The sequence below is a fragment of the Diplocloster hominis genome, assembly GCF_032380655.1.
In the GTDB taxonomy this organism is placed as follows: Bacteria; Bacillota; Clostridia; order Lachnospirales; family Lachnospiraceae; genus Diplocloster; species Diplocloster hominis.
The window spans coordinates 403,700-453,078 of sequence record NZ_JAWDIY010000001.1 but is presented as its reverse complement, the minus strand read 5'-3'; the positions used below and the strand labels follow the sequence as shown (position 1 = coordinate 453,078).

Here is a 49,379-nt window from a genome sequence, read left to right as displayed (position 1 = left end):
CCGGCTTCCTTCAGATTCCATTTCGCAATGGACACCCTTGCCTTCGGCTATATCCTTCCCACTACCGGGCGGATTCCGGACTTGCACCGGTTAGAAACGTGCGCCGCCAGGCGCACCAAAAAAAGTGCCCCGCCACAAGCAGAGCACTTTTTCTTTAAACTTCTTTATTCAGTTCATCTTCCAGCTGCTTAAGAACATCCTCTTCGGTCTTATCTGAGGTTTCCCGTACCTTCGCGATGCTGGCTACGGATACATCTTTTTCCTGGTCGATATTGATCAGTTTTACGCCGGAGGTCACCCTTCCAAGTTTGGAGATTCCCTTGCAGGTCATTCGGATGATCGTTCCCTCAGTGGTGATCAGCATAATTTCGTTATCCTCGTTGACTGCCTTCACACCGACCACATTTCCGGTCTTTTCCATGATCTTATAGCACTTCACGCCTTTACCGCCGCGGTTCTGGCTGTTAAACTCATCCACTCTGGTCAGCTTGCCCATACCGAACTCGGATACGATCAGAAGATATTCTCCCTGAGTATTCAGCTGCATTCCGACCACTTCGTCTCCATCTGAGAGATTCATACCGATCACACCCATAGAAGCACGCCCGGTGGGCCGCACATCCTTCTCATCAAAGCGGATACATTGTCCGTATTTGGTCACCAGAATGATGTCTTTCTCATTGTTGGTGGATTTCACCTCGATCAGTTCATCTTCTTCCCTCAGGTTGATGGCCGCCAGCCCTGTCTTTCTGACATTTTCATAGTCAGTAATCGGTGTTTTCTTAACAATTCCGTTCTTTGTGGCCATGAACAGGTATCTTCCCACCTTGTATTCCCGGATCGGAATAACCGCGGTGATATTTTCCCCGGGCGTCAGCTGAAGGAGATTGATAATAGCGGTACCTCTGGCTGTACGGCTGGCTTCCGGTATTTCATAGGCTTTTAACCGGTATACTTTTCCCTTGTTGGTGAAGAACATAATATAGTGGTGGGTCGTGGTCATTAGCAGATCCTCGATATAGTCCTCATCGATGGTCTGCATTCCGCGGATTCCTTTTCCTCCGCGGTTCTGGCTGCGGAAGTTGTCGATGGTCATCCGTTTGATATATCCCAGTTTGGTCATGGCGATCACAGTATTTTCTACCGGAATCAGGTCTTCCATGGAAATATCAAATTCGTCAAACCCGATGGAAGTTCTTCTTTCATCTCCGTATTTTTCAGAAATGATCATGATTTCTTCTTTAATCACGCCTAACAACTTCTTTTCATCTGCCAGGATAGATTTTAAATAAGCGATCTTCTCCATCAGCTCCCGGTATTCTGCTTCCAGCTTCTCCCGTTCCAAACCGGTCAGCGTACGCAGTCTCATGTCGACGATGGCCTGGGCCTGGGCATCACTTAAGGAGAACCTCTCCATCAAACGTTCTTTTGCAATGGACGTATTCTGGGAAGAACGGATAATCTGGATGACTTCATCGATATTATCCAGCGCAATCAGCAGACCTTCCAAGATATGGGCCCTTTCTTCCGCTTTGTTTAATTCGTATTTGGTTCTTCTGGTGACGACTTCTTCCTGGTGCTTGATATATAACTGCAGGATCTGGGACAGGTTCATAACCTTCGGCTGGTTGTTAACCAGAGCCAGCATGATTACCCCGAAGGTGTCCTGCAGCTGCGTATGCTTGTAGAGCTGATTCAGCATAACATTGGCATTGACATCCTTGCGCAGCTCAATGCAGATGCGCATACCTTCCCGGTCGGATTCATCCCGCAGATCAGTGATTCCATCTACCTTTTTCTCTTTTACCAGCTCGGCGATCTTTTCGATCAGACGTGCCTTATTTACCATAAACGGAAGCTCCGTTACTATAATCCGGCTCTTGCCGTTGGCCATGGCCTCGATGTCCGTGACCGCGCGGACCCGGATCTTCCCGCGGCCGGTGCGGTATGCCTCTTCGATTCCTCTGGTACCCAGGATCATAGCCCCCGTAGGGAAATCAGGCCCTTTGATAATCTGCAGTAATTCTTCGATCTGGGTGTCCCGGTCCTCCAGAATCCGGTTGTCAATTATTTTTACAACTGCTTTAATGACCTCCCGCAGGTTATGGGGAGGAATATTGGTCGCCATACCTACGGCAATACCGGAGGTTCCGTTGACCAGAAGGTTCGGATAACGGGACGGCAGGACGGCAGGCTCTTTTTCTGTTTCGTCAAAGTTGGGTACAAAATCAACCGTGTCTTTGTTGATGTCGGCCAGCATCTCCATGGAGATCTTACTCAGTCTGGCCTCCGTGTACCGCATGGCTGCCGCTCCGTCTCCGTCGACGGAACCAAAGTTTCCGTGTCCATCCACCAGCGGATATCTAGTCGACCACTCCTGGGCCATATTGACCAATGCTCCATAGATAGAACTGTCTCCGTGGGGATGATATTTACCCATTGTATCACCGACGATACGCGCACATTTACGGTGCGGTTTGTCGGGACCGTTATTCAGTTCGATCATGGAGTACAGAACTCTTCTCTGAACTGGTTTTAATCCGTCTCTTACATCCGGCAATGCCCTGGCAGCGATTACGCTCATGGCATAGTCTATGTAGGAGGTTTCCATGGTCTTCTTTAGGTCGACTTCATGCACTTTATCAAAAATATTGTCTTCCATCTGTCATTTCCTCCTACACATCCAGATTTTTCACGTATTTTGCGTTTGTTTCGATAAATTCTCTTCTGGGCTCAACCTTATCCCCCATCAGAGTCGTAAATGTCAGGTCAATTTCCGAGGATTCCTCCTCATTCATTGTAACTTTTAACAAAATTCTGCGTTCCGGGTCCATGGTGGTCTCCCAGAGCTGCTCGGCATCCATCTCTCCCAGACCTTTATAACGCTGGATCTTGTTATTTCCGTCTCTTCCGACTTCCGTCAGAATATTATTAAGCTCCGGATCACTGTAGGCATACCACACCTTTTTGTTCTTCTCCACTTTGTAAAGAGGCGGCTGTGCCAGGTACACATGGCCTTCCCGGATGAGATCCGGCATAAACCGGTAAAGGAATGTCAGCAGCAGGGTGGAAATATGCGCTCCATCCACGTCGGCATCCGTCATGATGATGATTTTGTGATAGCGGAGCTTGGTAATATCAAAGTCCTCATGGATTCCGGTACCGAAAGCCGTGATCATAGCTTTGATTTCGGCGTTGGCATAGATCCTGTCAAGCCTTGCCTTCTCCACATTCAGGATTTTACCCCGCAGCGGCAGAATCGCCTGGGTATTCCTGGACCGGGCTGTCTTCGCGGAACCGCCGGCACTGTCTCCCTCGACGATATAAATCTCACAGTTTTTCGGGTCTTTATCGGAGCAGTCCGCCAGTTTTCCGGGCAGCGCCATTCCTTCCAGCGCAGTTTTCCGCCTGGTCAGGTCTCTGGCCTTACGGGCGGCGTCCCTGGCTCTCTGGGCTAAAATGGATTTTTCCAGAATCAGTTTGGCCACGGTAGGATTCTGCTCCAGATAGATGGTCAGCTGTTCCGTGACAATATTATCAACAGCGCCTCTGGCCTCGCTGTTACCTAATTTCTGTTTGGTCTGTCCCTCAAACTGGGGATCTCCGATCTTGATACTGATGATCGCCGTCAGACCCTCCCGGATGTCCTCACCGGATAGGTTCTGCTCGCTGTCTTTTAACAATTTATTCTTTCTGGCATAATCATTAAACGTCTTGGTCAACGCATTTTTAAATCCCGCCAGATGTGTTCCACCCTCCGGTGTATTGATGTTGTTAACAAAGCTGTACGTACTCTCCGTATAGCTGTCGTTGTGCTGCATAGCAACTTCCACATAGACATCGTCTTTTGTCCCCTCACAGTAAATGATATCCGGATAAAGTTCCGTCTTGCTGCGGTTTAAGTAGGTCACAAACTCCTTGATTCCACCTTCGTAGTGGAAGGTCTTTTCGATCAGTTCCTCTTCTCTCTCATCCCGAAGAACGATCTTCAGATTTTTGGTCAGGAAAGCCATCTCCCGGAGTCTTGTCTTTAACGTATCGTAGTCAAACTCTGTCTCTTCGAATATCTTCTTATCCGGCAGGAAAGAAACTGTGGTACCGGTTTTCTCCGGCTCGCACTCTCCTACCACCTTCAGCTTATAGATTACTTTTCCCCGCTCATAGCGCTGTTTATAGATTTTCCCTTCACTGTAGATGGAGACCTCCAGCCATTCGGAAAGCGCGTTTACTACCGAGGCGCCTACTCCGTGCAGCCCGCCGGATACCTTGTATCCCCCGCCGCCGAATTTTCCGCCGGCGTGCAGGATGGTAAATACCACCTCAACGGCCGGTATGCCGGCCTTGGTATTGATTCCCACCGGAATTCCGCGCCCATTATCAATTACCGTAATGGAATTATCCGGATTAATCGTTACCACAATTGTATCACAGAATCCGGCTAACGCTTCATCCACCGCATTGTCCACAATTTCATATACCAGATGATGCAGCCCTCTTGCGGATGTACTTCCAATGTACATACCCGGCCTTTTCCGGACCGCTTCCAATCCTTCCAAAATCTGAATTTGATCTGCACCGTATTCAGAACTCATATTACTCCTCCTTAAGTGTATACAACTCCGTCCACCACCTGAAATACCCGGTCGATTTCAAACCGGTGATTTACAAAATCATCCAGCCCCGTACAGGTGATCAGCGTCTGTATTTGGTGAATACTGTTCAATAAATAGTTTTGCCTGTTACTATCTAATTCAGACAATACATCATCTAACAACAAAATTGGTGTATCGTGAATCATCTCTTTTACCAGCTCGATCTCCGCTAACTTCAGTGACAGCGCACAGGTCCGCTGCTGTCCCTGGGACCCGAACTTCCGGATATCGATCCCGCTGATTTGGAACAACAGATCATCCCTGTGTGGCCCGATAGAGGTCAGCTTGAATTTCATATCTTTTTCCAGATTTCTTTTCAACTGTTCTCTAAAAGCATTGACAGAAATATTCGGTTCGTATACCAGTTTGCATTTTTCTTTTTCGCCGGACAGCTGCCCATGGATTCTCTCCACGATGGGGCCCAGATGCTCCAGGAACTCCATCCTGCGGTTTATAATCTTTGACCCGAATTCCACCAGCTTCTCATCCCACAGAAAAAGTGTATCTTTTAAATCCGGCCGGGCCCACAGATCCTTCAGCAGTTTATTTCTCTGATTCAGGGCTCTGTTATAATTCGTCAGATCGAATAAATAAGATTTATCCAGCTGACAGAGCTCAAGATCCATAAACCGCCTGCGTTCGGCCGGTCCGTTTTTGATAATATTCAGATCCTCCGGAGAAAAAAACACATAATTGACGATGCCAAATAGTTCACTGGCTCTTTTGATTGGAATGCCGTTGATGGCGATTCCCTTGGTTTTATTTTTTTTTAAATGCATATCGACCCGGTACGATATGTCATTCTTCCGAATGATCGTACGGATATGGGACTCTTCCTGATGAAAGGCGATTACATCCCGATCCTTGCTTCCTTTGTGGGATTTTGTCGTTCCGCTTAGATAGACAGCTTCCAGTATGTTTGTTTTCCCCTGGGCATTATTTCCGTACAGGATATTGGTCCCCTCATCGAACTCCAGATGGAGGGTCTTGTAATTCCGGAAATTTTCAAGATCCATGGATTGTATAATCATGTTCCACCAGCTACTTTTTTATTTCGATCTGTTCTCCGTCAAAGGAAACGGTGTCACCGTCATAGAGTTTTTTCCCTCTTTGGCGCTCCACCTCACCGTTGACTTTCACTTCTCCGTTTAGAATCACCTCTTTGGCGTCCACGCCGGATTCTACCAGGCCGGCTGCTTTTAATGCCTGCCCTAATTTAATATACTCTTCTCTCAACTTAATTTCCACTGTTTTCCTCCAGGGGCGCGTTTACCGCGCCTTAATTCAGGTATGGGGGAACTGCTTTTTGTTCCACCGTTCCTCCAGGGGCGCATTTACTGCGCCTTAATTCAGGTATGGGGGAACTGCTTTTTGTTCCACCGTTCCTCCAGGGGCGCGTTTACCGCGCCTTTATTCAGGTATGATTATTGTTTATTCAGCGGTTAACCGCGTTAAAATTTACCGGAAGAATCAAATAGATATAAGTTTCATTTTCATCCTTGATGAAACACGGAGCCTTCGGATTCACCAGATATACGCTCACTTCCTCTTCATCTATTACTCTGAGGGCGTCGATTAAGAACTTCGGGTTAAACCCGATCAGTATATCCTTCCCCTCTTTTTCGATATCGATATTTTCATCCATAGAACCTAACTGGGAATTGATGGTCAGTTCCATATTCCCATCCTCGATATGAATGATAATGGGTTTTTTATCCCCTTCTTTGACCAGAAGGGTCGCACGGTCGATACAGTTCAGGAATTCCCTCTTGTTGATTTTGACTTTAGTCTCGTAGTCACTGGAAAGCATCTGTTCGATCCGGAAATATTCTCCCTCAATCAGACGGGAAACCACCAGGGTGGAATCAAATTCGAACACCACATGATTCTCTGTAAAGAACAGACGGATCTCATCTTCCGCTTCGCCGGACAGAATCTTGCTGACCTCCTGAAGGGTCTTTCCGGGAACGACGACTTTTTTATCCTCATATGTATCTTTTAATTCTATACGCCGGATAGAAATACGATGTCCGTCCAGGGATACGACTTTCAGCTGATTCCCTTTGATTTCAAATAATTCACCTGTCATCAGTTTATTATTTTCATTGTCGGCAATGGAGAAGATCGTCTGGCGGATCATCTCTTTGAGTGTGAATTGGGAAATGGTGACAAAGTCCGTTCTCTCTATATAAGGCAGATAAGTAAAGTCCTCACCGGATTTACCGGAAATGTTGAATTTGGCTTTCTCACAGGTAATCGTAGTCTTAAGGCTGCTGTCGGTTTCGATTACCACATCATTATCCGGAAGTTTGCGGACGATCTCAGAGAAGATCTTCGCATCCAGGGCAATGATACCCTTTTCCAGAATCTCGCCCTCGATCCGGGTCTCGATTCCCAGTTCCATATCGTTGGCGGTCAGTTTAATTTCATTTGCAGAAGCGTCAATCAGAATACATTCCAGAATCGCCATCGTGGTTTTAGATGGAACTGCTTTGGAAACGATATTAACGCCGTGAAGTAAGTTGGCCTTCGAACAGATAAATTTCATAGTGTGAATAACTCCTTTCAGGATTGCCATAGATATATTTATAAAACAAGTTCGTAGTCTTAATCTTAGGGGGTGTTCGTAAGTGGATAACCCTTCAAAAGCCTGATAAAACCTTAATCTTAAGATTTTAAAACTCTGTGAATACCCCAAAGATACCTTCAGGATAAATGTTAAGTTATACACAGACGATTTTCCGAACGGATTTTTATCAACCACAGCCCACAGGATATCAACAATTTATGTGGATAGTTTTCAACAGAAGGGGGATAACCTTCGGATTTTGTCTGGACAGTGTGTTTAAGCCGGATTAATCTTTTTTTTCAGTATGTCAATGGTACTGCGCAGGGTATCATTTTTCTTGATTTCATCCGCGATCTTGTCCGCTCCGTGAATGACGGTGGAGTGGTCCCGCTTGCCCAGAATCGTGCCGATCGCTTTTAAAGCGGTGCCGGTCATATCCCGGCACAGATACATGACGATCTGACGGGGCACCACGATTTCACTGTTTCGTTTGCTTCCTTTTATATCGGCGGAACTGATATGGAAATGCTCCGCGACTACATCGATAATCAGCTCCGGTGTAATCTCCTTTTTGGCATCAGGGGAAATGATATCCTTTAAGGCTTCCTCTGCAAATTCTATGGTGATTTCTTTTTTCTCCAGCTTCGCCAGGGCGTTCAGGCGGTTCAGCGCGCCTTCCAGCTCACGGATATTGGACTTGATATTGGTGGCAATATATTTGATAATTTCGTCGTCGATGTTATAACCGTCCATCTCTTCTTTTTTCCGGAGTATGGCCATTCTGGTCTCATAATCCGGGGAGGAGATATCGGCAATCAAACCCCATTCGAATCTGGAACGGAGTCTGGCTTCCAGTGTTTCCATATCTTTCGGCGGTTTATCACTGGATATGATGATCTGTTTTTTCAGGCCATGCAGGTGGTTAAAGGTGTGGAAAAATTCTTCCTGGGTACTTTCTTTCCCTATAATAAACTGCACGTCATCGATCAGCAGTACGTCAATATTCCGGTATTTTTCACGGAACTTGGTCATAGCTGTATTGTTACCGTTTCGAATGGCCTCGATCAGTTCATTGGTAAAGTACTCACTGGTGACGTAAAGTACCTTCTTATTCTGATCCTTGTCCAAAATGAAGTGAGCGATGGAATGCATAAGATGCGTTTTCCCCAGTCCAACGCCTCCATATAAAAAGAGAGGATTATACATCTCTCCCGGTGATTCCGCCACAGCTAAAGAAGCGGCATGTGCAAAGTTGTTGTTACCGCCGACGACGAAGGTATCGAAGGTATACTTTGGATTTAAGTTAGCCCTTTCGATGGTCTCGTTCATCTGAGGTTTGCTTTGGCTGGAAGATTTTTCGATTTCCCGGACATCTCTTGGGGTAATAAATTTGATATTATATTCTGTTCCGGTTATTTCTGCTATGGTCACTCTAAGCGGCAGCATATATTTATTTTGAATGATGGTGAGGGCCTGTTCCTGATTGACCAACAAGGTTATCTCATCATCTTCCACCCGGTATACTTTCAAAGGAAGGAGCCATGTCCGAAAGGAAACATCCATAATATCGTATTCCACACGGACAGTTTCCAAAATCTCACTCCATTTTGCTAAAATTGTGTCCATATTCAATCTCCCAATTCTTTCAACCTTTTTCATACAAGCAAAAATATCTGAATCCTGCGAATTGTAAAATCTCTCAAATATATATTAAACTAAAATATTTGATTTAGCAATGTGAAATTTGAAATGAATCAGCTGCAAAATTTTGGTTACTATTTTTGGTTATATGGGAGGGGCCTGTCCCCGGATGCCGGCCTGAAAGAGGAAAAAAGAGCCCTTTCCCCGGAAGAGAGACTGTTAGAAATAATAAGTAAATTTTGTTAATTCTCTGTGGATAAGTTGGAATAAGTAATGAAATCATAAAATTTGTCCATCACAGGTTAACCTATAATCCTTAAGTTAAAATGCTTTATGTGAATAATCAAAAAACATTATGCACATTCAAAATGCCCTGAAATTATAAGGGGTTTGTCCGAATACGAAAAGCTTTTTCACAAATTATCAGAAAATTATCCACAAGTTATCCACAAAATGTTGATAACTTTATGTAAATCTGGACAAGATGATTTTTGCGTGTGAAGAATATAGCGAAAAAATCCAGGATTTACTTGACTTTACGCGGCTATATGAATATAATTGAAATGATGTTTTCTCGACCCAAGGAAAAATTTGTGCCATAATATAATATATATTTGGTGTAGGTAAGGAGGTGCCGCGATCATGAAAATGACATTTCAGCCGAAAAAGAGATCCAGAGCGAAAGTGCATGGATTCAGACAGAGAATGAGTACAGCTGGTGGAAGAAAGGTTCTTCAAGCCAGAAGAGCAAAAGGAAGAAAAAAATTGTCAGCTTAGGCCGCAGCTAATGTGGCCTTTTCTTCTATATAGAACATCTTTTTATCCAACAGGAAATGGGAAAAGAATCCTTTTTCCTGCGGGATGTTACATATAGAAAAGGAAAAGGGCCAGACAGGGGTTTGCTGAAATAATCGGAAAATCAGGTTAATCAGACATATGAAATTTTCGGATTCGCTGAAAAAAAGCAGAGATTTTCAAACGGTGTACAAAAAAGGAAGATCCTACGCCAATAAGTGTTTGGTCTTGTATGCGTTGCCAAACCATTCAGAATTAAACAGAATTGGAATTTCAGTAAGCAAAAAAGTCGGAAACAGTGTTGTAAGGCATAGGATCACAAGAGTCATAAGAGAGTGCTACCGGCTGCATGAGGACTCTTTTCAAAATGGATGGGATCTCGTGGTGATCGCCAGGGTTGCCGCGAAAGAGAAAAGTTATCAGGAGTTAGAACAGGCGTTGCTGCATTTGGGCAGGCTCCACGGGTTGGTTACCGTGGATGAGGAAAAAGGAGAGCGATGAAATGAAGAAGGTATTGATTCATTTGATCAGGGGTTATAAGAAATATATTTCTCCTTATTTAAGAGGATCGATTCAGTGCATTTATATTCCGACCTGCTCGGAGTATGGGATCGAAGCAATTACAAAGTATGGGGCACTGAAGGGCGGATACCTTACTATTCGAAGAATTCTGCGGTGTAATCCATTTGCGAAAGGTGGATATGACCCTGTTCCATAACACGAGGAGGTTATTCTTTTGCCAGGAATATTATTAACACAAAGCAATACATTTATCATCGGACCGATCGCCAAAGTGCTCGGCTGGATTTTGGACAAGATTTATATTTTTCTGGATACGGTATTTCATGTACAGAATATCAGCGTTTGTATCATAATCTTTACCTTTGTTATTTACATGTGTATGCTTCCGCTGACGATCAAACAGCAGAAGTTTTCCAAGCTTTCCGCGAAAATGAATCCCGAACTGATGGCGATTCAGAAGAAATATAAGAATAAAAAAGATCAGAATTCCATGATGGCTATGAATGAAGAGACAAAGGCGCTGTATGCGAAGTACGGGGTATCCCCGACAGGCGGCTGCCTGCAGCTGGTCATTCAGATGCCGATCCTGTTTGCGCTGTACCGGGTTATCATGAATGTGCCCGCTTATGTGGCCAGTGTAAAAGATATGTTTATGGGATTAGTGGACCATATATATTCGATTCCCAATTATCAGGATCTGGTTACCGAGCTGGCGAAAAACGCTAAGGTGATGACGACGAACTTCGATACGGCCGAAGCGGCGAAGAATACCATCGTCGATGTGCTGTATAAGCTGCAGTCGGCGGATTGGAGCACACTGTCCGCAAAGATCACGGATTTTGCCGGCGGGGCCCAGTCAGGCCTGGAGCAGTTGGTATCCAGTACATCCCAGCAGCTGACCCATATCAATAATTTCTTTGGTATTAATATTGCTGACGCGCCGTGGACGATTATTAAGACAGAGATAGCTACAGGGATTGGGATCGGAATTGTAATCGCTATCGCGATACCGGTGTTATCTGCTCTGACTCAGATGCTGAGTATCAAGTTAATGCCTCAGCCGGCTGCTACAGGCGATAACAATACTATGAACAGCACCATGAAGTCCATGAACCTGATGATGCCGATTATGTCAGCGGTATTTTGTTTTACATTCCCCATTGGTCTTGGTATATACTGGGTAGCCAGTGCGGTGGCCAGAGCCATGCAGCAGTTTGCGATCAATAAATATATGGATCGCGTGGATATCGAACAGCTTATCGCAAAGAATGCGGAGAAAGCTGCCAAGAAGAGAGAGAAAAAAGGTCTGCCTCCGCAGAAGGTAAACACAGTGGCCAGACAGAGCCTGAGAAATATCGAGGATACTTCGGTTAAGAAGAAGGCGATGAGTTCGGAAGAGCGGGAAGCTGCCATTCAAAAGTCTACGGATTACTATAAGAATAATGAGGCGAAACCGGGAAGTATCGCTTCTAAGGCCAGGATGGTACAGCAATTCAATGAGAAAAATAAAAAGAAATAGGGGGTTTTCTTATGGATTATATGGAAGTCAGTGCGAAAACGGTAGAAGATGCAATCTTAGAAGCTGCGATTAAGCTGGAGACTACCAGAGACAAACTGGAATATGAAGTATTGGAAAAAGGATCCACGGGTTTTTTGGGATTTAACAGTAAACCGGCTGTCATTAAAGTCCGTAAGATCGTAACATTGGAGGATCGGGCGGCTGATTTCTTAAAGGGTATGTTCGATGCCATGAATATGATGGTGGAAACGAAGATTGTCTATGATGAGGCTGATAAAAATATGGATATTGAACTGATCGGAAAGGATATGGGGATTCTGATCGGTAAGAGAGGACAAACCCTGGATTCCATTCAATATCTGGTAAGCCTGGTGGTGAATAAAGGAACGGAAGATTATATCCGGGTGAAAGTGGATACGGAGGATTACCGCAGACGCAGAAAAGAAACTCTGGAGAATCTGGCCAAGAATATCGCGTTTAAAGTGAAGAGGACGAAAAAACCCGTATCTTTGGAACCGATGAATCCTTATGAGAGAAGAATTATTCATTCAGCTCTCCAGAATGATAAATATGTGACGACCCACAGTGAAGGGGAGGAACCTTTCCGCCGGGTAGTCGTAACATTAAAGAGATAAGATCCTACAAAAGAGGATACAGGAACGGCGGCCTTCAGGATAGGGAGGGCCGCTTGTTGTGTCTATATGCGAATCTATATATTTGAAGCGGAATTTAGGTGATAAGAATGAATACACAGGAAACCATAGCGGCAATAGCAACTGGGGGGGCCAACTCCGGGATCGGCATTATCCGGATCAGCGGAGGAGATGCGGTCAAGGTCGCGGACCGAATCTATCGTTCACCGAAGAAGAAATGTCTGAAAGAGGCAGAGTCCCATACGGTACACTATGGGTTTATTGTTGAGGAAGATGAGATATTGGATGAAGTCCTGGCCATTGTCATGAAGGGTCCTTCTACTTATACCGGTGAGGATACGGTGGAGATCGACTGTCATGGCGGGATGCTGGTAATGGAAAGGATTCTTAAAGCGGTAATCAGGAATGGGGCCAGGCTGGCACAGCCGGGAGAATTTTCTAAGAGGGCGTTTTTAAATGGAAAGATGGATCTGTCCAAGGCGGAGGCAGTTATGGACCTGATCCAGGCGAAGAATGAGTATGCCCTGAAAAGTTCGGTAAGTCAGCTGCGCGGGGTCCTATATGATAAAATAACAGGCGTGCGCCAGGAGATTTTGCATGAAATCGCGTTCATAGAGGCAGCTTTGGATGATCCTGAACATATGAGTCTGGAAAATTATCCGGAAGAACTGGATGAAAAGGTACAGAAGCTGGAAGGTGAGCTGGTACGGTTAATGGATTCCTTTCAGAACGGCAGGATGATCCGTGAAGGAATCAAGACGGTAATCGTGGGTAAGCCAAATGCCGGTAAATCATCCCTTCTGAATCTGCTGTTGGGCGAGGAGAGAGCCATTGTCACAGATGTGGCGGGGACTACCAGGGATATTCTGGAGGAAAATATGAATCTCTCGGGCATCAGCCTGAATATCGTGGATACGGCGGGTATCCGTTCTACGGATGACCAGGTTGAAAAAATAGGGGTAAGCAAAGCCAGATCTTATGCCATGGATGCGGATCTGATTATCTATGTGGTGGATTCCTCCACCCCGCTGGATGAGAGCGATGAGGAAATCATTGAACTCATACGGGATCGTAAGGCATTGGTTTTATTGAACAAGACGGATTTGGATGCGGTTACTACGGAGGAAGAACTCGGGAAAAGAGTCAGCCATAAGATCATTCCGATCTCGGCAAAAGAGCGGACCGGAATGGATAATCTGGAAACAGCCTTGAAGGATATGTTTTTTCACGGAGAAATATCATTTAATGATCAAGTATATATTACAAATGTAAGACATCAGCGTGCCATTGAGGAAGCGTTAGACAGCCTGAAGCTTGTGGAACAAAGTGTCCGGGATGGGATGCCGGAGGACTTTTATTCCATTGACCTGATGAATGCCTGTGAGGCATTGGGAGCCATTACCGGAGATACGGTGGGAGAGGATCTGGTCAATGAGATTTTCAGTAAGTTCTGTATGGGTAAATAGAAGGTGGAGAATATGCCAGTAGTGGAAGAATATTGTGATATCGTAGTGGTAGGAGCGGGACATGCCGGATGTGAAGCGGCTTTGGCGGCTGCCAGGCTTGGATTGGAAACCATGATGTTTACCGTCAGTGTGGACAGTATTGCGCTGATGCCCTGTAATCCGAATATAGGAGGCAGCTCCAAAGGGCATTTGGTGCGGGAGATAGATGCCCTGGGCGGAGAGATGGGAAAGAATATAGATAAAACGTTTATCCAGTCTAAGATGCTGAATGTATCGAAGGGACCGGCGGTACATTCCCTGAGAGCGCAGGCGGATAAAGCGGAGTACAGCCGGAGTATGAGAAAAGTGCTGGAAAATACAGACCATCTGCAGATCAAGCAGATGGAGGTGGTGGAGCTGTTGGCGGAGAATGGTGCGATCACCGGGGTAAAGACTTATTCCGGGGCTGTTTATCATGCAAAAGCTGTAATTTTATGTACCGGAACTTACTTAAAGGCCAGGTGCATCTATGGAGAAATCAGCAGTTATACCGGGCCTAACGGTCTGCAGGCCGCTAATTATCTTACGGATTCGCTGAAAAAGCTGGGGGTTAAGATGTATCGCTTTAAAACAGGTACCCCCGCCAGAATTGATAAAAGATCCATTGACTTCGGGAAAATGGAAGAACAGTTTGGTGATCCGCAAGTGGTTCCATTTTCTTTTACGACGGACCCGGAGGATGTACAGATCGATCAGGTTTCCTGCTGGCTGACTTATACGAATGAAGACACGCATGAAATTATCCGGCAGAATCTGGACCGCTCGCCTCTGTATTCCGGTATGATCGAGGGAACCGGGCCCAGATATTGTCCTTCCATAGAAGATAAGGTAGTTAAATTTTCGGATAAGAACCGGCATCAGGTTTTTATTGAACCGGAGGGAATACACACCAATGAAATGTATGTGGGAGGCATGTCAAGTTCGTTGCCTGAGGATGTACAGCAGAAAATGTACCGGACGGTACCCGGACTGGAGCATGTAAACATCGTGAGAAACGCATATGCCATCGAATACGACTGTATCGATGCAAGACAGTTAGATCCCACATTGGAGTTTAAAAATATAAAGGGATTATTCAGCGGAGGGCAGTTTAACGGAAGTTCCGGATATGAGGAGGCAGCGGCACAGGGTCTGATCGCGGGAATCAACGCGGCTTTAAAAATTTTGGGAAAAGATATGGTGATATTAGACCGGTCGGAGGCATATATAGGAGTGCTGATCGACGATCTGGTGACGAAAGAGAACAGAGAGCCTTACCGTATGATGACATCCCGGGCGGAATACCGGCTTCTGCTTAGACAGGATAATGCGGACCTGCGGCTTACACAAAAAGGATATGAGATCGGATTAATTCCGCGAGAGCGCTATGAGAATTTGTTAGAAAAGGAACGCAGGATTGAGGAAGAAGTGTGCCGGGTAGAACAGGTCCATATAGGGGGCACAAAACAGGTACAAGATCTGCTGCTGAATTTGGAAAGTACACCGTTGAAGTCGGGTACTACGCTGGCGGAATTGATCCGGCGCCCGGAATTGGGATATCAGGTATTAGGGCCAATCGATCCGGAGAGGCCTGATCTGCCAAAAGACGTACAGGTACAGGTCGAGATCAACTTAAAATATGAGGGATATATCCGGCGGCAGTTAAAACAGGTCGAACAGTTTAAAAAGCTGGAGAAGAAGAAGCTGCCTCCGGACCTTGATTATGATCAGATATCTTCGCTGAGAATAGAAGCGAAGCAGAAGTTAAAGGAATACCGGCCGGTCTCTATTGGGCAGGCATCCAGAATTGCTGGAGTGTCTCCGGCAGATATTTCTGTTTTATTAGTACATCTGGAACAGTACAGGAGAAATCAGGAGCAGTCCAGGTGATAGCGGAATCGTGTATGTATTATAGGAACAGTATAGGGCAAACGGGCGCAGAGCGGGAGATGAGTATGGAAGACAGAGAGATAGAACTTCTCTATGACAGTACAATATTTGAAAAAGATCTGGAAGGCTGTGGCATTCAGTTAACCAGAAAACAGGTCCGCCAGTTTCAGGATTATTATGATCTGTTGGTCGAGACGAATAAGGTAATGAATCTTACAGGAATTACGGAGTATCATGAAGTGATGAAGAAACACTTTGTGGACAGTGTATTACTGAACCGAGTGGTTGACATAAAAAATATTCACAGGGTAATAGATGTAGGGACGGGAGCAGGTTTTCCCGGTATTCCATTAAAAATCGTTTATCCACATTTAAAGGTGGTATTATTGGATTCTTTGAACAAAAGAATTGGTTTTCTGGGGCAGGTTGTGGATAAGCTTGAGTTAAGGGATGTGAATTTGGTACATGGGAGAGCGGAAGATTATGCCAGGGATGTGAAATATCGTCAGCAGTTTGATCTCTGTGTATCCAGGGCCGTGGCAAATCTGGCATTGCTGTCTGAGTATTGCATTCCTTATGTGAGAAAGAGCGGTTGTTTCGTGGCTTACAAATCCGGGGATATCAAAGAAGAGGTGACAGCAGCCAAGAAGGCGGTTGGAATTTTAGGAGGGAAAATAGAACAGGAAGAGATGTTCCAGCTTCCTGATACCGATATATCACGTTCATTTGTGGTGATAAGAAAAATAAAAGATACGCCCAAAGGTTATCCCCGAAAGGCCGGAATTCCTAAGAAAGATCCGATTATATAAAGAGGCGAATCTTAATTATGAAAAAAGTGCCTGTTCCTCGGAAGTTGACTTTAGATAAGTCGACGTCCGGGGAACAGGTACTTTTCATTCTGGTTTACTTCTATTCTTATAATTCACTGATAGGAGCCAGTCTCTCCCAAGTTTTAAGGCATCCGTGATAATATAAATCAAGCTTATGTTATAAAATGCATATTAATCCAAAAATATTTTTATTTGATTATAAAGGGCAACAGGATTCTCCAGTTGAGGTAAGTGCCGGGTATTTCTGATTTGTGTTGTTTCTATGGCAGGATTGTAGTACGTGTATTCTTTCAGTATTTGATCAATGTCTGTTTCTTCTTCTCCCCCAACCAGGTAAATGCTGTTATCTAATTCTTTTAACGCATGAAGAATATTTATATTCGTGTATTTTCCCTCCATGCTGGCAAATAAATGTCTGGAAGTGGATTTGCCGAGATGACATGCTTCATGATAGGCAAATATATCCTTTTCATTTATGGAAGAGATATTGTAGTAATATTTGTTACGGAAAGATTCTCCGATTTTATCTTTTGAATGAAGCATATTGTAAGTAAACATACCCAGAATCGGCAGCTCTAAATAAAATTTCCAGGCCTTAGATTTTTTGGTTGGAATCTGATTTAATGCTTGAAGGCTGTCCGGATTTATAATGATGATTTTTTGTATGAGCTCAGGATCATTATGGCAGGCCATGATGATAAAAGAACCTGATGCACCTGTAGCTATGATATCTGTCTTTCGGCAGATAATATTCTTTATAAAATCAGAGACCATCTGTACGTACAGATAATTGGTATATGTTAAATTTGGTTTATCTGATCTTCCGCAGCCGAGCAGGTCTAAGGCATATACAGTATAGTCTTTTGACAATAACTGTATCATATGTTTCCATTCGTATGCCGATGAGGTGGCGTTCAGGTCGTGAATTAGCAACAATGGTTTTCCGGAACCTTGTTTTGTATAATAGATTTTTCCAAAGCGCCAGTCATAATAATAACCTCTTGTTTTACCTAATATATTATCAGATATAGAAAGAGCATTTATTAGTTTATTTATACAGAACAGTGCTCCGGTAGCAGCAACCGTCGTGAGGGCTATTGTTTTAATTTGTTTGTTCATCACTCAGCCTCCTTTATCTGTTTCTATCTCTGTATATTATAATCTAAATGAAGCTTACTTACAAATATATTTTCAAAAATTAAGATAGTTTTTAGAAAATTTGGAAATAAGCTTTCTTTAAATTTGGTATTGGTATATGATATAGAAAAGATTGTTTGAAGTTAGTAAAGAGTTATATGTATGATTATATATATTTAGATTTGGATTACTTCTATGCAATTGAAACTATGCACAAGAAGCTATAAAAGCTTTAAAAAGTCTGATATATAATAGTTGTGCTCGAAAAACTCGTTGACTATTTTTCGTGCTTCGTGAGTAAGCAATCAAAGTACGGGTATTCAGGTACGGGTGCTAAGTGTTCATGGCTGTAAAAAAGGTTATCTTATACATTATGTCTTAAAAGATAAGGAATATGCAAATGGTGAATGAATATTTCGATCGAACTTATGATGAGTGTAAAACGGAATATGATAGACAATTGGAAATGTTAAATCAGTATCGGCGCCAATTAGAAGATATTCATAAAATGATGGAGTTTGAAAAAGTTCAGGAAGATAATGATGATAGAATATTTTCTCCCTATGAAGAGGATTGTTTTAATCAGGAAAATTATAAAAAACTGACAGAAGAAGAGTCAGAAGTATTAAACAAGATAAAAGAATTAGAAATCGAAGTTTTAAATTGGAAAAGTAAATTGGAATCTTTGCGGGAAGTACAACAACAATGGAATGAGGAGACAAATGATTTAAAAGTAAAAAATAAAATTGATATAATTAGTAAACTAGAGTATTGTTTGAAATTAATTGACTTAGATCCTGTTAGATGTAAATTGGAGTTAAAAAGTTTGTTAAAATTACTAAAAGATTTGGAATAATAATGTTTCACGTGAAACATTCTACAAAATTAAAATTGGAAATGTTTCACGTGAAACATTTTATAGCCTAAGTGAAAAAAACATGATATAATGTCGACAGACATTATATCCGCGCCGGAGCGCTTTCCTTAGCGCGGAGTGTGCATCCGCCCGGAGGGGTTATGATTGCATGCAATCATAACTTAATGTCGACAGATATTATATCTGCGCCGGAGCGCTTTCCTTAGGGCGGAGTGTGCATCCCCCCGGAGGGGTTATGATTGCATGCAATCATACATAATGTCGGCAGTGATTCTGATTTACAGACAAAGGAGGATTATTATGGGTAGGGCAATTGCAATCGCTAACCAAAAAGGTGGAGTTGGAAAGACCACCACAGCTATTAATCTTTCTGCTTGTCTGGCGGAAATGGGCAAAAAAATTTTGACCATAGATATCGACCCCCAAGGTAATACTACAAGTGGCTTAGGCCTTGATAAAACCAATATTGAGAACACAATATATGATTTGTTTTTAGGAGAAGCTGAAATAGAGGATTGTATTAAAAAAGAGGTATTGGAAAATCTATCTCTTCTACCGTCAGACATTGATTTGGCAGCAGCGGAAATCGAATTAATCGGTGTTCAAAACAAAGAATTCATTATCAAAGAATCAATCGAAAAAATAAGGGACGAATATGATTACATAATTATTGACTGCCCTCCTTCACTCAACATGCTGACCATCAATGCAATGACTACAGCAGATACGGTGTTAGTTCCGATTCAGTGTGAATACTATGCACTGGAGGGATTAACCCAGCTGATCCACACGATTAATCTTGTAAAAGAAAGATTAAATCCCGAGTTAGAGATGGAAGGGGTAGTGTTCACTATGTACGACGCCAGAACGAATCTGTCTTTGCAGGTAGTGGAAAACGTAAAAAGTAATTTACATCAGACAATTTATAAAACTATAATACCCAGAAACATAAGACTGGCAGAGGCACCAAGCCATGGATTACCGATAAATTTATACGACAGTAAGTCGGCTGGTGCAGAAAGTTATCGTTTTTTAGCAGAAGAAGTGATACATAGGGGAGAGGAAGAATGGCAGTAAAAAGAGGCGCATTGGGAAAAGGTCTGGATAGTTTAATTCCGGAAACAATTATCAAAACAGATGCAAAACAAAAAGGAAATGGTGATGGCGCGGTTCGTGTTAAGATAAATAAAGTAGAGCCAAACCGCAGTCAGCCGAGAAAAAACTTCGACGAGGATGCTTTACTGGAATTGTCGGAATCTATAAAACAGTTTGGTGTATTACAACCTCTGTTAGTACAGGAAAAGCCGGATTATTATGAAATAATTGCGGGTGAAAGAAGATGGCGGGCAGCAAAAATCGCGGGATTAAAAGAAGTGCCAGTTATAATCTGTAAATATAATGATAAAGAAGTAGTAGAAATATCCTTAATCGAAAATATTCAGCGGGAGAACCTGAATCCAATCGAAGAAGCGATGGCGTTTAAGCGTCTGCTGGAAGAATTCCATCTAAAACAGGACGAGGTAGCAGAACGTGTCTCCAAGAGCAGAACAGCCGTCACGAATTCTATGCGTTTACTGAAATTAGATGAGAGAGTTCAGCAGATGATCATAGAAGAAAAGATTACCACTGGTCACGCCAGGACTCTACTCGCATTTGAAGATCCGGAACAGCAATTGGCAGTGGCAAACGAAGTATTTGATAAAAAACTAAGTGTGCGGGAAACAGAGAAACTGGTCAAACAATATCAGAATCAAAAACAGAAGATCGCAGCTGAGCCGCTGAGGGATGAAGTGATCTATAAGAATATAGAAGAAAAAATGAAATCAATCATAGGTACAAAGGTATCCATCAACCGCAAGGATAATAACAAGGGAAGGATAGAGATTGAATATTATTCCAGCGAAGAACTGGAACGAATTATGGAATTGTTTGAATCTATTCAATAGACTAAAGGAGGAACATAATGGACATACTTGAAATGTACGGAATAGATCCGTTTTATTTAGCTGCAGGCATAGCAGCGTTTTTATTGGTACTTATAATCGTGCTATTTGTTATGCTAATCAAAACAAATAAAAAGTTAAAAAAACTGAGGATAAATTACGAGGCATTTATGCAGGGAGAAAATGGGAAATCCCTGGAGAACCATTTTCTGAAACGCTTTGGTGAAATCGATGAATTAAAAGCAGCCGATCTGAAGCACGAAGAAGAAATCCATAAAATTGTGGAAAATATGAAATTAACCTATCAAAAATTAGGAGTTGTAAAATATAATGCGTTCAGCGAAATGGGTGGAAAGCTCAGTTTTGCCATAGCGATGTTGAACCAAAAAAATGATGGATTCATATTAAACGCAATGCACAGCAGTGACGGCTGTTATACTTACGCGAAAGAAATCGTGAACGGGGAATCCTTCATTGTATTGGGAGAAGAGGAAAAGCAGGCGTTGGATATGGCATTGCAGGCTGATTTCATGAAAAAATAAATTATGTTAACTTATATTCAGAATCGTCTGTTGCCACATATTCTGTGAAAAATATTTTAAAACCCCGTTCAAAGCCTGTGCAAAAGCTGGCCAAAGACAACAAAAGCTGTCAAGCTTCAGCGAATCAGATAAAGATTAATCAGGAAGAGGATGATAAACATCCGGGCACCTGGACCCGGGGCGGACTCAAGATCGAAATATTTCAAAACGCCCCGGGTCAAACAAAAAAAGAGGAAAATAAACAGATTAGATTTTACTTGTAAAATAAAAGATCCTATTATATAATGAATGAAATAAAGAATAAGCAAATCTATATTTGGCGGATGTTCTTTCGACTATTGATGATAGGAGAGAGAATTTTTTTAACGAAATATTTTTAAGCAGCCCCTATAATAATAGAAATTAAGAAAGCATGATGCGGGAGGTAGCATATGCATCAATATTTAAGGGCAATCGGATTCAGTGATGTTACAAAGCAGGATATGGAAACCCTGGTGAAAGATACATGGGACCATTTTGAATATCATGAGATAGTAAATGAAGGCGAAAGTATGAATTTCGCTGAAGTTTCAAAACCGTTTGCGGAACAGATGGGAATCGCCATCAGAGGCGAGTACACAAGTGAAGATGAGTTTGAATGGGAGTATTATTATCCTTATTTTAAAGGAGAGGGTATCACATCCACAGAAGAGGTGACGGTGGAGCGTCATGCTGACGGGGATGCCTATTCCGGAGTATGTGATGATGTGAAGATCGGCGTCACCCTGATTTTTTATCTGCAGAATATTGCAGAGTATTTGAATCATCTGGGAGATCACAGCCTGAGCAGTAATTACACAGTCACCCTGTCGGGCCTTTCCAACAGTGGAAAAATATTACTTCCGATAAGCAAGAATGAGTCCCAGATCAAAAATGACCGGGAGGCCAGTATTAACAGGAACAAACTGATCGCGGCGGCCAGAAATGGGGATGAGGACGCCATCGAGAGCCTCACATTGGAGGACATGGATATGTATTCCATGATATCCAGAAGAATTATGTATGAAGATGTCCTCTCTATCGTGGATACTTACTTTATGCCGTATGGCGTGGAATGCGATCAGTATTCCATCATGGGGGAAATTCTGAATTATCAGCTGGTAGAGAACTCCATTACAAAAGAGGAGATCTATATTCTGACATTGGATTGCAATGAACTGACGTTCGATATATGTATCAATAAGGATGATCTGGTAGGCGAGCCGGAGAGAGGACGCAGGTTCCGCGGAACGATCTGGCTTCAGGGCAGTATTAATTATGAAGAGTAGATCTTATAGATTGACAGATTGTTTGATATAGCTGCTATATCAAGAAGCGGAAGCATATTTGTAGTTCCCTGTTTTTTAGGAATTTTTAGGAATTGAGTAAAGATGGAGTAAAAATAGTAAAAATAAAAATCGAAGGTTGACTAAATCAGAAATTAACAGTAAAATATAAGTTGCCGGTAATTATCGGCACTTAGTTGTTTCCGTAGCTCAGCTGGATAGAGCGACCGCCTCCTAAGCGGTAGGTCGGGTGTTCGAATCACCTCGGGAACGCCAGAATGTAATGCCGAAAACCTTAATTTATCGAGGTTTTCGGCTTTTTTTACCACGGCGTTTTGGGATTATATTGTATCAGGAAAAGAGAGATAGATATCCTTGGTTTCTCCTTCCTGAATACAATGGTTTTCCCCAGTTTCCCATACCGAATCGTTAAGTAGTATTTTAAATAAGAATGGATCACTCAGAGGGCGTTCCGAAACATATTGCCAAAGGTCACAGCTGAGATTATCACATGGCTGTCCCCATTCCCAATTAAGCGGGGCGGCATTCCCGCGGATTGTCAAACGGTTGCCCCATCCGGTATCATAATGAATTCGGATTATCGTTTGGCGGTATACAGGCGGGATATAGTTTTCGGCATATTCCCTGCTTAATAGCATAGCGCCGTAGGCTGGAACCGATACGCTAACCATAGGAGTTTGACCGGAAGTGTGAATTTCTGCCCTGTTATTAGAATTCAGCAGATCGACCAGATAGCTGCCGGGAAAAAATACCATGGAATTACTATGTAGTAATATGTGTCGTTCTTGCCTAACGGGAGAATTATTAAATATGCAAAGGACTGCCTCAGCCTTTTGGGCTAACTCCCGGCTAAAAGCATATACACGGTCATCAGAACTAAAATATTGTTCTATTTGCTGTCCGTTGGAAAACAGATCAGTATACAGGCTTCGTATATGATTTAAATGCTGCAGATAAAGGAAGGTTGTAGTTTCTGTCGAAAATCCGGTCATACATTCCCGATTTACCATATTCAGGTTTTCCTCTGAATATCTATAATCTCCTGCCATATTCTGTTCCGTACCATAATAAATTACCGGGATCCCGCGTGCAGCATAAAGAAAAGTCAGAGCCAGCCGTAATTTTGCGAAGCTGTCACCGGCATTGGCCAGAAAACGGGCCCGGTCGTGGTTGTCCAAAAAGGTAAATAAACGATTTGGAACGGAATATTTGTAATCCTGTGAAAATATCCAGTGAATACCTTCCCAGGAATTATCCTGGCAAAAAACTATATTCATTTGAAAATAGAGGGGATAATCCAGCATTCCCCATAAGGTTTTTGCCAAAGCGGCATTTTCATCTACAGATCCGGTTAAAGCTTCCCCAAAGGCGGGTTTACATGTATAATTTTGGAATTCCTCCAGGTATTTGGGGGGGATTTCCAAAACAGCATCGATTCTGGAACCTGCGAAACCATAACTAAACCATCCATCCTGTGTGTCGGGATTCCAATAAGCTTCTTTTAAAGCCCGGAAGCATTCAGGATTTTCCTGGGCAAGATCGTCCAATCCACCGAGACTAAAGTTCTGCATTTCTTGTGAATTCGAAAAATCCACAATGACAGGAGAGTTATGATACCAGTCCGGATTATCAAAGGGGGGAGCCGGATGATATTCGGGAGGGTCATAAGTCAGCGACGGATACTGTAAATAATCGGCCGTATGATTTAACTGTACATCCAGGATCACTTTTATATGAAGCTGTGCAGATGCGCGAATTAAGGCGGCAAGGTCAAAAGCTGTCCCAAAATGTGGGTTTACCTGATAGAAGTCCCGTGTGTAATAGCCGTGGTAACCGGCTTCATCTCCGGAACGGCTGAATAATTCATTATCCTGCGGCGCGGATATCCATATAGCAGTAAAACCCAGTTTTTTAATATAAGGAAGTTTTTGTATGATTCCCTTCCAGTCTCCTCCCTGATAAAAAGAGAGATTACCCGGACGATACTCCTGACCTAAGATTCCATTATTTTTCGGATTACCGTCATAGAAACGGTCTGTGACGATCATATATATTCTATCACTTTCATCAATGGAAAAAGCTGCATATCCCATTTTACTGTTTGTCTCCATATTATAACTCCTCTTATCCCTTAACTGCGCCTGCGGAAATGCCGTTAACTATATGTTTTTGCATGATTAAAAAGAAAATAATAATTGGTGTGGTCGAAACCACAAAACCTGCCATAATCAAATGCCATTGCTGATTATATTGGCCATAAAAATACATCTGACTCAATGGGATGGTAATCGGCTTTCCGAGAATTAAATAGGGCAATAGATAATCATTCCATGTCCAGAGAGCATTTAATATGGAGATCGTGGCAAGGATCGGTTTGATTAAGGGGATTACGATAATACCGTAAAGCTTAATCATTCCGCAGCCGTCTATTTTTGCCGCTTCTTCGAGTTCGATCGGTAAAGCCTTAACAAAACCTTGAATAAGAAAAATGGGGATGGAACATTGCAATCCGCAATAAATAAAAATCAATCCATAAATATGCCCCACAAGATTCAACGATTTTGCTGTTGTCAGCAAAGTAATCATAATAGTGTGAAAGGGTACGAACATAGAAGAGAGAAACAGTAAAGTCAAAAACTTTGACCATCTTGAGTTCCAGCGGGCAAGCGCGTATCCCGCAAGACTGCTTACCAGAAGATTCAGCAAGATACTGCCTCCGGTAACGAGACAGGAGTTAAAAAATACATGTATGAAATCAGCGGTCTCTATAACAACCTTATAATTTTCTAAGCGGAAAGCTGTGGGAAAAGAGAGGGCGGAGGAAAGTATTTCTCCCTTTGTTTTGAAAGAATTAAGAACAGCTATGAAAACCGGAAGAAAATAAATCAGCGCAGCGAATGAAGTAATAAGAGTAATTCCTATATTTTTTGGTAATTTATTCTTCATTATGATTGGCTGCCTCCTTTCCGGTTTTGAAACAAATATAGAATGGCGGTAATAATAGAAATAATCAGGAACAAAATGACAGATTGAGCGGCCGCATATCCCGTGCGGTTTGAACGGAAGCCGGTATTGTAGATTTGCAGGGCGATGGTGGTCGTAGCGCCTGCGGGGCCTCCTGAAGTCATGGCCAGTGGAATATCAAAGGTCTTAAAGCCGGCGGTGATCAATAAAATATTGTTAATGATAATGGTAGGTATTAAAAGCGGGAGTTTGATCTTGCGGATAATCTGCATTTTGGAGGCGCCGTCAATCTCTGCCGCTTCGATCAGCTCGGGAGAGATATTCTGCAGGGAAGCGATATAAATCAGCATATAGTAACCGGCACATTGCCATGTGGCGGTTATCCCCATAGAAATAAGAGCCATTTGTTCATTGCCCAGCCAGCTGATCTGCCACATTTCCGGTATGGAAAAGACTGAGACGAAAGAACGGTATACACTTCCGTATATAAATACCCAAATAAAACCAACGATAATAAGACTCATCAGGTTCGGAAGGAAAAAAACTGCCCGGAAAATCTTTTTAAACGCACATTTGCCGTCCAGGAGTAAAGCAAAGAAAAGCGCGCAGACATTGGCAAAGACAGAGACGAAAGCAGTATACTTAACCGTAACCCATAGGGAATTCAGGAACCCCTTGTTGGATAAGGCTTCCCAATAGTTTTCCAAGCCGATAAAATTTATGTTTGGGTTGAAGCCGTATGCGTCTGTTAAGGAGATCCAAAGGCTTCTGAAAAAAGGATATAGAAAAAAAAGGAAGAAGAAAAATAATGCCGGTAATATAAATAAAAAGTATAGAATGCTATTTTTCTGTTTTGAAAATCTCATGATCTCCTCCATGATTTCAGGGAGGGGACAGGCCCCTTTCTCCACATAGTCGCCGGAATATTGGGCTTTACAACCGTAAGGTGCCAGTCCCCTCTCTTGTCTTTACTGTGCGGCTTTAACGGCGGTGTCCCAGGCGGTATCCAATTTTGCCAGTATGTTCTCTAAACTGTCGTGTCCCAAGATGTATTCTGATAAGGAAGATTCATATTCGGTCTGAAAAGCAGTAGGCCATCCCCGGTCCGCCTGTGTACAGATCATGCCGGAGTCGATATAAGCGTTTACATCGGTGGCTAACGGATCAAAATCAACAGACACATTTTTTATGGCTGAGAACAACATAGAGGAACTGCACCATAAGGCGGCTGTATCCTGCCTGGTCAGATATTCTAAAAACAGCTTGCACTCATCGGGATGTTTCGTATTGGAGGAGATGGATAACCCAAAATCAGGAAATTGAAAAAGCTTTGTATCCTTAGGATTTTCTGAAACAGGCATGGCCATCATCCCCAGATTGAGGTCCGGGTTAATACTTTTGATTGGCTCAAGTGCCCAAAGTCCCTGCACCATCATAGCAGCTTCGCCCTGGGCGATCATATTGCAGGCGCCGTTATAATCTGTGTCAAAGGCAGTTTTTGTGTTGCCGTGTTCATAGACTTTTTTAAGGATATCAAAGGTGGTTTTCCATTCCGGTGTATCAGCAAAGGTAGTCTGGCCGCTTGTTTTCAGTTCGTTCCAATTATCTTGTTTGGCGTAGATTGCCGGTGATACAACCACAAGAGTGATAGGTTTGATGGTCCAGGAATCCTTGAAACCAAGAGCAAAGGGCGTTATTTTATTTTTTTCCAATACCTCAATCACATGATCCAGTTCGGATAAGGTCGTGGGCGGGGTCAGATCTAGCTGCTTAAAAATATCTTTGTTGTAAAAAATCCCTTCACAGCTGCCATCTATGGGCAAAGCCCAGACATGTCCGTCACTATCCGTAAAAGACGAATCGTTCAGGACCTCTTCATTAATATTATTCAGAAATGATTCTCCGGCAAGGTCCATGATATATCCGCCGCTGGCGATATCCATGGTATCAAGAGCTCCCTGAAAAATATCTGGTGTCTCATCCGTTGCAACCCGTGCCCTTAGTATAGACGCCGGGTCATTTGTTACGATTTCCTGTTCCACCGTCACATAAGGATATTCCTCTTGAAAAGCGTCGATGATTTGAGCAAAGGTTTCCTGCGCCTCCTGTTTCTGATGGAACAGATGGATCGTTACAGGTTCCCTGGAATCCTGATCTGTGGAACCTTCTGTTTTCTCAGATGCTTCTTTTGCCGCAGGTACTGGAGACGAAGTGGCTTCCTCCTTTGTTTTTGATTGTGAGGCATCCTCTGTACCTTTGGCGTTTCCACAGCCTGTCAGGCACCCCATAACCAATATGATTGATAAAAAAGCAGCAAATTTCTTTTTCATTTTCCTACCTCCTTTGTCTAAGATGCCTTAATTATAAGAGTCTGAAATACAGGATACAATAAAATTATTTAGCTTCCCTATGAAAATATTTAGCTTTGTTGAGCAAAATGCCCAAAAGACAGCAGCGTTTTGTTATAATACAATTAGAAAAACAATTAGAAAATCAATGGTTCCAAGGCGGGAAGGAATCGATCCTATGACCTTAAAAAGAATTCAATTTAAGAAAATAAGGTATAAAATGCTCTTTGCTGTTCTGATACTTATGATTCTGTCTCTGAGTTTTGTTGCTGTGATCGCCCAGTATCAGGCGCGGAAGAAAATAAGAGAACAATCCTTGCGGACGACGGTCAGCCTGATGCAGGTGGGGGTTGAAAACATGGAAGCCTCTTATGAGCAGTTAAGCAATCTGTTTTTATCGATTTATCTGAACGAAAATTTTCAATATTTTCTGCAGCAGCGGTCGGATGCTTCCTTTGCAGGCAGCAAAAGTTATTTTGACGTATTGAAAAGCGTGTTTTTATCCTGTATCAGCAGCCGTTCCGATGTATACAGTATTATCTATGTGGATAAAAAAGGATACTTAACCTATACAACCAGAGACGAGGCGGGGCATTATCAATCTTATGAGGATGCGGCTCTTCCGAACGAATACATGGAATTGATTAATAATAGAAGTAATTGGGAGCAAAATCAGATTCTCATTCCGACACATAAACATATGCCGCTGCGTAATAATGCGCATCCATCCGAGGTATACGCCATTGCGAAAAATATTATCAATACCCAGTATCATTTTGAAGAGGAAGGAACCATGTTTATTACCGTGGATCTGTCAAGAATGGAGCATTTAGCGGAAATGATGAAACCGGACCCGTCCGCCAGAACCGTGATTTGTGATTCGGAGAATTGTGTGATCTATGATACAGCTCAGCAACTAACGGGGCTGTCGCTCCCTGCCGACCTGAGGCCGCCGGCAGGTACAGAAAATACCGCTTGGGAATTGGATTGGAAAGAAGAGCGTTATGTGGGACTTTTTGAAAAAGCGGAGAAAATGGATTGCTCTATTATCATGCTTATTCCGGAATCTGTGTATGCGGCGGATGCGCTTTCAGTTTCATCCGGTATTATGCTGGCGGCAGTGATTATTATTTTGGTGGCTGCGTTGATTACCGTCTATGTTTCAGGGACGATCAGCAAACCGATAGAACAGTTAGCGACAGTTATGAAAATATCTGGTATAAAAAACTTAAATAACCGGGTAGCGGTAAGCGGGCAGGATGAAACGGCACAAATCGGACAGACTTTTAATTCTTTAATGGATAACTTAAAGGATTCCATAGAAAATGAATATTTGATGGCAATTAAGCAGCGGGACACGATTATTAAAGCACTGCAGGAGCAGATCAATCCTCATTTTCTTTATAATGTCCTGCAGTCGATCAGCAGTATGGCAGCCTTGCATGGTGTCTCGGATGTGGTAACTATGTCAAATGCCTTGGGAAATATCCTGCGGTACAATATCCGGGGTTCTGATTTTCGCGCTACTTTAAGAGAAGAAACTGCTCATGTGGAAAATTATCTGGCCATACAAAAAATCCGTTTTGGGAATAGGCTTGATTATCAAATCTTTATTCCGGAATATCTGATGAATGAACAGATACCGAGGGTGACACTTCAGCCTATGGTAGAAAATGCGATCGTTCATGGTTTTGCGGACAAAACGGAAACAGGACATATTTTTGTTACTGCCTGTATACGGGAAGGATGTCTGATCATTGAAGTCATGGATGACGGTAACGGAATCGAAAAAGAAAGCCTGAAGATACTTCAGGATGAATTGTCCGTGCCGGATATTACGATGATAACGCCGGCGGATCATATTGGATTGTCCAACTTAAATGCGAGGCTTAAACTACTATTTAAAAAATCCAGACTGGAGATAGACAGTGATGTCCATGAAGGTACCGTGATAAGAGTGATCGTTTTAATGGAGGAATAGGTATGTATCAGATATTGGTGGTAGAGGATGAGGAGATTATTCGCCAAAGTATCGTGGAAGAGATACATAGGCTGCCGTTTGGACTTATACTTGCCGGAGAAGCCGGAAACGGAAAAGAGGCCATTCCTGTATTAGAAAACAGACCGGTAGATATTGTGATAACAGATATGCGTATGCCGGTGTGTGACGGCAGGGAATTATTAAAAATGATAGAGGAGAAAGGATATGAATGTGAGATTATCGTATTAAGTGAGTATACGAATTTTGAATATATGCATCAGGCCATTCATGCTCATGTGGCGGATTACCTGTTAAAGCCAATTGATCCTTCCAAACTGGAAGATATTTTAAGAAAGACATGCCGGCGTGTGGAAGAAAAAAGGCGTTTGGAGTTAAATATAAAAGATCCAATCGACAGAATTTTTGTAGGGGCAATCAAGAAAACACCTTCCAGTCAGATGAGAGAACTTTTTTCCATATACAATCGTTTGTTCCCCCAATACGGGTTATGGGTTTCGATGATCTGCCTCGGGAAAAATAAGGGAGAGATTTATGATGGCGGGATACAGAAAAATTTGAATGATATGTGTTTCCAGGCTCCTTTTAAAGCGAGAATCCGTCCATATAATGAAAGCAGGGGGATGTTTGGCTTATTGGTCTTAGTTCCATTGCCGGTAAAAGCGGGAGTTACCCACATTTATCATGAATGGTTAAACGAGTACTTTAGAAATTTAAAAAAAGAATACGGGGAACAGGTAAGAATTGGTACTACACATTTCATATCAGAGATCGGGATGTTTGCCCAAGCATTACATCATGCGGAGCGGTCTGCAAAATATCTGGTGCATGGAAGAGGAGAGGTTGTCTGGTTTGAAAATATTGAAAGAATAGCCCAGTCTGAAATAAACCTGTCGGCATGTAAAAAAGGTTTGCTGGATATGATCGTATCAAAAAAGGATTTAAGAGACCAGATTCTTTCCGCTTTTTGCCGGCCGGTTAGAGAGATGGATTATATATATATTCCTGACCTGCAAAATGCGATTCGGGATTTTACTTTTTATCTGGAACGCTGCTGTCAGGACAACGGAATCATCATGAATGTGAGTGAAGCGCTGGAAGGGGATTGTAATGAGTGTATTCATAATCTGGAATGGTATCGGGAAATAGAGCTCTTTTTAAACCGCCTGTTGGATTCTGCATGGAATATTGTAAATTCAAAGAGAAGTCTTACGACAAAAGAGATCATTGAGGAAATTATTTCGATGGTAAATGAAAAGTATATGGAAGAATTGAGCCTTATGAAATTTTCGCAAACATATTTTATTAACTATATCTATTTGAGCAGGCAATTTAAGGCTGCCACGGGATACACATTTACCGAGTTTTTGCAGAAAACCCGGATGGAAAAGGCCAGAGAATTAATAGAGCAGTATCATTTTGATGAAAAAGAGGCCGCATCCATGGTGGGCTATCAGAATGTCTATTATTTCAGCACGGCATATCATAAATATTTTAAGGGGGATACGCAGATTGGATAACATAGAATGGTGGAAGGACGCGGTTATATATCAGATTTACCCCAGAAGTTTTCAAGACAGCAATGGAGACGGCATTGGTGATCTGCAGGGGATTCTTCGGCGGTTAGACTATATTCAGACATTGGGAGCGGATGTGATCTGGCTGTGCCCGATCTACGATTCCCCAAACGCAGATAATGGTTATGATATCAGGGACTATTACTCGATTCATGCAGATTACGGGACAATGGAGGATTTTGACCGTCTGTTGGAGGAGATTCATCTGCGGGGCATGAGATTAATCATGGATCTTGTGGTGAATCACACGTCGGATGAACATAAATGGTTTCAGGAAAGCAGAAAAGGAAAAGACAGCCCATATCGGGATTATTATATTTGGAGGGAAGGAAAGGACGGCCATGAGCCCAATAACTGGAGCTCCTGGTTTGGGGGGTCCGCCTGGGAAAAGGATTCTGTTACCGGAATGTATTATCTGCATATCTTTCACAAAAAGCAGCCGGACTTAAACTGGGATCATCCTTCTGTTCGGGCAGAAATTTATAAAATGATGGAGTGGTGGTTAAAAAAAGGTGTGGATGGCTTTCGGATGGACGTGATCAATTTGATTTCCAAACCGGATCAAATGCCGGATGGGATAAATGGGGATTTGTCACCGTTTTGCATAAACGGGCCTAACGTACATCAATATCTGAATGAGATGAACCGCCAGGTGACAGCTCATTTTGACATTATGACCGTAGGCGAATGTCCGGGGCTTACGGTAGAAACCGCAAAAAAGTATGCAGGTTTTGATCGTAAGGAGCTGAATTTGGTTTTTCAGTTTGAACATACCAGCCTGACAGATGGAATGTATGGGAAATGGACAAATCAAGCTCCCTATTTGCCTGACTTAAAGGCGGTATTTCAAAAATGGCAGACACAAATGAGAGATGAGGCATGGAACTGCCTCTTCTGGGGAAATCATGATCAGCCCAGGGCAGTTTCAAAATTCGGGTGCGATCTCCCGGAATACCGGGATCTCTCTGCTAAAATGTTGTGCATATGTTTATATTTTATGCAGGGAACCCCTTTCATTTACCAGGGGGAAGAGCTTGGAATGACCAATGCAGGTTTTTTTGATATTGGGCAATATAGGGATATCGAGAGCCTTAACGCATATCATAGCTTTGTGGACTCGGGAACCTTGGATAAACGCACCATGCTGGATTATCTGGCGCATGTCAGCAGGGACAATGCCCGGACGCCGATGCAGTGGGAGAACAATGCGGGGGCAGGATTTACGCAGGGAACCCCATGGCTTCGTGTTGGGGCAAATTGGAGAGCCGTAAACGCGGAAAGAGAATTTTCCGATCCTGATTCGGTCTATCATTTTTATCAAAAGGTTTTACGGCTCCGCAAAGGGAATCCCATTATTCAGCACGGAGATTTCCGGCTGCTGCTGGCGGATGATGAAGATTTATTTGCGTATACAAGAAATTACGGGAAGGAAGGATACCTGGTCCTATGCAATTTTTCGGATAAGGAGTTAAGCATATCGATTAGAGAGTCAGTTAGATCAGAACTGCAAGCTACGATCGGGCAATTGCTGATTGGCAATTACAGCGGGCCGGTAAACCACTGTGTTCTGCGCGCATATGAGAGCGCGGTATTTACTATATTGGATGATTCTTTGTGATAGATAGCAGGTTTTATTGCTGCTGAAACTTTCTGGGAGACATCCCCACATGCTTTTTAAAGAAGTGGGAAAAATAAGCCGGATCATCCATACCGATAGCCAGGGCCACACTTTGTACCGTTTCACCTGGCTGACGCAGCAGATGCTTTGCGCGGTTTATTTTCAGCGCATTCACATCAGCCATCACAGTGCTGCCTGTGGATTCTTTGTAAAGCCGGCACAGGTAGCTGGGAGTCACATGGATCTGTTCCGCGATATCATTCAGGTTAATATCCCGGATATAATTCCGCTGGATGTACTCTTTCGCGAGAAATACAGGATCTCCTTTTTCCCCCGCAGCCTGAAGCTGACGGCATGTCTCCATAACGACCGGGGTAAGCAGACGTTTATATTCTTCCAGGGAGCGGCAGGCGGTAACGGATTGATAGAATTGGACTTCCTTTTGGTAAATATTATCAGGGGCCAATTTGTGCTCGGCATGCAGCCGGCCGCAGCCGGCGTTGATGGTCATGGCCTGGCTTTTTAAGACCTCTGCAGGAATTTGGTTTTGCTTTTGCAGTTCGAACAGTTCCTGGAGCCTGGTTTCTGTCTCCTGCAGATCACCGCTGCCAATCGCCTTGATCAGCCGGTCCATGGCTTCATTTACCGGAGTGAAACCCTCCGGTGAGACATGCTCGCCGTCCGCGTAAAAATAAAGATGGCTCTCATCCTCCAGAAAGCGCCGGTTCAGCGCCTCGCGCGCATGCTGATAGGTCTGCGCCAGCTCCGGCAGTTGGCGGCCCACAGGCCCCACCCCGATGAATATAGGACAGCTTAGCATGTTATGTAAGACCTGCAGCAGTTTGCGGCAGATACTTTCCAGAGCATCCACAGTCAGATCCGCCTCCCTTCGGGAGGCCAGCACTACGGCCAGCTGGGAACCCCCTAAAGGGACGCACCAGCACTGGTAGTCCTTGAAAGCCAGAATCAGAAAATCACATACCGGAGCCAGGGTTTTAAGTCCGTCGGATTCCAGGGACTCCGGGTCTTCGTCAAATTCCATACACAGCACGCAGTGAGCGGGAAGATCAAGATGAAGCTGCGCAGCGCGGCTGTAAAGGGCGCTCTGCTCGGTCCATAGGCCGTCAAACACATTTTTAAGGAATGTCTGCTGTAATGTTTCCAGGTTCTCTTTGTGAAGATCCGCCTTAGACTGCAGCAGGCGGCGTTCTTCCATCTGTTCAATGGCATGCTGCACCGCATTTGTTACCTCTTTCATACCTCCGCTTTTCGTTACATAGTCGGTCACTCCGTATTTCATGCTCTGCCGGGCGTATTCAAAGTCCGCGTAAGCGGTCAGCATGATGATCTGTGTCTCGGGCCTGTGCTCGTGCAGCCAGGCACACAGTGCGAGGCCGTCCATACGCGGCATTTTAATATCCGTAATCACGATATCCGGCTGTACCCGGTCGATCTCGTCCAGCAGATCCTGCCCATCCGCAGCCTCACAGACAACTTTACACCCCAGGTTTGCCCAGGACACCAGATTCATCATCCCTTTCCGGACAATGGCTTCATCATCTACAATGGCGATTCTGTACATGTGTTTTTTGCTCCTTTCACCGGCCGGTCTATGGGGATATGCAGGGATACCCGGCAGCCGTTTCCGGGCGATGATACCAGATTAATCCCATATCCCAGTCCATAAAAATGCCGGATAATTTTATGGGAATTCACAAGACCGATCCTTTTATGACCCGGCTGAGCCGGCGCATCTTCACTCAATTCCAGATCTACCTGATCCGGCGTGAAACCAACACCATCATCCAAAACATCAATATAGATGGAGGATTGGTCCGCATAAATATTTACTGCCAGATGTCCTTCCCCGTACTTTGGCTCCAGACCATGTACTACCGCGTTTTCGATCAGCGGCTGCAAAGTGAGCTTCGGGATGCAGCAATCCAGCAGAGCCGGCACTGCGCAGTTCACCTGGTAATCTATTTTTCCGTCAAAACGGGCGTTCTGAAGAGCCACGTAGAACTTGGCGTACTCCAGTTCCTGGGAGAGAGGTACTTTCTCTGCTCCTTTTTTGGAAATACTGGCCTGCATGAGCTGACTCAGCGTGCAGACCATTTGGCTGATATTTTCGTTGCCGTCCATCTGGGCCTGTATGGAGATCGTGTTAAGCACATTGAACATAAAGTGGGGATTCATCTGTGCCTGCAGAGATTTTAGCTCTGCCTCCGTGACCAGCAGCTGTTTTTGATAAACATCATTGACCAGATGATCGATCTTTGTGGTCATGGAATTGAACACATGACTGAGCTCCTGAAACTCCATGTCTTTGTACTGCGGAAGTTTCGCCTGCAGATCACCCTGTTCGATCCGGCCGATACTTCGGACCAGATCATTAAACGGGGTGGTCACTTTGTAGACGATAGCGGCACATATGGCCAAAACCAGGACAGCCAGCGCCAGTAAGATAAGCACATATAAAGTGGTGCTGCGGGCGGCGGCGCGCTGTGTCTGGGCCTGCGGGACCAGCAGGGAAAGGGTAAGGCCAAACTGGGAGATGTGATAATGACTGGCGAGATAATGGGTTTTTCCAACGGTCTGCTCCAAGATCGTGCCGTCACCGGAAGACGCCGGTATCAGGCCCAAATCATGGTTGGAGAGCAGTAATTCCCCATCATCGGTGCTGATCTGCCAGAGCGCCCCTTCATATTCCATGATACTGTCAGGAATTTCACTGAGCACATCCGCGTTGATGTGATAGAGGAGAGTACCCAGAACCCGGTCGGTGTCCGGGTCCGTAAAATCAAAGGCATACCACAGGATTCCGTCGTTAAGTCCCATCTGGCTGTTTTCGCCCTCTGAGATATGTTCCCGGTAGCGTTCCAGAAAAAAGTTGTCAAATTCATTTTCGTAAGCGCCCCGGTTTCGGAACATGGCTTTGAAGCTGGTGTTCTGGTCCCGGAACAGGTAAAAGCGCTCCAGCAGTGAGCCGCTGTCTACCGTGGCTAGGGAATATGTAGTCACGATTGCCGAATTCTCCAGCTGTTCTTCCAGCCGGATCCGCTGTGTGGCCGCTTCATAGGTGCCGGGTGCCAGAGGCTCCGCTTTCAGATCTGCTGTGAGCTGTTCATCGGAAACCAGAAGCATGTTCAGATTATATAGGGTGCTTAATTGTTTTGAAAAGTTATCATCTACCTGACTCAGATACAGGCTTAGATCTTTTTCAAAGTTCCGCTGTAAGATATTACGGACGGTTACACTCATATAGCCCAGGGAAGCGATCATCAGCAGCAGGACAGGGAACATAGCGGCGATCAGCATTTTGCCGCGGTAAGAGGATAAAAGCGGAAACCTGGTTTTTTCTTTTTTTTTCATGGCGGCTTCTCCTCTCCTTGCTATGAATCTTTGATCTTTTTGGCTGCCCAACCCGGAGCTGATTTCTGATGATTGCCGGTGTATACCGAAATTGTATCATAGATTTGCTCTTTCGGATAGATTTCCAGAAATGAAAGTAGAATGAAAGCAGACTTAAAAAAGCCTTCATCCGAAACGCAAAGGTTTTTGTCCTTTTATCGGGAATGTGCTAAGATAAAAAAGGAGGAGGATGATGATATGAAGAGACAGCTATGGATATCCGCAATATCCCTGGTGACGCTTCTGGTGCTCATGGGCTGCGGGCAAAAAAGTGCCGGTTCAGTTAATACGGCGCCGGCGGATAATGAGAATCAACCGGTTGAAATATTACTATGCCGTTGGAATAATATGGATCAGAATAATGAAATCATGACACAGCTGATCGAAGAGTTTCAGGAGCAGTATGCGGGAAAGATAACCCTGCGTGTGGAAGTGGTGCCGGGGCTTGAGAATCTGATCAGTCATGTGCGCATTAAAATATCCTCCGGTGAAATGCCGGATCTCATCGACACGTCCGGCTATGAACTCTCCTCTCTGGTGAAAGACGCGGATAAAGTGGCGGATCTCATGCCTTATGTGGAAGCAGATCCGGAATTCAAGAGCTGGATAGGGGAAGAGAACCTCCGGGATAATGTGGTGGATGGAAAGCTCAGCTCCATCACCGCACAGAAAAATGTGATCGGTTATTGGTATAACAAAGAATTGTTCAAACAGGCGGGGATCGAGCCGGCTAAGACCTGGACCCAGTTCTGGGACAACTGTGAGAAACTGGTCAGCTGCGGCATACATCCCATGGCGCTGGATACCCGTCAGAGCGCCTGGCCAACCAATATTCTACTGGGAGCGATGGTGGGAAGCGACGGTGCGGGCGGTACGGAATTCATGCAGACCTATCATCCCACGGACTACAAAAGCCCCGGTATGGTGGAGGCGCTGGGACAGATACAGACCTGTTTCAGACGTTACGCGCCGGACAGCGCCATTACGGCCAACTACGGGATTGCGGAGAGTGAATTCTTTTCCGGTAACGCGGCTATGCTGTTCAACGGGGCATGGCTCGCGCTGGATCTGTCCGACCCGGAAAAGGTTCCGCCGGGATTCACGGATCAGGTGGGGGCGGCCATATATCCAAACGCCACGGTATACTCATCCGCATCCCCTGGGTATGTAGTTGGAAACAACAGCCCGGAACGAATCGAGGCAGCCGCTGAATTCATTAAATTCATGTGCAGCCCGAAGGTACAGGAACGCATCGCCGTGGAGATCAAGGCGGTTCCGGTGAATCCCGAGGTCGATCTGCAGGGGAAGCTTAAGCAGGAGAACCCATTGATGTACGCCATGCTGGAAGCTTCGAAAGAAGCTAAGATCAAGATAAAGGATTATCAGGCCATGTGGTATCCGGCGGTTTACAATGAAGGTTCGAAGCTATATCCGCAGTTAATGTACGGAAAAATCACTCCTGTGGAAATGGCACAGCAGATGACGGAATTGGCGCAAAAAGCACAGCAGGATATGGAATCTCCAGATCAATAAATCGCAAGTTTTGAAAAAGTTCACAAATACTGAACTGATTTAAAGGATATCATGAAATAATATAACAAAAAACTGCAATTTCCCGTCAAGGAAAACCCTCCTCAAAATGTAGGAAAAAAGGTACCATTAGGTTACCGAAATACATTAAAGGAGGGTTTTATTTATGAAAAGAATGTTAGCAAGTATACTGTCACTGATGCTTGTGTGCGGTCTGATGACCGGCTGCCAGAGCAAACCTGCGGAATCCGGGGAGAGTAAGGACAGCGCCAAGCCTGCAGCAGCAGCCGCGGAAGAAAAAGAAAGTGAAGATCTGCCCACCGTCACCTTCTATCACCATTACTACCAGGATGACGCCGTGGATGCCAAAGCTATGCGTGCTCTGTTCGACGAATTTGCCGAGATGCACAAAGACGAGTTTCTCTTCAAACCGGTTCCTGTGGAAGGAGACCCGGAAGCTGTATATAACAAATGTATACAGGAAATAGCAAGCGGCAGTTTCCCGGATATCGTGGAGACCGGAGGATGGAATGTAGTGCCGGCAGCCAGTGAAGCGGGACTGATTATGGATCTGAAGCCTTATATCGATGCGGACCCTGACTTCAAGGCAGGAGTGGGCGTGAACTATGACCAGAACCTGGTGGACGGCAAAATCTACACGGTCCGGGAACAGCTGGAAACCATGGGTTTCTGGTATAACGAAGAGCTGTTCAGCAAAGCCGGCGCCGATACTCCGGATAAATGGCAGTCCTGGGATGATTTTGTAGCAGCGTTTGACAAATTAAAAGCATCTCCCGACGTTAAGACACCGGTATCGCTGAATCAGGGATGGCCTACCAATATTATGTTCATGGCGCATCTTCTGGGTACCCAGGAGGGACGGGATTTCATCAATACCCCTCTCACCACTTTTGACAATGACGCGTTTAAGAATACGGTTGATTTTGTAGAGAAACATGCACTCAGCCAGATCGACACCGCCTATTTCGGCGCGGCTGACTCGGAATCTTACCGGGACGACTTCTTAAACGGTGACGCGGCGATGCTGTTCAACGGCGTGTGGGAGGCCAGCAGCTTCGTGGGCGACGGCCTTAAGATCGATCCCGCAGTGGTGAAACCGGCCGTGTTCCCGACCAGTGAGAACGGAAAACATGCGGCAATCATGTCCGCTTCCTGCGGTTACGTGATCAGTGATCAGTTAAGCGACGCACAGAAGGAGGCAGCCGTGGAGTTTGTGAAATACATGTGCAGCCCTGAAGTGTCCGAACGCATTTTCACCGAAGTGCTGGCGATGCCCGCTTATCTGGGGCTGGATTATGATCAGTATATCAATGACGAAAGCGCCGATCCGGTAGTGCGCAAGTTAGCCGAAGCCTGCAAGCAGTGTGCCCAGGCAGATTATCAGACCTGCGCCATGAGCTCCCTGTGGGGCAGTGATGTGGAAATGGAAATCGGCGGAAAGTATGCGGCCATGCACGATGGAAGTAAGACAGCAGATCAGATCGTGAAGGAACTGGATGAAACGTTGAATTAGTCTTGGCAGAATAGCAGCGGGGCTTGGGCTCAAGCCCTGCTGCTATCAATCTGACCCGTATCAAAGGAGGGAGTCTGCCGTGCTTAATACGCGCAAAAAGAAAAACTGGCGCAGGAGCTTATTTATATTTGCTTTTTTGCTGCCGGGGATGTTTTTGTTTTTTGCAATCTATGCCTATCCGCTGCTGAACATATTTGGAAGCTCCTTTAGCGAGTGGAATTACAAGAACCTTCTGCATCCGGAATTCCTGGGCTGGAATCATTTATTTGATAACTTTATCCGCCTGTTTACAAAAGATACCCATTTCATTACGGCTCTTATCAATTCCCTGAAATGGATCGGGCTTACTGCAGTCATTCAGGTGCCGTTTTCGATTCTGGTGGCTTTGGTTTTAAGCAAAAAGCGAAAAGGCTGGGCGCTGACCCGCAATGCCTTTTTAATACCAAATATTATTTCCACAGCAGCCATCGGTTTGATTTTTCTGAATCTGTATGATCCGGCCAACGGTTTGATTACGGATTTGGTACACCTGGTTGACCCGGACCTGCCGCTGAACATTTTGGCAAAACCGGGAACAGCGTTCTGGGGCGTCACTTTTTCCTACATTCTGTTCGGAGGGACCAACTGCCTGCTGCTGATGTCGCAGATCTCGGCGATCCCGCAGGAACTGTACGAGGCGGCCCGGATCGACGGCGCCTCCGACTTCCAGACCGACTGGAGGATTACGCTGCCGCTGCTTCGGCCTATGATCGGTACGGTGCTGGTACTGGCGTGTAATTATGGATTGCTGCTCTATAATGAACTGTTCCTGCTGACAAAAGGGGGGCCGGACGGCGCTACTTACAGTCTGAGCCTATATGTTTATCAGACATCCATGGGCAGTACAAAACTGAACTTTGCGCTGGGGAATGCCGCGGGCGTGATCCAGGTCATTATAGGTCTTGTACTTGTGCTCAGTATCAATAAACTGCTGCGCACCGGGGAATCAGATTTGTAAGGGAGCGGAAGAGATGAACAAAAAGTATAAATTAAATAAAAATATGCACCGCCATGGGGCAGCCGGGACGATCCTATGCTATACGGTCATGTTCCTTGTGCTGGTGGTATCCCTTTATCCTCTTATATGGGTGTTTATCTCATCCTTCAAAGAGGTACCGGGGGGACTGGGGCTGCCGCACCCGTGGAAGTTTGACGGCTATATTTCTATATTCACGAAATTAAATATCGGGGCCTATTTTGCGAATTCGCTGTTTATAACTACACTGTCAACGGCTGTCAGCACGTTGGCGGTTACGATGGCGGCTTATGTCTCCGCGAGAATGAATTTCCGGGGAAAGGGGCTGGTGACGTTAATGTTCGCGTCGACCCTGTATGTGCCTTCGATCTCCATCAGTTTTCCGATATACCGGATGATGAGTTCATTCAACTTACAGGACACCCGCACGGCGGTTATCTTTGTATACAGCGGCCTGAATATCGCGATCACTTATTTTGTTATCCGAAGCTATTTCCTGACCATTCCGCGGGAAATGGAGGAGGCTGCCCAGATTGACGGATGCAGTTATTCCCAGACATTCTGGCGTATCATATTCCCGCTGGCGAAGCCGGGTATCGCCACCGGCGCCATTTTGGCGTTTCTGAACAATTGGAATGAGTTTTATTTCGCGTCCTTGCTGCTTACCAGCAAAAGCAAAATGACGATTCCGGCCCTGCTGGGCCAGTTTAAAGGCACTTATTCCATGGACCGCAACGGCATGTTCTCAGCCATCGTGGTTTCCGTGCTGCCTACCATACTTTTATTCTGTGCCTGCTCTAAGGTATTTATCAAAAGCCTGACGGCCGGCGCGGTGAAGGGTTAACAGAAGATTGAAAGAAAACGGGGAGGTTACTATGAATCATTTAAGAAAAATGTTCGCTTTACTATTAACGGTTTGTCTATGTATATCCTTCAATTCCGTATCTTTTGCAGATGATGACACAGAAACAGCACCACAGGAGGAAGCGGCCTCTGCTGGCCCCGCTGTCTATTATGTAGACGAGGCGGCCGGCAATGATGCGAACACAGGCTTATCCGAGGCTGAAGCCTGGAAAACCCTTGACAAAGTCAACAGCACAGTTTTCCAGCCGGGCGACCGGATACTGTTAAAAGCCGGATGCACCTGGAACGGCGGGCTCGCGCCCAAAGGATCTGGCAGCGCGGGAGCACCTATTCAGCTGGATCTGTACGGACAGGGGGAAAAACCGCTGATTCTCGGAGGGGAAGCGGATAAGAAAGTGGTATCCCTGATTAACCAGGGGTATTGGGAAATCAACAACCTGCGTATCAGCAGCAGTGTGACCCACAATAACGACCGCCGCACCGGTATCTGGGTGGAAAATAAAAACCAGGGTACCATCGAGCATATTTACATAAAAAATTGTGAAGTGTTCAATATCCCTTCCAAAGATACCAACAGTGACGTGGAATGCCTCTTCGGGGGAATCAGCATCACCGGATACGGTTCTTCCTCCAAGTACAATGATGTGCGGGTAGAAGGCAATTACGTGCATGATCTGTGCAAAGGAGGTATTACCACCTACACCTATAATGAGGACCGGAATGTGTGGGACGCGGCCTTTGGTTATTCCACGAATGTATATATCGCCAATAATACAGTCCGGAATGTGAAGGGCGACGGGATTGTGGCCAAAAATGTGGACGGTGCGGTGATAGAATACAATGTGTGTGACGGAGCTGCCAACGGGGGAGCCGGCAGCAGCGCCCAATACGGCTGTTACGCCGGCATCTGGGGCGCGTTCTGCAAAAACTCCGTATTCCGTTATAATGAAGTGTATAATACCCACCGGTTCCAGCCCGGCAATAATGACGGTATGGCCTTCGATGCGGATATTAAGTGTGAAAATGTAACATTTGAATACAATTACAGCCACGATAACGAAGGCGGATTCTTCCTGGATATGGGAGACGCTGTAAACACGGTAGTGCGCTACAATATCAGCCAGAATGACCGGAGCCGGTTGTTTATGTTCTCCAGTAATTCCAAACTTCATGTCAACGCTTATAACAATACATTTTATATAGGCGAGGGCCTTTCCACGGAAATTCAGGACAGCCATTTCGCGTCGGCGGGCAGCAATGTAAGATACACCAACAATATATTCTATAATCTGGGAACCGGTGCTTATAATCCGGGGAACGCCGTCTTTACAAACAACTGCTTTTATGGAAACGGCAACAAGCCCGGCGGATCGGGTAACTTGATAGCTGATCCCATGCTGGTATCTCCGGGTACCGGGGGAACGGGCATAGACTTTTTGAGCGCCGGCCGGCTGTCCGGCTATCAGCTGACTGCAGCCTCACCCTGCATCAATGCAGGCGCGGCAATGTCCGGAAACAAAGATCAGGATTTCTGGGGCAATGCGCTATACCATGGACAGCCGGATATCGGGGCCCATGAGAGCGATTATGCGACGCCGGATCAGGGCGTTCAGCTGCAGATTAATGATAATGATGAGAAAATCGCTTATCAGGGGAGCTGGACCTATGACACCGCATGTACCGGCGGCTATTCCGGTGACTCCCATTACACGAACAGCGCGGGAGCCGCAGCTGCCATTTCGTTCAAAGGAACCTCGGTGGCATGGATGGGCCAGAAGGATGTCAACTATGGAATGGCGGAAGTCTACCTGGACGGTGTTTTGAAGGAAACCGTGGATTGCTACAATGACCGGAATATTTACCAGCAGGTTCTGTTCCGCGCGGTGGACCTGACGCCTGGGGAACATACGCTGCGTATTGTGTGCAAGGGACAGAAGAATGCTTCTTCACAGGACACCTATATCGATGTGGACAGTATATTATATACGCGCAGTACCACGCCGAACCTGGTGGATAATGCGGGATTCGAGAGCGGAGCCGCTTACCCGTGGGGGCCCTACAACAGCGCTTCCGTCGTAAACCAGAACCAGCACTCCGGAAACTATGCCGCTAAGCTTGCAAAGAACAGCAGCTATGAGCAGAATATTTCCGTAGAGCCCAACAGTAAATATGTGCTGCGCGCCTGGGTAAAAGTAGCAAATGCGGGTTCCGTGATGACATTGGGAGTGAAAAACTTTGGAGGGAGCGAAGTTTTTTCCACCACTACAGATACGCAATACAGACAAATCACAGTCACATTCCACACAGGGGAGTCCAACCATAACGCGACGATATTCGGTTACCGGCAGAACAGCGGTTCCGGCGACGGTTATCTGGATGACGTTACCTTAGAAAAAGTCACGGATCTAAGCAGCTATGAACCGCTGCAGAACGCAGCCGCGCCTCAGAATATTCCTACCTATGAGGGAACCGGCCAGCCGACCCATCCTTCCGTAGTCCGGTTTGACCAGCCCTGGAACGGCTATACCTATTGGATGGCTATGACCCCGTATCCATTTAACAACGGGGCATTGGAGAATCCTTCCATCGTGGCGTCCAATGACGGAATTAACTGGGAAGTACCCCAGGGAGTAACCAATCCGCTGATCGATACGCCCAGCAAGGGCCATAACTGTGACGTTGATCTGGTCTATGTACCGAATGCCGATGAATTGCGCATGTATTACGTGGATGCCGATGACATCATCAGCTCCAGGATAAAAATGATCCGTACCACCGACGGTGTGAACTGGTCTGCTCCTGTGACCGTGTTAAAGGATCTGATTAAAAAATACAGTATGCTGTCCCCGTCCATTGAGATTCTGCCGGACGGCACCTATATGATGTGGTATGTGGATGCGGGAAATACAGGTTGGAACAACCAGAGCAATACGGTAAAATACCGTACTTCCTCAGACGGAATCTCCTGGTCGGGAGCGACGACCTGTACGGATTTTGTCCAGCCCGGGTACCAGATCTGGCATATCGACGTTCACTACGATGCGGCCAGCGGCAGCTATTATGCGGTGTTCCCGGCTTATCCCAATGGTACGGACTGTGATTCCTGCAAATTGTTCTTCGCGGTAAACCGTACAGGGAGCAAATGGGAATTCTTCAGCAAACCTATCTTAAAACCCGGCAACAGCGGCACATGGGATGACTACTGCATCTACCGGTCCTCCATGCTGATGGAAGGAAACACGCTGAAGGTATGGTACGGCGCTAAAAAACAGGATGATTCCTCCTGGCATATCGGATTGGCCCAGCGGGATTTTACAGAGTTCCTGAATGCGCTTGAATAGGAATAAGCTTGATTCACAAGAAACTGCAAGGAGGTTTTTCTATGGCAATACTGAAAAATGCAATTACACCCGAATTAATCCCGTCTTATGACGGTTCAAACCAGACGACCCACCCATCGGTATTATATTTTCCCGGCGGCTTTCAGGGATATGAATATTGGATGGCCATGACCCCTTATCCCTTCAACGACGGAGGATATGAAGATCCGTCGGTACTGGTATCCCGCGACGGACGTTCCTGGCAGGCGCCTGCGGGTGTCACCAATCCGCTGGTGCCGCGCCCGGCCGTAGGCCATAACTGTGATGTGGAACTGTGCTATGAACCAAAGCTTAAGGAACTGCGTCTGTACTATGTGGAGGCAGATGACATCAGAAGATCCTGGGTAAAGCTTCTGCGCTCCCGGGACGGGAGCCACTGGGAAGGGCCGCAGGTCGTACTGGAAGACCCCGACCAGATGTACAGCATATTGTCACCGGCGGTTCAGCAGAGGAAGGACGGCAGCTGGCAGATGTGGTATGTGGATTCCGGGAATACAGGATTTGAAAACCAGAACAATAAGGTGCGCAGCCGTACCTCTTTGGACGGACTGCTCTGGGGAGAGGAATCCACATGTGATGACCTGGTACAGCCTGGCCACCAGATCTGGCATATCAGTGTGTGGAGAGACCCGGCCACCGAGGTACTGCACGCGTTCTATCCTGCGTATCCGGACGGTACAAACTGCGACTACTGCAGTCTGTTCTACGCCCGCAAGGACCCGGGACAGAACTGGGAAACCTACAGGGATGCTGTGCTGGACCCGGGGCCGGAAGGCGCATGGGATGACTTCTGTATCTACCGGGCATCCTTTCTGCTGGATGAACCGGGCGATAAGCTGAAGCTTTGGTACGGCGGAAAAAAGAAGAGCGACAGCTCCTGGAACATGGGACTGGTGGAGACGTCCTATTCTGATCTGCGCAGACAGCTGCAGACAAAGTGACATAGATGTGCGTATATGGAGGTAAACATGAAAAAAATAACAGCAATTTTATTAGGAGCGGGCGCCCGCGGCAATATCTATGCCCATTACGCCAGGGAATGCCCCGAAGAATTTCAGATCGTGGGAGTGGCCGAGCCGGACCGGGCACGGCGGGAACAGTTTGTGGAAGAGTACGGAATCGCCGCAGAACATGCCTGTGAGAGCTGGGAACAGCTTCTGGACCAGCCTAAATTTGCCGACGCCTGCCTGGTCTGCACACTGGACGATATGCACACAAAGCCGGCGGTCCAGGCCCTCACCATGGGATACCATGTTCTTCTGGAAAAACCGATGGCGAACACGGAAGCCGAGTGCCGCCAGATCGAACAAGCGGCCTCTGGAAGCGGGCTGGTGCTCAGTGTCTGCCATGTGCTCCGGTACACCCCCTTTTACTCGAAAATCAAGCAGCTGCTGGACGAAGGGGTACTGGGCCGGATGCTGTGTATGCAGCAGATCGAGAATGTAGGTTACTGGCATCAGGCCCACAGCTTCGTTCGGGGCAACTGGAACAACAGTGAGACCACAAGCCCGATGCTGCTGCAGAAGAGCTGTCACGATATGGATATTATATCCTGGCTTATGGATTCTCGCTGCACCAGGGTGTCCTCCTTTGGCAGCCTGACACATTTCAAACCAGAATGCGCTCCTCAAAAAGCGCCCATGCGGTGCCTGGACGGATGTCCTGCGGCTGCCGTCTGTCCTTATTATGCGCCGCGCTTTTATCTGGAACATCCACGGGCAGAAAGGGATGGCTTTGTGAGCGCGATCACGACGGACGGCACCAGAAAAGGGATTCTGGAAGCTCTGGAGTCAGGTCCCTACGGCCGCTGTGTCTACCACTGTGACAATAACGTGGTGGACCATCAGGTGGTAAACCTGGAGTTTGAGAACACCGCCACGGCCAGTTTTGTAATGACCGCGTTCACGCAGGACTGTAACCGGACATTAAAAATAATGGGTACCAGGGGCGAGCTGATCGGAGATATGGAGAAAAATGAGATCATCTATCAGGTGTTCGGGGCTCCTGATCCCGTTCATATCACGGTGGAGATGCCGAAAGTGAAAAACAGCTACAATCACGGTGGCGGTGATTTCTATCTGATCCGGGATTTTGTGCACGCGGTGCAGGCGGACAAAACCGCTCAGAATAAGACGACGGCAGCCCAGAGCCTGCAGGCCCATGTGATGTGCTTCGCGGCGGAAAAAGCCAGGAACCAGCATAAGGTAGTAGAGTTGTAAAGGATACGGATTTAATCGTCCAGATCTTCTAAATTAGAATAAAATTCTTTTTTCCATTTGCATCGCGCACGCAGCCGTTTGCACCGCTGCCATTTGACTACGCAGACCCATATGGCGAAAAGGAGAGCAAGGAAAAGGATGACGGCGGCTATTATATAGACCGCTGTTTTTCCTGCGCTTTTTTTCTCCGGTTCCGGGGAAGGTGCAGTGCTGCTGGTGCCGCTTTCCGAAGAGACGGAGGCGCTGACAGACTGGAATGTATAGCTGGGGAGTGACGGGGCGGTCAATTCCAGGCTGGCTGAGCCGACGAAACGGTCACCGTACCGGAAGCTGAGAAGACCGACGGAGGAATCTTCGTATTTGGCGGGTCCGTAGACCAGTTCTTCGGTCAGATCTGAAAAAGAAGCCTCGTTTGGAATTATGACATACCCATCCTGTGAGATATGGAGCATGGATTTGTCTTTAATCAGAGAGGACTCCTGGTAAACGGATGACTGGCTGTAGACAGATTCGTTCTGGGCTATATTTATTCTTTGAAAATGCTCAAAACCAAAATCTAACAGGGATGCCGTATCTACATACACCTGCCTGCCTTCGGTTTTCATAGTCACGCAGATCAGTTCCATGCCGCCCCGGGAAGCGCAGGTTACCAGAGTATTTCTGGCTATATTGGTATACCCGGTTTTTCCGGAGAATGCGCCGTCATAGTGATATTTAGAACTGGTCAGCATTTTGTGATGGTTGTACATAGGTATCAGGTCAGGCTGTGTGTCACTGGGCGGGATCTCATAGAATACAGTACCGGATACCTCCCGGAATGTTTCGTGCTTTAACGCCTCTCTGGTGATCAGCGCCATGTCATAAGCGCTGGATACGTGATTTTCATCAAAGAGTCCGTTGCAGTTCGTAAAATGGGAATCGGTACATCCCAGTTCCTGCGCGCGCCGGTTCATCATGTCGGCAAAGTTTTCGATCGTGCCGCCTAAATGGATCGCTACCGCATAGGCGGCGTCATTGGCGGAAGCCAGCATCATGGCATAGAGACAGTCTTTCATCGTAAGCTGCTCATCGGCATCCAGCGCGATATGGGAGCCCTTCTCCGGCATATGGGCCGCCTCATATGGGACGGTCACCATCTCGTCCAGGGAACAGTTCTCCAGAGCCAGAAGAACAGTCAGTATTTTCGTTATGCTGGCCGGGTAGTGCTGGTCATGCATATTTTTGTCATATAATACGGTACCGGTGGACGCCTCTATGACAACGCCGGATTCTCCCTGAATATCCGGCCCCTGAGGCCAGGAGATGTCCCCTGAACCGGATGTTCCCTGGCCGCTTAAGTCATTGGAAGCACCGGTATCCTCAGAAGCAGCGGCATCTGCGGCTGCAGAGGGATCAGGGGTGGCCGCTTCCGTGGCAGACGCTGTCAGAACAATGGAAAAAGAGAGCAGGACAGAAAGCCCCATTGCAAATAGGGATCGTAATCTATATTTCATAATAAAATAAACTCCTTAATTAACAATTTTGTAATATTTACATTATATGTCATTTTATGACAGATAGCAAGATTACAAATAAGGATGAATATGGGAAAAGCAACCAAGGGCCGTGATTCCTATCATCAATTAGGAAACGGATCGGAAACCCAACGGAGCCGGACGAAAGAAATACCGTACCATTCTAAAAAATGACAACTTTCCCTCTAGTATGACCAGAACCTGTAAAATCATACGAGGTTTTAATTCAGCCTGTAACTGTAATAGATCAAAGGTCTTTTTGTAAAAAAAGTACACAATAGAACCAAAAAAATTCTAAATATTAAAAAATCCAGGTTTGCTATACTAAAATAGATCAAAAGTATTGAGGAACATAGCTGATGAAAAAGCGGGAGGGAGATTTTATGTGGAAAAAGTGTAGATGGACACTGGCGGTGATTATTATCGTATGTTTCTGTACCAGCGGTATGCTTGCGCAGGCTGAGGAACCACCGGAAGAAAATGAGCCGATTTTAGATTTTAATATGGATCACTTAGAAAACGGCTCCGTGACAAATGCCGCAGACAGCCGGACATTTGCAGTGCAGGGAAATTCACCTGTTCTGGTGCAAGGGAAGGATGATCAGGGTAAGGCGCTGCAGTTTGACGGCAGCACCAATTATATTAATCTCGGCACGGACTACCAGGTTACCAGCGGAAAAACCACCATTGCCGCCTGGGTAAAACTGGACCCGAATCCAAACGGTTTAAGCAGAATTATCTGTCGATCCCGTACTCCGGTAGTTGACGAAAAGGATTTATCGCTGTATATCAGAAATAATGGCGCGTTAGAAGCCCAGATATCCAACACAGGCTGGACGGCTGCCAACCCGGGCACGGTAACTTTCGGCCAGTGGCAGCATGTCGCGGTAACCAATGACGGAACTACGCAGATTCTGTATTTAAATGGCGATCCGGTAAAGACTGAGACCATCTCAGGGGGTCCGGCAGACCAATGGAACGTGCCCCTGTTAATCGGAGGAGGATGGAACACACAGGCAACTGCGCC

Annotated in this window: 38 protein-coding genes and 1 tRNA gene (1 of these 39 cut by a window edge); 25 read left to right on the top strand and 14 right to left on the bottom strand. The window is 45.4% G+C overall.

Going from position 1 to position 49,379, the window contains the following annotated elements; translation table 11 throughout:
- Window positions 1-154 precede the first annotated feature (154 nt).
- The 6 genes from gyrA to dnaA form a co-directional block, all read right to left on the bottom strand.
- Entirely contained in the window at window positions 155-2,662 is a 2,508-nt protein-coding gene (gene gyrA / locus ABC831_RS01810) for a DNA gyrase subunit A (RefSeq protein WP_343246578.1), read from the bottom strand.
- Between the two features lie 13 nt (window positions 2,663-2,675).
- The gene (gyrB, locus tag ABC831_RS01805; RefSeq protein WP_343246577.1) at window positions 2,676-4,592 is read right to left on the bottom strand and encodes a DNA topoisomerase (ATP-hydrolyzing) subunit B; all 1,917 of its coding nucleotides are present in this window, start codon (window positions 4,590-4,592) and stop codon (window positions 2,676-2,678) included.
- An 11-nt stretch (window positions 4,593-4,603) separates the two neighbouring features.
- Window positions 4,604-5,683 (bottom strand): DNA replication/repair protein RecF, encoded by a 1,080-nt coding sequence (recF, locus tag ABC831_RS01800; RefSeq protein WP_343246576.1) that lies wholly within the window; start codon window positions 5,681-5,683, stop codon window positions 4,604-4,606.
- Window positions 5,684-5,693: 10 nt separating this feature from the next.
- Window positions 5,694-5,900, bottom strand: coding sequence for an RNA-binding S4 domain-containing protein (locus ABC831_RS01795; RefSeq protein WP_343246575.1), 207 nt, complete (start codon window positions 5,898-5,900; stop codon window positions 5,694-5,696).
- Window positions 5,901-6,087: 187 nt separating this feature from the next.
- A complete protein-coding gene (dnaN, locus tag ABC831_RS01790; RefSeq protein ID WP_343246574.1) occupies window positions 6,088-7,200 on the bottom strand; it encodes a DNA polymerase III subunit beta in 1,113 nt (370 codons plus the stop codon).
- 297 nt (window positions 7,201-7,497) lie between these two features.
- Entirely contained in the window at window positions 7,498-8,847 is a 1,350-nt protein-coding gene (gene dnaA, locus ABC831_RS01785) for a chromosomal replication initiator protein DnaA (RefSeq protein WP_343246573.1), read from the bottom strand.
- Between the two features lie 657 nt (window positions 8,848-9,504).
- Between dnaA and rpmH the strand changes: the two genes are divergently transcribed.
- The 8 genes from rpmH to rsmG all read left to right on the top strand — a co-directional run bounded on the left by rpmH (window position 9,505) and on the right by rsmG (window position 16,534).
- Window positions 9,505-9,639, top strand: coding sequence for a 50S ribosomal protein L34 (rpmH, locus tag ABC831_RS01780; RefSeq protein ID WP_158350451.1), 135 nt, complete (start codon window positions 9,505-9,507; stop codon window positions 9,637-9,639).
- 159 nt (window positions 9,640-9,798) lie between these two features.
- Window positions 9,799-10,158 carry a ribonuclease P protein component gene (rnpA, locus tag ABC831_RS01775; RefSeq protein WP_343246572.1) on the top strand — a complete coding sequence of 120 codons (360 nt, stop codon included), beginning with the start codon at window positions 9,799-9,801 and terminating at the stop codon, window positions 10,156-10,158.
- A 1-nt stretch (window position 10,159) separates the two neighbouring features.
- Window positions 10,160-10,375, top strand: coding sequence for a membrane protein insertion efficiency factor YidD (gene yidD, locus ABC831_RS01770; RefSeq protein ID WP_238721817.1), 216 nt, complete (start codon window positions 10,160-10,162; stop codon window positions 10,373-10,375).
- An 18-nt stretch (window positions 10,376-10,393) separates the two neighbouring features.
- On the top strand, window positions 10,394-11,698 hold the full coding sequence (locus ABC831_RS01765; RefSeq protein WP_343246571.1) for a YidC/Oxa1 family membrane protein insertase: 1,305 nt from the start codon (window positions 10,394-10,396) through the stop codon (window positions 11,696-11,698).
- Window positions 11,699-11,709: 11 nt separating this feature from the next.
- Window positions 11,710-12,333: an RNA-binding cell elongation regulator Jag/EloR gene (jag, locus tag ABC831_RS01760; RefSeq protein ID WP_343246570.1), complete on the top strand. Its 624-nt coding sequence runs from the start codon at window positions 11,710-11,712 to the stop codon at window positions 12,331-12,333.
- A gap of 107 nt (window positions 12,334-12,440) precedes the next feature.
- Window positions 12,441-13,817, top strand: a complete 1,377-nt coding sequence (gene mnmE, locus ABC831_RS01755) for a tRNA uridine-5-carboxymethylaminomethyl(34) synthesis GTPase MnmE (RefSeq protein ID WP_343246569.1) — start codon at window positions 12,441-12,443, stop codon at window positions 13,815-13,817.
- Window positions 13,818-13,829: 12 nt separating this feature from the next.
- The gene (mnmG, locus tag ABC831_RS01750) at window positions 13,830-15,725 is read left to right on the top strand and encodes a tRNA uridine-5-carboxymethylaminomethyl(34) synthesis enzyme MnmG (protein WP_425524552.1); all 1,896 of its coding nucleotides are present in this window, start codon (window positions 13,830-13,832) and stop codon (window positions 15,723-15,725) included.
- Between the two features lie 65 nt (window positions 15,726-15,790).
- The gene (rsmG, locus tag ABC831_RS01745; RefSeq protein ID WP_343246568.1) at window positions 15,791-16,534 is read left to right on the top strand and encodes a 16S rRNA (guanine(527)-N(7))-methyltransferase RsmG; all 744 of its coding nucleotides are present in this window, start codon (window positions 15,791-15,793) and stop codon (window positions 16,532-16,534) included.
- Window positions 16,535-16,726: 192 nt separating this feature from the next.
- On the opposite strand, the gene ABC831_RS01740 is transcribed toward rsmG, so the two are convergent.
- Window positions 16,727-17,674, bottom strand: coding sequence for an alpha/beta fold hydrolase (locus tag ABC831_RS01740; RefSeq protein WP_343246567.1), 948 nt, complete (start codon window positions 17,672-17,674; stop codon window positions 16,727-16,729).
- A gap of 418 nt (window positions 17,675-18,092) precedes the next feature.
- Here ABC831_RS01740 and ABC831_RS01735 point away from each other — a divergent pair, with 418 nt between their 5' ends.
- The 6 genes from ABC831_RS01735 to ABC831_RS01710 all read left to right on the top strand — a co-directional run bounded on the left by ABC831_RS01735 (window position 18,093) and on the right by ABC831_RS01710 (window position 22,634).
- Window positions 18,093-18,548, top strand: coding sequence for a hypothetical protein (locus ABC831_RS01735; RefSeq protein WP_343246566.1), 456 nt, complete (start codon window positions 18,093-18,095; stop codon window positions 18,546-18,548).
- A 321-nt stretch (window positions 18,549-18,869) separates the two neighbouring features.
- Window positions 18,870-19,646, top strand: coding sequence for a ParA family protein (locus tag ABC831_RS01730; protein WP_343246565.1), 777 nt, complete (start codon window positions 18,870-18,872; stop codon window positions 19,644-19,646).
- Window positions 19,637-20,515 carry a ParB/RepB/Spo0J family partition protein gene (locus tag ABC831_RS01725; RefSeq protein WP_343246564.1) on the top strand — a complete coding sequence of 293 codons (879 nt, stop codon included), beginning with the start codon at window positions 19,637-19,639 and terminating at the stop codon, window positions 20,513-20,515. The genes ABC831_RS01730 and ABC831_RS01725 overlap by 10 nt, the downstream gene beginning before the upstream one ends.
- Window positions 20,516-20,532: 17 nt before the next feature.
- On the top strand, window positions 20,533-21,054 hold the full coding sequence (locus tag ABC831_RS01720) for a DUF4446 family protein (RefSeq protein ID WP_343246563.1): 522 nt from the start codon (window positions 20,533-20,535) through the stop codon (window positions 21,052-21,054).
- Window positions 21,055-21,485: 431 nt separating this feature from the next.
- Entirely contained in the window at window positions 21,486-22,361 is an 876-nt protein-coding gene (locus ABC831_RS01715) for a DUF3881 family protein (RefSeq protein WP_343246562.1), read from the top strand.
- A gap of 196 nt (window positions 22,362-22,557) precedes the next feature.
- Window positions 22,558-22,634 (top strand) — tRNA-Arg (locus tag ABC831_RS01710).
- A 65-nt stretch (window positions 22,635-22,699) separates the two neighbouring features.
- Here ABC831_RS01710 and ABC831_RS01705 read toward each other — a convergent pair.
- From ABC831_RS01705 to ABC831_RS01690, 4 genes are all read right to left on the bottom strand, one after another.
- Complete coding sequence (locus ABC831_RS01705; RefSeq protein ID WP_343246587.1) at window positions 22,700-24,427, bottom strand: alpha-amylase family glycosyl hydrolase; 1,728 nt, start codon at window positions 24,425-24,427, stop codon at window positions 22,700-22,702.
- Between the two features lie 76 nt (window positions 24,428-24,503).
- On the bottom strand, window positions 24,504-25,325 hold the full coding sequence (locus ABC831_RS01700; protein WP_343246561.1) for a carbohydrate ABC transporter permease: 822 nt from the start codon (window positions 25,323-25,325) through the stop codon (window positions 24,504-24,506).
- Window positions 25,325-26,050, bottom strand: coding sequence for a carbohydrate ABC transporter permease (locus ABC831_RS01695; protein ID WP_343246560.1), 726 nt, complete (start codon window positions 26,048-26,050; stop codon window positions 25,325-25,327). Before ABC831_RS01695 ends, ABC831_RS01700 begins: the two co-directional genes overlap by 1 nt.
- Window positions 26,051-26,311: 261 nt before the next feature.
- Window positions 26,312-27,673, bottom strand: coding sequence for an ABC transporter substrate-binding protein (locus ABC831_RS01690; protein WP_343246559.1), 1,362 nt, complete (start codon window positions 27,671-27,673; stop codon window positions 26,312-26,314).
- 196 nt (window positions 27,674-27,869) lie between these two features.
- Here ABC831_RS01690 and ABC831_RS01685 point away from each other — a divergent pair, with 196 nt between their 5' ends.
- The 3 genes from ABC831_RS01685 to ABC831_RS01675 are packed head-to-tail and all read left to right on the top strand — an operon-like array spanning window position 27,870 to window position 32,885.
- Entirely contained in the window at window positions 27,870-29,672 is a 1,803-nt protein-coding gene (locus ABC831_RS01685; RefSeq protein ID WP_343246558.1) for a cache domain-containing sensor histidine kinase, read from the top strand.
- A 2-nt stretch (window positions 29,673-29,674) separates the two neighbouring features.
- Window positions 29,675-31,210 carry a response regulator gene (locus tag ABC831_RS01680; protein WP_343246557.1) on the top strand — a complete coding sequence of 512 codons (1,536 nt, stop codon included), beginning with the start codon at window positions 29,675-29,677 and terminating at the stop codon, window positions 31,208-31,210.
- A complete protein-coding gene (locus ABC831_RS01675; RefSeq protein ID WP_343246556.1) occupies window positions 31,203-32,885 on the top strand; it encodes a glycoside hydrolase family 13 protein in 1,683 nt (560 codons plus the stop codon). The genes ABC831_RS01680 and ABC831_RS01675 overlap by 8 nt, the downstream gene beginning before the upstream one ends.
- Before the next feature lie 13 nt (window positions 32,886-32,898).
- Here ABC831_RS01675 and ABC831_RS01670 read toward each other — a convergent pair whose 3' ends face one another.
- Both ABC831_RS01670 and ABC831_RS01665 read right to left on the bottom strand, forming a co-directional pair.
- Window positions 32,899-34,467, bottom strand: a complete 1,569-nt coding sequence (locus ABC831_RS01670) for a response regulator (protein WP_343246555.1) — start codon at window positions 34,465-34,467, stop codon at window positions 32,899-32,901.
- Window positions 34,446-36,257, bottom strand: coding sequence for a sensor histidine kinase (locus ABC831_RS01665; RefSeq protein WP_343246554.1), 1,812 nt, complete (start codon window positions 36,255-36,257; stop codon window positions 34,446-34,448). The genes ABC831_RS01670 and ABC831_RS01665 overlap by 22 nt, the downstream gene beginning before the upstream one ends.
- A gap of 237 nt (window positions 36,258-36,494) precedes the next feature.
- Here ABC831_RS01665 and ABC831_RS01660 point away from each other — a divergent pair, with 237 nt between their 5' ends.
- The 7 genes from ABC831_RS01660 to ABC831_RS01630 all read left to right on the top strand — a co-directional run bounded on the left by ABC831_RS01660 (window position 36,495) and on the right by ABC831_RS01630 (window position 46,838).
- Complete coding sequence (locus ABC831_RS01660; RefSeq protein WP_343246553.1) at window positions 36,495-37,829, top strand: extracellular solute-binding protein; 1,335 nt, start codon at window positions 36,495-36,497, stop codon at window positions 37,827-37,829.
- Window positions 37,830-37,992: 163 nt separating this feature from the next.
- On the top strand, window positions 37,993-39,360 hold the full coding sequence (locus tag ABC831_RS01655) for an ABC transporter substrate-binding protein (protein WP_343246552.1): 1,368 nt from the start codon (window positions 37,993-37,995) through the stop codon (window positions 39,358-39,360).
- 79 nt (window positions 39,361-39,439) lie between these two features.
- Complete coding sequence (locus ABC831_RS01650) at window positions 39,440-40,357, top strand: carbohydrate ABC transporter permease (protein ID WP_343246551.1); 918 nt, start codon at window positions 39,440-39,442, stop codon at window positions 40,355-40,357.
- Window positions 40,358-40,370: 13 nt separating this feature from the next.
- On the top strand, window positions 40,371-41,219 hold the full coding sequence (locus tag ABC831_RS01645; RefSeq protein WP_343246550.1) for a carbohydrate ABC transporter permease: 849 nt from the start codon (window positions 40,371-40,373) through the stop codon (window positions 41,217-41,219).
- Window positions 41,220-41,250: 31 nt separating this feature from the next.
- On the top strand, window positions 41,251-44,580 hold the full coding sequence (locus ABC831_RS01640) for a carbohydrate binding domain-containing protein (protein WP_343246549.1): 3,330 nt from the start codon (window positions 41,251-41,253) through the stop codon (window positions 44,578-44,580).
- Window positions 44,581-44,621: 41 nt separating this feature from the next.
- Window positions 44,622-45,560, top strand: a complete 939-nt coding sequence (locus tag ABC831_RS01635; RefSeq protein ID WP_343246548.1) for a hypothetical protein — start codon at window positions 44,622-44,624, stop codon at window positions 45,558-45,560.
- A gap of 27 nt (window positions 45,561-45,587) precedes the next feature.
- Window positions 45,588-46,838 carry a Gfo/Idh/MocA family protein gene (locus ABC831_RS01630; RefSeq protein WP_343246547.1) on the top strand — a complete coding sequence of 417 codons (1,251 nt, stop codon included), beginning with the start codon at window positions 45,588-45,590 and terminating at the stop codon, window positions 46,836-46,838.
- 11 nt (window positions 46,839-46,849) lie between these two features.
- Here ABC831_RS01630 and ABC831_RS01625 read toward each other — a convergent pair whose 3' ends face one another.
- Window positions 46,850-48,331 carry a D-alanyl-D-alanine carboxypeptidase family protein gene (locus ABC831_RS01625; RefSeq protein WP_343246546.1) on the bottom strand — a complete coding sequence of 494 codons (1,482 nt, stop codon included), beginning with the start codon at window positions 48,329-48,331 and terminating at the stop codon, window positions 46,850-46,852.
- A gap of 404 nt (window positions 48,332-48,735) precedes the next feature.
- Between ABC831_RS01625 and ABC831_RS01620 the strand changes: the two genes are divergently transcribed.
- Window positions 48,736-49,379, top strand: partial view of a sialate O-acetylesterase gene (locus ABC831_RS01620; RefSeq protein WP_343246545.1) — the 5' end (the start) only. The gene runs 2,278 nt beyond the window's last position; the window shows 644 of its 2,922 coding nt (coding positions 1-644); its start codon is at window positions 48,736-48,738; its stop codon lies off the right edge, out of view.

Coding starts and splice junctions, on each gene's coding strand:
- gyrA (WP_343246578.1), bottom strand. CDS start 2,662: ATGGAAGACAATATTTTTGATAAAGTGCATGAAGTCGACCTAAAGAAG.
- gyrB (WP_343246577.1), bottom strand. CDS start 4,592: ATGAGTTCTGAATACGGTGCAGATCAAATTCAGATTTTGGAAGGATTG.
- recF (WP_343246576.1), bottom strand. CDS start 5,683: ATGATTATACAATCCATGGATCTTGAAAATTTCCGGAATTACAAGACC.
- dnaN (WP_343246574.1), bottom strand. CDS start 7,200: ATGAAATTTATCTGTTCGAAGGCCAACTTACTTCACGGCGTTAATATC.
- dnaA (WP_343246573.1), bottom strand. CDS start 8,847: ATGGACACAATTTTAGCAAAATGGAGTGAGATTTTGGAAACTGTCCGT.
- rpmH (WP_158350451.1), top strand. CDS start 9,505: ATGAAAATGACATTTCAGCCGAAAAAGAGATCCAGAGCGAAAGTGCAT.
- rnpA (WP_343246572.1), top strand. CDS start 9,799: ATGAAATTTTCGGATTCGCTGAAAAAAAGCAGAGATTTTCAAACGGTG.
- yidD (WP_238721817.1), top strand. CDS start 10,160: ATGAAGAAGGTATTGATTCATTTGATCAGGGGTTATAAGAAATATATT.
- jag (WP_343246570.1), top strand. CDS start 11,710: ATGGATTATATGGAAGTCAGTGCGAAAACGGTAGAAGATGCAATCTTA.
- mnmE (WP_343246569.1), top strand. CDS start 12,441: ATGAATACACAGGAAACCATAGCGGCAATAGCAACTGGGGGGGCCAAC.
- mnmG (WP_425524552.1), top strand. CDS start 13,830: ATGCCAGTAGTGGAAGAATATTGTGATATCGTAGTGGTAGGAGCGGGA.
- rsmG (WP_343246568.1), top strand. CDS start 15,791: ATGGAAGACAGAGAGATAGAACTTCTCTATGACAGTACAATATTTGAA.
- ABC831_RS01740 (WP_343246567.1), bottom strand. CDS start 17,674: ATGAACAAACAAATTAAAACAATAGCCCTCACGACGGTTGCTGCTACC.
- ABC831_RS01735 (WP_343246566.1), top strand. CDS start 18,093: ATGGTGAATGAATATTTCGATCGAACTTATGATGAGTGTAAAACGGAA.
- ABC831_RS01730 (WP_343246565.1), top strand. CDS start 18,870: ATGGGTAGGGCAATTGCAATCGCTAACCAAAAAGGTGGAGTTGGAAAG.
- ABC831_RS01725 (WP_343246564.1), top strand. CDS start 19,637: ATGGCAGTAAAAAGAGGCGCATTGGGAAAAGGTCTGGATAGTTTAATT.
- ABC831_RS01720 (WP_343246563.1), top strand. CDS start 20,533: ATGGACATACTTGAAATGTACGGAATAGATCCGTTTTATTTAGCTGCA.
- ABC831_RS01715 (WP_343246562.1), top strand. CDS start 21,486: ATGCATCAATATTTAAGGGCAATCGGATTCAGTGATGTTACAAAGCAG.
- ABC831_RS01705 (WP_343246587.1), bottom strand. CDS start 24,427: ATGATCGTCACAGACCGTTTCTATGACGGTAATCCGAAAAATAATGGA.
- ABC831_RS01700 (WP_343246561.1), bottom strand. CDS start 25,325: ATGAAGAATAAATTACCAAAAAATATAGGAATTACTCTTATTACTTCA.
- ABC831_RS01690 (WP_343246559.1), bottom strand. CDS start 27,673: ATGAAAAAGAAATTTGCTGCTTTTTTATCAATCATATTGGTTATGGGG.
- ABC831_RS01685 (WP_343246558.1), top strand. CDS start 27,870: ATGACCTTAAAAAGAATTCAATTTAAGAAAATAAGGTATAAAATGCTC.
- ABC831_RS01680 (WP_343246557.1), top strand. CDS start 29,675: ATGTATCAGATATTGGTGGTAGAGGATGAGGAGATTATTCGCCAAAGT.
- ABC831_RS01670 (WP_343246555.1), bottom strand. CDS start 34,467: ATGTACAGAATCGCCATTGTAGATGATGAAGCCATTGTCCGGAAAGGG.
- ABC831_RS01665 (WP_343246554.1), bottom strand. CDS start 36,257: ATGAAAAAAAAAGAAAAAACCAGGTTTCCGCTTTTATCCTCTTACCGC.
- ABC831_RS01660 (WP_343246553.1), top strand. CDS start 36,495: ATGAAGAGACAGCTATGGATATCCGCAATATCCCTGGTGACGCTTCTG.
- ABC831_RS01655 (WP_343246552.1), top strand. CDS start 37,993: ATGAAAAGAATGTTAGCAAGTATACTGTCACTGATGCTTGTGTGCGGT.
- ABC831_RS01645 (WP_343246550.1), top strand. CDS start 40,371: ATGAACAAAAAGTATAAATTAAATAAAAATATGCACCGCCATGGGGCA.
- ABC831_RS01640 (WP_343246549.1), top strand. CDS start 41,251: ATGAATCATTTAAGAAAAATGTTCGCTTTACTATTAACGGTTTGTCTA.
- ABC831_RS01635 (WP_343246548.1), top strand. CDS start 44,622: ATGGCAATACTGAAAAATGCAATTACACCCGAATTAATCCCGTCTTAT.
- ABC831_RS01630 (WP_343246547.1), top strand. CDS start 45,588: ATGAAAAAAATAACAGCAATTTTATTAGGAGCGGGCGCCCGCGGCAAT.
- ABC831_RS01625 (WP_343246546.1), bottom strand. CDS start 48,331: ATGAAATATAGATTACGATCCCTATTTGCAATGGGGCTTTCTGTCCTG.